Here is a 56,634-nt window from a genome sequence, read left to right on the forward strand (position 1 = left end):
TCCCTTCGGTGTTTCCGACTCTATCAGATCTTTTCTCGATCCGATTTCCTCGGTGCTTTCCAGGTTCCCGCTCTCGCGTTTCCCTTTCCGGCGGTTCCGACTTTATCAGAAGTTCTTGGCCGGTCTGACCGGCCGTTCTTTTCCGATTAATCGGGAGGCGCTTCTCAGAGATGTCGTTCTCGACATTCTCGGGAAGCTCGTAGAGTCTAACGGCGACCTGTGAACTTGTCCAGTTCCAGGCAACTGTTTGAATCTACCTCCCCGCGCCATCCGTGTCAACGGCTCTTGCGGGGCGAAGAGGAGACTAGCAGCTCACAGGGGTGAAACGCACATCAGCCCGCGGTGGGGACCGAGGCGCTGCGGTCCGCCGCTTCGAGATCGCCCGTCTCGCCTGCCCGTACCGCCCTCCCGCCCAGGACGTAGACGTACGTCAGGAATGCGAGCTCGGCCAGGACGCCGATTCCGATGCGGGCCCAGGTGGGCAGGCCGGACGGGGTGACGAAGCCTTCGATGGCGCCGGAGACGAAGAGGACCAGGGCGAGACCGATCGCCATGCCGACGGCCGCACGTCCTTCTTCCGCGAGAGCGGCGCGCCGGGTACGCGGGCCGGGGTCCATGAGTGTCCAGCCCAGGCGCAGCCCCGTACCGGCCGCGACGAAGACGGCGGTCAGTTCGAGCAGGCCGTGGGGAAGGACCAGCCCCAGGAATGTGTCGAGGCGGCCGGCTGAGGACATCAGGCCGAAGCCGACGCCGAGGTTGAGCATGTTCTCGAAGAGGATCCAGAGGACCGGCAGGCCCAGGAAGACGCCCAGGACCAGGCACATCGCGGCCGCCTGGGCATTGTTCGTCCACACCTGGGCGGCGAAGGAAGCCGCGGGATGGCTGGAGTAGTACGTCTCGTACTCACCGCCAGGGCGGGTGAGCTCGCGCAGCTGGCTGGGTGCCGCAATGGAGGACTGTACGTCCGTGTGGGTGCCGATCCACCAGCCCAGGAGGATCGCGATGACCGTGGAGACCAGCGCCGTGGGCACCCACCAGTGGCGAGCGCGGTAGACCGCGGCAGGAAAGCCCTGGCCCAGGAAACGTGTGACGTCACGCCATGAGGCGCGGCGGGCGCCGGTGACGGCACTACGCGCGCGTGCCACCAGTTGGCTGAGGTGTCCCGTCAGCTGCGGGTCCGGGGCGCTGGACTGGATGAGGGAGAGGTGGGTGGCGGTGCGCTGGTAGAGGGCGACGAGTTCGTCGGCTTCGGCGCCGTTGAGGCGGCGCCGGCGGCGGAGCAGGGCATCCAGGCGGTCCCATTCGGCTCGGTGTACGGAGACGAAGACGTCCAGGTCCATCAGGTCTGCATGCTCCTCGGCTGGTCGTCGACTTCTCGTCGCGGTGCTCACGATCGCGGTCAGCTTGTCGTACTGCGGCGCGATGCGCCCACAGCTTGGCAGACTTGCGCTTCCGGGGGCAGATCAGGGAAGGCGGACGGGCGTGAATGAGCTGGTGACGGGCGAGGCGGTGGCGCTCGAACTGCGGCCGGCCAAGTTGCCGAGCAGGGCGCTGGCCGTGTTGCTCGACCTCGCGGTGGCCATGGTCGCGTACGTCGTCGTCAGCATCGCGGTGGTGCTGTCGACCGCTTCTCTGGACGAGGCGGCTCAGACGGCGCTGTCCATCGCGACGTTTCTGCTGGTGCTGGTCGGCGGGCCGATCGCGGTGGAGACGCTCAGTCACGGGCGTTCGCTGGGGAAGCTGGCGTTCGGACTGCGAGTGGTACGGGACGACGGCGGGCCGATCCGGTTCCGGCACGCGCTGGTGCGGGGCGCGATCGGTGTGGTCGAGATCTTGCTGACGTTCGGTGTGATCGCCTGCATCGCGTCGTTGGTGTCAGCGCGAGGTCGGCGGCTGGGGGATGTGTTCGCAGGCACCTTGGTCGTACGTGAGCGGATACCGGCCGGTCGTGCCGCCTTCGTTCCGCCGCCGCCTCCCTGGCTGGCGGGGCGGTTCGCCTCGTTGGACCTGTCGGCGGTGCCCGACGGGCTGTGGCTTGCGGTCCGGCAGTACCTGACCCGGATGGGGCAGCTCGATCCGCAGGTCTCGCTGGGCATGGCCCAGCGGCTCGCCGCCGACCTCGCGACGCGAACCGGCGCGTCGGTGCCCGAGGATCTGCCGGCGGCCGCGTTCCTGGCGGCGGTGGTGCACGAGCGGCAGTCCCGCGAGGCCCGGCAGGCGTTCGGCCCGGGTGGGTTCGCCCCACCGGTGGCCGGGCCTGGCGCACCGGCCGCGTATCAACCGCCCGCGTCCGCGGCGGCCAGGTCGCCGCAGGATCCCGGTCGGCCCGATCAGCCGCAGGACTGGGCCCGGCAGCCGCAGGCTCCTGTTGTGCCGTCGGCCGAACCTGCGCGGAACGAGCCACCTGCCGACCGGTCTGCCACCGGTTTCGCACCGCCGGCGTAGCCCGAGGCAGGCTCAGCCGCCGTTCGGTGGTCTCCTCTTCACGATCGTTGAGGAGGGCTTCCGCCCGGGTCCACGCGGTCTCGTCGGTCTTCGCGTTTCAGCCGAACGTCGACGGCGGTGACTGGAGGTCCTCCAGCTCGATCCCGGGCGCGGCCAGAACGACGTCGCCGGCGATGTGGACGGTGTGCCGTTCGCCGGTGTCCAGGGCTGTGACCTGGTATTCGTCCACGGTCAGGGGGCCGTTGTCAGTGGCGTGTGCTTCGCTGTTCACCAGGGCCCAGGACTGATCCACGGTGCGGGGGGCGAGGACCGGGTCCGTGAAGGCGACCATCCGCACGCGGGTCGCGTCGGACGAGGGGGTGAGGCGCAGGAGACGGGCGGTGGCGACGAGGAATGCGGGGGACGTGCCGGTGAAGGTGTGGGCGCGCACATTGCCTTCGGTGGCATGGGTTCCGGTGGGGTCGGTGCGGACCCAGGTGACGCCGTCGAGAGCTGCGCCGCGCACCTGCCATTCGCCCGCGTGGAGTTCCAGACGGATGGGGCGGCCGAGGTCGTCCAAGGCCAGGTCGACCGACCCGCGGTGATCGCCGGCGGGGCTGGTCACCCGGGAGACATAGCGCCAGCCGGACGGGCCGGGGGCGCACTGGAAGTGTTCTTCAGCGAGGGGGGTGTGATCGTGCGGATCGTGGAGCGAATAACGGCCGCGGGGCATGGGGGGTCCTGGGTTCGACGGGTTGACGGTCCGGTGCCCGGGTCGTTCGGGCCGGGTGCGGGCCGTTCCGGTAGGGGCGGGGCCCTTACCCGATAGGAGACCGTTCCGGTAAGGGCGAGGCCTGAGCCGGTAGGGGACCGTTCCGGCCTGGCGCGGGCGGACGGAGTCGGGCGTGACCTGTCATGGGCGGGACCGGTCAAAGGGGCAGGCCCCCGGCACGGGGGTGCGGGGGCCTGTCTCAGAGGGCCTGCGGCCGGGGAGCGCGGCGGTGCACCGGTGTGCTCCCCGGCAGGCGGGACTGCGCCGTCGCCGGCTCAGTAGCGGTAGTGGTCCGACTTGTACGGGCCGTCGACCTCGACGCCGATGTACGCGGCCTGCTCCGGACGCAGCGTGGTGAGCTTGACGCCCAGTGCGTCCAGGTGGAGGCGGGCGACCTTCTCGTCGAGGTGCTTGGGCAGCACGTACACGCCGGTCGGGTACGCGTCGGGCTTGGTGAACAGCTCGATCTGCGCCAGCGTCTGGTCCGCGAAGGAGTTCGACATCACGAACGACGGGTGGCCGGTGGCGTTGCCCAGGTTCAGCAGACGGCCCTCGGACAGCACGATGATCTTCTTGCCGTCCGGGAACGTCCACGTGTGGACCTGCGGCTTGACCTCGTCCTTCACGATCCCCGGGACCTTCGCGAGACCGGCCATGTCGATCTCGTTGTCGAAGTGCCCGATGTTCCCGACGATCGCCTGATGCTTCATCCTGGCCATGTCCGAGGCCATGATGATGTCCTTGTTGCCGGTCGTGGTGATGAAGATGTCGGCCTGGTCGACGACCTCCTCCAGGGTCGTGACCTGATAGCCGTCCATCGCCGCCTGCAGCGCACAGATCGGGTCGATCTCCGTGACGATCACACGGGCACCCTGACCCCGCAGCGACTCCGCACAGCCCTTGCCCACATCGCCGTAACCGCACACCACCGCGGTCTTGCCGCCGATCAGAGTGTCCGTCGCACGGTTGATGCCGTCGACCAGCGAGTGCCGGCAACCGTACTTGTTGTCGAACTTCGACTTCGTCACCGCGTCGTTCACGTTGATCGCCGGGAACAGAAGGACACCGTCGCGCTGCATCTCGTACAGACGGTGCACACCCGTCGTCGTCTCCTCGGTGACACCGCGGATCTCGGAGGCCAGCTGGGTCCACTTCTGGGGGTTCTCGCCCAGGGTGCGGTGCAGCAGCTGGAGGATGACGCGGTGCTCGTCGGACTCGGCGGTCTCCAGGCCGGGGACCTTGCCGTCCTTCTCGTACTCGACGCCCTTGTGGACGAGGAGGGTGGCGTCGCCGCCGTCGTCCAGGATCATGTTCGGGCCGCCGGTGGGGCTGTCCGGCCAGGTCAGCGCCTGCTCGGTGCACCACCAGTACTCCTCCAGGGTCTCGCCCTTCCAGGCGAAGACCGGGACGCCCTGCGGGGCGTCGGGGGTGCCGTTCGGGCCGACGGCGATGGCGGCGGCGGCGTGGTCCTGGGTGGAGAAGATGTTGCAGGAGGCCCAGCGGACCCGGGCGCCGAGGGCGACCAGGGTCTCGATGAGGACGGCGGTCTGCACGGTCATGTGCAGGGAGCCGGTGATACGGGCGCCGGCGAGGGGCTGCGCCTCGGCGTACTCCTTGCGGATCGCCATCAGGCCCGGCATCTCGTGCTCGGCGAGGGAGATCTCCTTGCGGCCGAACTCGGCCAGGGACAGGTCGGCGACCTTGAAGTCCTGTCGGTTGTCGACAGTCGTCATTGCGAGCTGCTCCTCGGGGTTGGGTCGAGGTGGGTACGGCTGGTCTGCGCGGCGGCGGGCACAGGAGTGCCCGAAAGAGGACACAGGCATGCCCACGTACGCGCAGCGCAGTCCGTCGGAGGCCCTCTCTCCCTCGGCCGGCCCGCGCTGGGCCGCCCGACCGCCATCAGCAGCGACGTCTGGCTCCGTCCCAAGCTACACCGGACGGCCCGGTCGACCCAGTCCGCCTCCGGTCGGTTCGAACGGTCCGAAAGGCGGTTTCGGGGTGCGGCGTGGGGCAGGAGCGGGCCGACGGGGGTGCGGGAAACCGTGGTACGGGAGCCCACAGACCGGCGCGAACAGGAACTTTCGCATCTTGGGGCCGTCGGTGGGGTGGTGCAGGATGCAGGGGCACCGGGGCCGTCCGGCTCCGCTCGCGGGGTGTCGGGGACGGCGCCTCGTGCGACGAAGGCGTTAGGAGATCGACGTGACCAGTCCGGCCGGCCCTCCCTCCATGGATGGCCGCGATGACGAGCGGCGGCAGGTGAAGCTGCTGGCGGTGACCGCCTGCCCGACCGGCATCGCGCACACCTACATGGCGGCGGAGAAGCTCGCACAGGCCGCGGCGAGCCGCGGCATCGAGATGAAAGTGGAGACCCAGGGATCGATCGGGGCCGAGAACGTTCTCGATGACAACGATGTCAGAAGCGCGGACGGCGTCATCGTCGCCGCCGACAAGGACGTCGACCTGAGCCGCTTCGCGGGCAAGCGGGTGCTGACGGTCGGGGTGGCCGAGGGCATCCACCGTCCCGAGCAGCTGATCGAGCGGGTGCGGTCGGCGCCCGTCCATGCGCCGGGCGGGGCTGCGGGCGGTTCGGCCGCGGTGCCCGCCCGTGGCGATGGCGGTGGCGGCGGCAAGGAACGGGGGCCGGTGTACAAGGCGCTGATGAACGGCGTGTCGTACATGATCCCGTTCGTCGTCGTCGGCGGTCTGCTGATCGCGGTCTCGCTGGCGCTCGGCGGGCATGCGACGGCGAAGGGTTATGTGATCCCGGACGGCACGTTCTGGGCGCATGTCAACGCGATCGGCGGGATCGGCTTCCAGCTGATGATCCCGATCCTGTCCGGCTATATCGCCTACGCCATCGCCGACCGGCCCGCGCTGGTGCCGGGCATGATCGGCGGCTGGATCGCCAACACGGGCGCACTGTACGACTCCCAGGCGGGTGCGGGCTTCATCGGGGCGATCGTGACCGGGTTCCTCGCCGGGTATCTGGTGGCGTGGATCAAGAAGGTCCGGGTGCCGAGGTTCGTGCAGCCGATCATGCCGATCATCGTGATCCCGATCGTGGCGACGACGGCGCTCGGGCTGTTCTTCATCTATGTCATCGGCAAGCCCATCTCATGGGTGTTCGAGCACCTGACGAGCTGGCTCGGCGGGATGACGGGGACGAGTGCGATTCTGCTCGGCGCGATTCTGGGGCTGATGATCGCGTTCGACATGGGCGGGCCGGTCAACAAGACGGCGTTCCTGTTCGGTGCGGGGCTCATCGCGAGCGGCAACCAGACGGTGATGGGCATGTGTGCCGCGGCGATTCCGGTGATGCCGCTCGGACAGGGGCTGGCCACGCTGATCCGCCGGCGGCTGTACACCGAGCAGGAGCGGGAGACGGGGCTGGCGGCACTGTTCATGGGGTGCTTCGGCATCTCCGAGGGTGCGATTCCGTTCGCGGCGGCGCGGCCGGCGCAGGTGATTCCGGCGAACATGCTCGGTGGCGCGGTGGCCGGTGCGGTGGCGGGACTGGCCGGGGTGAAGGATGCGGTGCCGCATGGGGGGCCGATCGTGGCGGTGCTGGGCGCGGTGAGCGGGGTGCCGATGTTCTTCGTGGCCGTGGTGATCGGGACGGTGGTCACCGCGTTGGTGACCGTGGCGATGGTTGATGTGAGTGGGCGTCGGGGGGTGTCTGCCGGGGAGTCTGCGGGTGCGGGTGCGTCGCCGGCGGGTACGAGTGGCCCCGCGGACGGTGCGGACGCTCCGCCTGCGGATACGAGTGGCCTGGCGCGCGGTGTGAGTGTGGCGCCGGCCGGTGTCGGTGCGTCGGCTGTGGGTGCCGGGTCTGGGGTGGTTGTGCCCGGTCAGCGGGTGGAGGCTTCGGTGGGCCGGGACGAGGCGGGGGGCTCGGAGAGCTCGGCGCTTGTCTCGGCGGGCGGGGACGACGCGGCGGAGGGCAGCCGGGCCGAGGTGTTGTCCGGGTATCTCGATGAGCGGACCGTGCAGGGCACGCTCGGAGCGGTGGAGAAGGACGCCGCGATCCGGGAGATGGCGGAACTGCTCGCTCGGAGTGGAAAGGTCGCCGACGTGGACGAGCTGGTGGCGACCGCGTTGCGGCGCGAGGCGCAGGGGACGACCGGGCTCGGTGAGGAGATAGCGATCCCCCATGCGAAGACGGATGCGGTGACCGCCCCGGTCGTCGGTTTCGCCCGGTCGGCCGAGGGGGTCGAGTGGGGTTCGCTGGACGGTGCGAAGGCCCGGCTGATCTTCATGATCGCCGTACCGGAGGCGGCCGCGGGGGACGAGCACCTGCGGATCCTCGCGCTGCTCTCGCGCAAGCTGATGGATCCCGGCTTCCGGGAGCGGCTGCTCGCTGCCCCGGACGAGGCGGCGGTGCTCGACGCGCTCGGCGAGGTGGGGTGACCTTTCGGTGAGGGGTCCGGTTTGGTCACTCGGTGAGGGGGTGAGTCCCTCGGGTCAGGTGAGTCCGGTGAAGTGAGCAGACGGTGCGGGTTGCCCTCGCCCTGGCCGCCGGCCTCTGGACCGGGACCCGCCCGCTCGGGGCGGCGTCGCGCCATCAGGGGTCGGCGCCCGCCCGGGACCGGGCCGCGGGCTCGGGCCGGGCTTGCCTCCCTGGCTCGGGACCGCTGCGGGGCGCGGGCCGGCGCACTCGGGTCGGGGCCCGCACGCTTCAGGGAAAGGCCCACCTTCTCTGGTTCACATGCCCGCGCGCGCTCGGGGCCAGCCCGCTCCGGTTCACTGCCCGCACGCTCCGGGGCGGGCCGCTCTGGTCCGAGCCCCGCCCCGCCCTCGTCCCCGGCCCGCGGGCTCTTGGGTGCTGTGGACGAGGGCTCAGTGTTCGGTTGTGTGGGGGGTCGGGCCGCCCGGGGTTGCCTCCGGGTCCGGGCCCTTGGCGGCCTCGGCCTCGCTGTAGATGTCCGGTTCGAGGTAGATCACGCGGGCGATGGGGACGGCGGCGCGGATGCGAGCCTCGGCGGCGTTGATGGCGCCGGCGACCTCCGCGGCCGTGTCGTCGTGCTGGACGGCGATCTTGGCGGCGATCAGGAGCTCCTCGGGGCCGAGGTGCAGCGTGCGCATGTGGATGACGCCGGTGACGGTGTCGCCGTCGACGGTCGCCTCCTGGATCTTCTTGATCACATCGAGGCCCGCCGCCTCGCCGAGCAGCAGCGACTTGGTCTCGGCGGCCAGGACCAGGGCGATCAGGACGAGCAGGACGCCGATGCAGACGGTGCCGATGCCGTCCCAGATGCCGTCGCCGGTGAGCACGGCCAGGCCGACGCCGAGGAGGGCGAGGACCAGGCCGATGAGCGCGCCGAAGTCCTCCAGCAGGACGACGGGCAGCTCGGGCGCCTTGGCGCGGCGGATGAACTGCGCCCAGGACAGTCTGCCGCGCAGTTCGTTGGACTCCTTGATGGCCGTGCGGAAGGAGAAGCCCTCGGCGATGACCGCGAAGACCAGGACGCCCACCGGCCAGTACCAGTGCTCCACTTCGTGCGGGTGGCTGATCTTCTCGTAGCCCTCGTAGATGGCGAACATGCCGCCGATGGAGAAGAGGACGATCGAGACCAGGAAGGCGTAGATGAACCGTTCACGGCCGTAGCCGAAGGGGTGCTGCGGGGTCGCCTCGCGCTGGGCCTTCTTGCCGCCGATGAGCAGCAGGAACTGGTTGCCGGAGTCGGCGAGCGAGTGGACGCCCTCGGCGAGCATGGAGGAGGAGCCGCTGAACGCGAACGCCACGAACTTCGACGCCGCGATCGCGAGATTGGCGCCGAGTGCTGCCACGATCGCCTTCGTACCGCCTGACGCGCTCATGTGTCCGCGTTGTCCCTTCGCCCGTGTCGTCGCCCTCGTGGCGTGTTCCGGCTTTGCCCGGCCTTTGCCGGTGGGCCATTCTTGCAGCCCGGCCGGGCCCCGGCGCGCCAGGTATCCACAACCCCGGTCATACGATCACAGCGCCGGGTATCCACAACCCCGTCAGACGATCACTGTGGCGCGGAAGACCGTGCCCGCGCCCGAGATCTCCGCCTTCTCGGCGGCCGGTACGAAGACCGACTGCCCCGGCTGCAGCTCGTGCTCGCCCGCGCGGACCGAACCGGCCGTGCAGAGCAGGATCTGCGGGGTGGTGAGGGTGAGGTCATGGGTGCTGCCGCCCTCGGGGAGGACGTACCGGGAGAGACGGAACTCGTCGATCGGTGTCTCGTAGACCTCCTCGCCGTCCGGGGAGGCCTCGGGGCGCAGCACGCCCGGGTCGCCCGGCTCGAAGCGGACCACCCGCAGCAGCTCGGGGACGTCGACGTGCTTGGGGGTCAGGCCGCAGCGCAGCACGTTGTCGGAGTTGGCCATGATCTCGACACCGAGGCCGCTGATGTACGCGTGCGGGATGCCGGCGCCCAGGAACAGGGCCTCGCCCGGCTGCAGGCGGACGTGGTTGAGCAGCATGCCCGCGATGACGCCGGGGTCGCCCGGGAAGTGGTGGGCGAGGACGGCGTAGGGGGCGTGGGCGCCGCCGAGGCGGGTGCAGGCGGCGGTGGTCTCGGTGACCGTCCGGGCCATGTCCTCGGGGTCGGCGGTGAGGATCGCGGTGAGGACCTCACGCAGGGCGGCGTCCTCGGGGTGGGCGTGCAACAGGTCGACGTACGGCTTGAGGGAGGCGACACCGAGCCCGTCGAGCAGGTCGGCGGCCTGGACCGGGTCACGGAAGCCGCACAGGCCGTCGAACTCGGTGAGGGCGCAGATCAGTTCGGGCTTGTGGTTGGCGTCCTTGTAGTTGCGGTGCGGGGCGTCGACCGGGATGCCGCGGCGCTCCTCGTCGGCGTAACCCTCCTTGGCCTGCTCCAGGTTGGGGTGCACCTGGAGGGAGAGGGGGGCGCCGGCGGCGAGGATCTTGAGGAGGAAGGGCAGGCGGGGACCGAACTTGGCCACCGTCTCCGGGCCCAGCTCGCGCTCCGGGCCGGCGTCGATGACGTCGACGAGTGTCCCGCGTGCGGTGCGCGAGGGGGCTCCCGGGTGCGCGCCCATCCACATCTCCGCCTGCGGTTCACCGGTCGGCTCCACGCCGAGCAGGTGCGGGATGGCGGTGGTGGAACCCCATGCGTAGGGGCGGACGGTGTTTTCGAGGCGGTCCATGTGTCTTCTCTGTCTCCGTACGTACGCGGCTCAGCCGGCGCCTGCGGCCGAGCCGGTTGCCGTGCTGGTCGTGGGCGCGGGTCGGCCGGCCCGGAGCAAAGATCAGGCCCCCGAAGCGAGCGCCAGGTAAACAGCGGCGAAATCCGTGACGGCGATCAGTTCCGCGAGGGTCTCCAGTTCGCCGCCCTCCTCCGGTTCGAGTTCGCTGATCGGCGTGTCGTGGCTGAGAGCCAGGTCACGGGCGGCGGGGGCCGCGGTGAAGCCGGTGAGCGGGCGGTCGCGCAGCAGCACTACGCGCGCGTGCAGTGCGGGCTGTTCCTCGACGCGGTCGCGGAAGAAGTCCTCGGGGTCGGCGCTGGCGGCCAGCGGGCCGGCCAGCAGGGCGCTGTGCGCGGCGAGCGCCTCGGGGAGTTCGGCGACGAGCCCGGGGCGGCCGGCGAGTTCGGCGAGGGCGGCGGCGAAACGGCGCCCGGCGGGGCCCGCCGAGGTCCCTTCCGTCCACACCACGGGGAGCGCGTCGGCGAGTTCGGCGGCCAGGGTCTTGGCCGGGTTGCTGTAGGTGGCGATGGCGGGGCCGCAGCGCTCGGCGACGTGGTCCAGGCGGTCGGCGACCTTCTCCAGGGCCTCCGGCGGGGCGCTGAGCAGGCCGACCCGGTCCAACAGGGCGAGCAGTGGGGTGAGCAGCGCCCAGAAGACGCCCGAGGAGGAGGCGGCGAGCGGTTCCGCCTGGTCGTACGGCGCCGTCGCCATCGGTACGAACAGGCCGTGGGCGCCTGCGACCGCCTCCGCGAGCGGGGTGCGGGGCGGAGCAACGGCGACGACCGAGCAACCGCGGCGGTAGGCCTGGTCGGCGAGGAGGGAGAGGCTGGGTTCGGTGCCGTCCGGGGTGGCGATCAGCAGCAGGTCGACGGAGCCGGTCCAGCCCGGCAGTTCCCAGCGCAGGGCGCCCGCGGCCGGGGCGACGCCGGTCGGGGCCAGGCGGACCACGGGGCTGCCGACGCCCGCCAGCGTGCCGAGGAGGTCGGCGGTGTGGGTGGCGGCGGCGCCGGGACCGGCGATGAGGACGGCGCGGGGCCGGCCATCGGGCTTCAGGTCGCCGACGCCGGCCTCGGCGGCGTGCCGGGCGGCGGTACGGACGCGGGCGCCGGCCTCGGCGGCGCCGCGCAGCAGGCCCCGGCGGTCGGCCTCGGAGAGGCCCTCCGGGGTGTCGAGCAGCGATTCGTCCAGCATGGGCGGAAGCTCCGATCGCCGGGGGTCCTGTGCGGGTTGTCTACGACGTCGAGGGCGTCGTCACTCGGGGCGGCGGGCCTCGTCCACGAGGAGGACCGGGATGCCGTCGCGGACGGGGTAGGCGAGGCCGCAGTCCTGGCTCGTGCAGACCAGCTCGCTGTCCTGCTCCTTGAGGGGGGCGTGGCAGGCCGGGCAGGCGAGGATCTCCAGGAGGCCGGCTTCGAGCGGCATGGGGTGTCCCTTCGAGGGCGGGGTTTTCTTTGGCCGGTGGTCAGCGTACCGCTGGTGGGCGGGCTGAGCTGGGCTCACGTGCCGCCCAGGGGTCCGCCGGGTCGGCGGGGAGGCGAGGGCCCGGCGGCGTCGGCCGAGGCCGCCGGGAAAGTGCTGCCTGCAAAGTCAGGCCCTGATGATCGCCAGCGCCTCGTCGCGGATCTTGATCATCGTCGCCTCGTCCTTCGCCTCCGCGTTCAGGCGGAGCAGGGGCTCCGTGTTGGAGGGGCGGACGTTGAACCACCAGTCGGGGGCGGCGACGGTGAGGCCGTCGAGGTCGTCGAGGGTGATGTCGGCGCGGCCCTCGTACGCGGAGCGGATCGCGGCGAGGCGGGCGGACTGGTCGGCGACCGTGGAGTTGATCTCGCCGGAGCCGGTGTAGCGGTCGTACTGGGCGACGAGGGAGGAGAGGGGGCCGTCCTGGCCGCCGAGGGCCGCGAGGACGTGCAGGGCGGCCAGCATGCCCGTGTCGGCGTTCCAGAAGTCCTTGAAGTAGTAGTGCGCGGAGTGCTCGCCGCCGAAGATGGCGCCGGTGCGGGCCATCTCGGCCTTGATGAAGGAGTGGCCGACGCGGGTGCGGACCGGGGTGCCGCCGTGCTCCTTCACGACCTCGGGGACCGTACGGGACGTGATCAGGTTGTGGATGATCGTGCCCTTGCCGCCGTTGCGGGCCAGCTCGCGCCTGGCCACCAGGGCGGTGATCGCGGACGGGGAGACCGGGTCGCCGTTCTCGTCCACGACGAAGCAGCGGTCGGCGTCGCCGTCGAAGGCGATGCCCAGGTCGGCGCCCTCCGCGGGGACGCGCTTCTGCAGGTCCACGAGGTTGGCGGGGTCGAGCGGGTTGGCCTCGTGGTTGGGGAAGGTGCCGTCCAGTTCGAAGTACATCGGGACGAGGGTCAGGGGCAGGCCGGCGAAGACCGTGGGGACCGTGTGGCCGCCCATGCCGTTGCCGGCGTCGACCACGACCTTCAGGGGGCGGACGGAGGTCAGGTCGACCAGGGAGCGGAGGTGCGCCGCGTACTCGTCCAACGTCTCGCGGGAGGACAGGGTTCCCGGCCGGGCCACCGCTTGCGGGGCTCCCGACTCCAGCCAGTGCTCGACCAGTTCACGGATCTGCGCGAGGCCGGTGTCCTGGCCGACCGGGGCGGCGCCCGCGCGGCACAGCTTGATGCCGTTGTACTGGGCGGGGTTGTGGGAGGCGGTGAACATCGCGCCGGGCAGGTTCAACGCGCCCGAGGCGTAGTACAGCTGGTCCGTGGAGCACAGGCCGATCTCGGTGACGTCCACACCACGGTCCGCCGCGCCGCGGGCGAAGGCACGGGTGAGGCCGGGGGACGAGGGCCGCATGTCGTGGCCGACGACGATCGCCGCCGCTCCTGTCACCTCCGCGAAGGCGGCGCCGAACAGTCCGGCCAGTGACTCGTCCCACTGGTCCGGGACCACTCCGCGTACGTCGTACGCCTTCACGATCTGCGACAGATCAGCAGTCACGGCCAACCCTCCTGAAAGTCCTATGGGTGCCCACAAACTACCCGTTGGGGGTAAGGGCGAGGTGTGCGGACACCAAGGTCGACGCCCAGTGGTGCCCGAGAGGGGTCGGGCGGAATGGGTGGCTCAGTTGTCCGGAGAGCGCAGAACTCGCAGGTGGCCGCGGCGGGCGACCTCCATGGGGTCGGCCGTACGGCCTCCGCCGCCGCCCGCCTCGGCCGCGCGCTCCTGGGGCCGGGCCGCCTCGCGTACGGCGTTGGCAAGCGCTTCCAGATCGTCTCCGCTGGGCCGCGCGGGAGCGGACCCGTCGAGGAGGCGTACGACCTCCCAGCCACGGGGGGCGGTGAGGCGCTCGGAGTGCTCGGCGCACAGGTCGTAGCAGTGCGGCTCGGCGTAGGTGGCGAGCGGGCCGAGGACCGCGGTCGAGTCGGCGTAGACGTACGTCAGCGTCGCGACGGCGGGTCGGCCGCAGGCGGTGCGCGAACAGCGACGTACAGGGCTCACGACGTTGGACGGTACCGCACTCTTGAGCGGGCCGCGACGACTCTCCACCACGTCACTCCACTGTGTCGTGCTGTGAAACGCCCCACACACCCCTTCGGGGAGGCCTTGTTGACCTGCGAGGACGGGGGCTCGGAAAGTTTTGGGCGGGACCCGGTATGGTCATGAGTCAGTACAAACACCGTCAATTGCCGTGAGTTGGCGGTCTTGGAGGGTTACGGAAACGCGCCATTCGTTGGCTGGAATGGTCATCCTGTGACATCGGGGTGCATGCGGCCGATCGGCGGAGCATGGGCCGATCGGCGGCGGGCTGATCGGCGCTGGGTGCCGGTGGTCAGAACCGGCGGTCGAAGCCGGGGACCGGAGGCGGGGGTCCGGGCGGACGTGGCTGGTTGCGGTGCGGGGCCGGGTGGGTTGCCGTGTGGGGCCGGGCGGGCGGAGCCTGCGGGGACTACGCTTCCCCAGTGATGGACAACCGTGTACCGCCCCGCGCCGCCGGCCCCGGGCCCCGTCGCCGTGATCGTCACGGGCGGGGCATGCGGGGGCCGATCGCACCGCCGCAGGTGCCGCTCGCGGCCAGCCGTGCCGATGTGTTCGCGGACCTGGTGCAGGACTCCGTGGACCGTCTTGAGCGGCGGTGGCCGCAGCTGGCCGACTTCGATTTCCTCGTGTTGGAGGTGCCCCGGCTGGAGGGGCGGGCCGAGCAGGCGTGGAGCGACGAGGCCGTGCCGTTGGGCGGGGTCGTTCCTGCGCGCGACGGGCGGCGGGCGCGGGTGGTGGTGTACCGGCGGCCGGTGGAGATCCGGACGAAGGGGCGGGACGAGCGGGCCGCGCTGGTGCATGAAGTGGTGGTCGAGCAGGTCGCCGAGCTGCTGGGGCTGACTCCGGAGACCGTGGATCCGCGGTACGGGGAGGATTAGGGAGAGGGGGGACCCACCCCCTCTCCCGCCGGCACCTGCCCCGCACCGCACCGGCGCCACGGGACGCCCGTCTCACTTCTGCAGGATCGACAGGTCCTCCGTCGTCTTCGGTACGGCCACCATTCCCCGGTCGTACGGGAGCGTTTGGACGGTGAAGCCGGGGACTGCTGCCTCGGTGGCCGTGAGGGTGCGGGAGGCGTAGGCGGGGCCGCCGGAGACGGTTTCGACGGTGAGGGCGTAGCTGCCCCTGAGGCCGGCCGGGGCAGGGACCGGGACGTTCTGCGTGGTGCCGGATTTGATCGTGTACGTCTTCGTGGTCGCCGTGCCGCCCTCGCTGCCCGCCGAGGCGGTGACCCTCACCGTGGTGGCGGCGGTGGGCGCCGTCAGGGCGAGGGTCGTGCCCTTGGCGCTGTTGTCGGCCGATGTCGCGCGGGTGCCGACGGGGGCGGTGGCCGGGATGAAGGCCGTCTCCTGCTTGTCGCCCCTGCCCCTGACCACCCGGAGGGCCGCCACCACCGGCACCGACTGGTCCGTGGGGGTCAGGACGAGCGAGCCCGCCTCGCCTCTGGTCACGGCGCCGAGATCGGCCGTGGTCGTCATCCCCGACTTCACGTGCAGGGACTCGTTGCCCGCCGGGGTGATCAGGCCGTCCGGTGAGGCCAGGCGGACCTTCAGGTCGGCGTCGTCGCCGCCGGGTGTGAAGGCGATCAGACGGACGTCGGTGGCGTCCTTCGGGATGCCGGGCAGGACCAGGCTGCCGGCCGGGTCGGCGGCCGCGGCCAGCCAGTCGCCGCCCGCCTTGTCGTCCAGGGCCTGCACGGACGCGCCGACCCGGCCGCTGCGCACGCTGACGTGCACGGTCAGGTCGGCCTGCCGTTCGTCGGTGAGCGTGGAGAGCAGGATCGGCTTGCTCGCGTGCGGCGCGATGGTCTGGTTCTCGCCGAGCGGGGACTTGATCGCGCCGTCCTTGCCGTACAGCTCGATGTCGACGACCGCTGCGGAGTCGTCGGGGTTGGTCAGGTGGACGTAGTCGGTGCGGCCGGTGGCCGTGCTCGCGCCCGGGAACCAGAAGTCGGTGTCGGCGGCCGTGCAGTTGACGCCCTGGAGGCCGCGGCCGGTGCCGGCGGCGACCTCGGTGGTCTCCTGGACGGTCCAGCCGGGTGCGAACTTGCCGTCGGCGGTGCCGATGAGTGCGGGCGCGTCGGCGCCGGAGGTGTCACCGGTGACCGGTGTGCCCGGTGCCTTGGGGGTGAGCACCGGCTTGTCCGCCGACTTCTTCCCGCCCTTGGAACCCTTGGCGTCCTTGGAGCCCTTGCCGGTCCCGGAGTTGCCCGTGCCGTCCGCGGTCTGCTCGTCTGCCGCCTGGAGTTGGGCCTTGCCGCTGCTCGGCGTGGACCGGGTGACGGGCGTGAACGACGTGTACGCCGTGTCGGCGATGTCCGAGATGCTCGGCGCCGGGCAGAGCAGGCTCGTGCGCTGCACCGGCAGGTTCGCGGCCGGTTCGGGGGCGGCGGCCCCGGACGCGGACGGGCCGTCGAGCGCGGCGAACGCGGTGACGGCGGCCAGCGCGGTGGTGGCGGCGATCAGGGACAGGGTCGTGCGGTTCACTGCTGGCTCCCGTCGGGGCGCTCGCTGCCGGTGCCGTGGGGGTGCTGGGCCGGGTCGTAGCCCTGCTGGGCGGGGTCGTACGACGGGTCGTAGCCCTGTTGGTAGGCCGTCGGGTCGTACGGCATCCGGCCGGCCGTGCCGCCGTAGGCGTACGGGTCGTACTGGCTCGTCTGGTACGGGTCGGCGGCCGGGTATGCCTGCTGGTCGTAGCCGGAGGGCTGGTACGGGGTGCCGGTCTGGTACTGGTCGGTTCCGTAGCCCGCGTATCCGGCGTTCCCGTAGGAGCCCTGGTCCCAGCCGTCGTAGGACTGCTGGTGCGGTACGGCGGCCGGGGGCTCCTCGGGCTGCGGGGGCGCGGCGGGCTGCTCGTCGGCGGCCTGTTCCTCGGCCTGGGCGCGCAGGCGGCGGGCGCGGCGGCCCTCGCCGGCGGCGGCCTGGGCGGGCAGCGGCACCTCCTCGGGCAGGTCGTCGTCGACGTCGCGGCGGCGGCCGGGCAGGGCGAGGACGACCAGGACGACGGCGAGCGCGCCCTGGGCCCAGAGCCAGGCGGTGTGGGTGAGCGGGTCGGCGTAGGTGACGTCCAGCCTGCCGCTGTCGGCGGGCAGTCGGAAGCCCTGGGCCCAGCCGTCGACCGTGGTACGGGTGAGCGGCTTGCCGTTCAGGGTGGCCGTCCAGCCGGCGGAGGCGGTGTCGGCGAGGCGCAGCACGCGGCTGCCCGAACCGGCGGGGACGGTGGTGTGGATCTCCACCGGCCCGGCGCTGACCGACTGGGCGGTGCCCGAGCCGCCGGCGGGGACGATGGTGGCGCGGGACACCTCCTGGTCGACGCGGTACAGGGCGCTGCCGTGCTGCTGGCTGAGCCGGGTCAGGCCGGGGGTGGTGTCGAGGACGCGGGTGATGTCGCGGGGCGCGCCCTTGTGGACGAGGACGTAGCGCACGGCGAAGCCGCCGAGTTCGTCGGTCTGGTCGGCGCCGGAGCCGGCGACGAGGTTGGCGACGACCTTGTCCAGCCGGGTGTTCCGGCCGTCGGCGGCACCGGCCTCGGCGTCGCCCATACGGGCACCGGAGCCGCGGACCAGGGTGTAGCGCACGCGCGCGGTGGAGTCGCTGTCCAGGATCAGGGTGCGGGCCCGGTCGCCGGTGGTGGAGTCCTCGGCGACGAACGCGGGCACCTGGGTGGGGTCGCGGCGCTCCAGGGGTCCGTCGGCGCCGCGGATCATCCAGCCGGCGGCGACGAGCAGCGGGCCCGCGGCGCAGGCGAAGGCGATCAGGGCGGCGACGGGCTGGCGCCAGCCGAAGCTCTGCTCGGCGACACGCGCGCGTGCGCCGTCGGCGCCGAGGGCGGCGGCGGCCAGCAGGGCGATGCCGTAGACGAGGGTGGCCGGTCCGGCCCAGGCGGACCTGTTGGACAGGACGGCGAAGACGAGGGCCACCAGGGCGACCGCCCAGGCGGTGCGGATGGCCGGCTGCCGCTCGGAGCGCAGCAGCGCGGCGAGGGCGGCGAGGACGATGCCGATGAGCATGACGCCCTGCACGGTGCCGGGGCCGCCGGGGCTGGCGCCGAGCAGGTCGAGCGCGGAGGCCGCCGAAGGGCCGTACGCCAGGCCCGCTTCCTTGAAGAACCCGGCCGGGAACAGGGTCAGCGACCAGGGGGCGAGGAGCAGCAGCGGGGTGCCGAGCTGGGCGAGGAAGCGCAGGGCGTGGGCGACGAGGTCGCCGCGGCGCAGGACGAGCACGCCGGTGCCGAGGAGCAGCGCGATGGGCCACACGATCGGCGTGAAGGCGGTGGTGATGGTCAGCAGCAGCGCATACGCCCAGGTGGCGCGCCAACTGCCGCGGGCGCCGGAGCGGTTCGTGAGGCCGCTCGCGGCGAGGCCGGCGCGGGCGATCAGCGGCAGCAGCACGGCGAGGACGGCGGTGCCGATGCGGCCGCCGGCCAGGGCGCCGGTGGTGGCGGGCAGGAAGGCGTAGGCGATGGCCGCCCAGGCGCGCAGCAGCCGGGAGGTGACGAGCGGCCGGGAGGCGAAGTAGGCGGTGCATCCGGCGAGCGGTACCGAGGCGACCAGCAGGACGGTGACGGCGGGTCCGGTGGAGCCGAACAGCATGCCGGCGAAGGTCGCGAGGACGGCGAGGTAGGGCGGGGCGGACGCGGTGCCGCCCGCGCCGACCGGGTGCCAGGCGTCGGCGAAACGCGCCCACAGGTCGCCGGCGCCGGCCGGGGCGGGCAGCAGGGCGCCGCCCGCGAGCGCGCCGCCGCTGAGGAGGGCGCGGCAGGCGGTCAGGGAGATGAGCAGGAGCGCGAGGAAGAGCACGGGGCCGGGCTTGCGGGCGATCCGCTTGAGCCGGGCGAACTGCTCGACCTCCAGGAACTCGGCGTCGTCGCCGCCGGGCCCGGACTCGACGGCACCGCCGTGCCGGCCGGCCCGGAAGGTGTCGTCGGAGCCGCTGGTGAAGTTGGCGGCGAGCTGCTCCACGGTGGCCCGGACGGTGGCGCCGGGCGGTGGGAACAGTTGGCGCAGTTCGCCCTTGTCGATCTGCGGGCGTCCGCGGCGGCGCCGGGCGGCGATGATCCGCTCGGGGCGCAGCAGGGTGCTGAGCAGGCCGCGGATCTCGTCGACGGCCTGGCCGGGCACCTTGCCGACGAGATAGGCGACGGTCCGCAGGACGGTGCCGAGGACGAGCCGCAGCAGCACCCAGGGCAGCGCGGCGCCACGGGAGTTGACGAGCAGGGTGTAGACGGCGCCGGCCTTGTCGACCTTGTGCGGGGAGGCGGCGGTGCGGCCGACGCAGTCGACGGTACGGCGCTCGCGGGAGGCGGCCTCGGCGTGCCGGACGACGGCGTCGGGGGCGATCAGGACGCGGTGGCCGGCGGCGTGGGCGCGCCAGCACAGGTCGACGTCGTCGCGCATCAGGGGCAGCCGGCGGTCGAAGCCGCCGAGCTGTTCGAAGACGTCGCGGCGGATGAGCATGCCGGCGGTGGAGACGGACAGCACGGTGCGGACGTGGTCGTGCTGGCCCTGGTCCTGTTCGCGGCGGTCCAGGCCGGTCCAGCGGCGGCCGGAGTTGGCGATGGAGACGCCGACCTCCAGCAGCTGCCGGCGGTCGTACCAGCCGCGCAGCTTGGGGCCGACGACCGCCACGTCGTCGCGGCCCAGCTCCAGTTCGGTGTCGACGACCCGCAGCAGCTGGGCGAGGGCGTCGGGTTCGGGGGCGCAGTCGTCGTGCAGCAGCCAGAGCCACTGGATGGGCTCGCCGTGCGGCAGTTCGGGCAGGTCGTAGGCGTCGTCGCGCCAGGAGCGGGTGACCGGGTCCCAGCCGCTGGGGCGTTTGAGGTACGGCAGCTCTTCCGGGGTGAGGACCGGGGCGGTGCGGCTCGCCTCCTCGACGGCCTGGCCGAAGCCGGTGCGCCGGGCGAGGTGCAGGACGCCCGCGTCGCCGAGGGCGTCGGTGAGCAGCCGGGCGGAGTCGTCCGCGCTGCCGGTGTCGGCGGCCACCGCGTACTGCACGGGGCGCTCCTGCCCGAGCAGCCCGGCGAGGGCGTCGGGCAGCCAGCGGGCACCGTCGTGGGCGACGAGGACCGCGGTCACCACGTGACGCGGGAACTCGGGTGGGCTGGCCGGGTCGAACGCTGCGGTGGCAGCGCGGTCTTGCTGGGCTGCCGTATGGCTGTGCACGGACATCGAGGTACGGGCCCCGGTTCGATGGACTGCGGTGGACGCCTGTGCCCTCTCGGGTGCGAGGGGACAGCGGGGCGTCTCGGACGAGCGACCACACTATCGGCTGGCCATGACGACGGCCCGCCGCCTGTGGATAACCCACCGGCGACGGGCCGTTCATGACGTTTTGGGCTGGATGTGCGGTCAGACGGCGGCCTTCTTGAGCCGGCGGCGCTCCCGCTCGGACAGGCCGCCCCAGATGCCGAATCGCTCGTCGTTGGCGAGGGCGTACTCAAGGCATTCGGAGCGGACCTCACAGGCGAGGCAGACCTTCTTCGCCTCTCTGGTGGAGCCGCCCTTCTCGGGGAAGAAGGACTCGGGGTCGGTCTGGGCGCACAGCGCGCGCTCCTGCCAGCCGAGTTCCTCGTCCGCGTCGTCGACCAGCAGTTGCTGCACCAGCTCGGTCATGTGCGCCCCTCGTCTGTCTTTCGCGTCCCCGTGTTGCCGCTACCGATTTCGGCTGAACGACACGAGTGAAATTACAAGTGTGCTGCTCCGGGCGAGTCAAGCCGAGATCTGCTATTGAGTCCGTTATTCACTCTGCGGAACCAAGGCCGTGCGGAAAGTGTTCAAATCGGCATAAACGGAAGGGTCGCCAGACCGTTCAGATGTCTGTACGGAGAAGGACGCCCCTGCGTTCGATCGCGTTCCGCGAGGCCCACGCGCCCGGATGGACGCCATGTGTCCCGGAAGTCGGGTGAACAAACCTTTCACCGCGGAGATGAACCGGATGAGGTGAAACGCGTCCCACATGCCGGTCGCCGAGTTGACAGCGCAGGTGTGAGCCGGTGTCCTAGGGGGCATGCTCGCGCACTCGGCACTCACCTCGACCCGCACCGCCGGGTCCCTCGGTGCTGCCCCGGGTCGCTGTAGCTGTTGTTGCTGTTCCAGCTGTTGAGCCAGACCTGCTCCAGCTGTCGGCCGGGTCACCCGCGGCCCGGTGTTCACCCCCCACTGCCCTTCCTTTTCCGAGGAACCACCGCACCCATGAACAGCGACAACGACCTCCAGATCGCCGGCGACATCCTCGAAGTCCCGCACCTGCTCCAGCCACCGCGCGAGCACCCGGCCACCGTTGCCGAGTTCGTGGGCCTCGCCCGCTCGATCGCCGCCGACCGCTCCCAGTGGGCCCACCTCGTCCGCTACGACGCGACCACCCGCTGGTACCACCGGCTGCGCACCGGCCCCGGCTACGAGCTGTGGCTGCTGTCCTGGGTGCCGGGACAGGGCAGCGGACTGCACGATCACGGCCGTTCCTCCGGTGTCCTGACCGTCCTGGAGGGAACGCTGACCGAACGCACCGCGCGTGGCACGCGCGCGCTCGCGGCGGGAGCACAGCGGGTGTTCGCGCCGGGCTACGTCCACGAGGTCGTCAACGACGCGCTGGAGCCGGCGGTCAGCCTGCACGTCTATCACCCGGGCCTGACGCAGATGCCGATGCACACGACCCCGCACTGCGAGGCTCGTCCGGTGACTGCCTGACGCGTTGTCGTACCCGCCTGCAAGACTTGGCGCATGCGCATTGTGGTTCTGGCAGGCGGCATCGGCGGTGCCCGTTTCCTGCGCGGTCTGAAACGGGCCGTGCCGGACGCGGACGTCACGGTGATCGGCAACACCGGCGACGACATCCACCTCTTCGGGCTGAAGGTCTGCCCCGACCTGGACACGGTGATGTACACGCTGGGCGGCGGCATCAACGAGGAGCAGGGCTGGGGGCGGGCCGACGAGACCTTCCACCTCAAGGAGGAACTGGCGGCCTACGGGGTCGGACCCGAGTGGTTCGGCCTCGGCGACCGGGACTTCGCCACGCACATCGTGCGCACGCAGATGCTCGGCGCGGGCTATCCGCTCAGCGCCGTCACCGAGGCGCTGTGCGACCGCTGGAAGCCGGGCGTGAAGCTGATCCCGATGACCGACGACCGCGTGGAGACCCATGTGGCCGTCGAGACCGAGGGCGAGCGCAAGGCGGTGCACTTCCAGGAGTACTGGGTACGGCTGCGCGCCGGGGTCCCGGCGCACGCGATCGTGCCCGTCGGCGCCGAGCAGGCCAAGCCGGCGCCCGGCGTGCTGGAAGCCATCGCCGAGGCGGACGTCATCCTCTTCCCGCCGTCCAACCCCATCGTGTCCATCGGGACCATCCTCGCCGTGCCCGGCATCCGGGAGGCGATCGCGGACGCGGGCGTGCCCGTGATCGGCCTGTCCCCCATCGTCGGGGACGCGCCGGTGCGCGGCATGGCCGACAAGGTGCTCGCCGCGGTCGGCGTGGAGTCCACCGCCGCCGCGGTCGCCGAGCACTACGGCTCCGGCCTGCTGGACGGCTGGCTGGTCGACACGGTGGACGCGGCCACGGTCGAGCGGGTCGAGGCGGACGGCATCCGCTGCCGCGCCGTGCCGCTGATGATGACCGACGTCGACGCGGCCGCGCAGATGGCGCGGGAGGCGCTGGCGCTGGCCGAGGAGGTGCGGGGAGCATGAGCGAGGAGCGCCCGCAGTACACGGTCCGGGCCCTGTCGGGCATCCCCGAGGTGCAGCCGGGCGACGACCTTGCCAAGCTGATCGCCGCCGCCGAGCCGGACCTGGCCGACGGGGACGTGCTGCTCGTCACATCCAAGATCGTCTCCAAGGCGGAGGGCCGGGTCGTGCAGGCGGCCGACCGGGAGGCGGCGATCGACGCCGAGACGGTCCGGGTCGTGGCCCGCCGCGGCACCCTCCGCATCGTGGAGAACCGGCAGGGTCTGGTCATGGCCGCGGCCGGGGTCGACGCCTCCAACACCCCCGCCGGTACGGTGCTGTTGCTGCCCGAGGACCCGGACGCGTCCGCGCGGGCGATCCGCACGGGCCTGCGCGAGAGCCTCGGCGTCGACGTGGGTGTGGTCGTCACCGACACCTTCGGGCGTCCCTGGCGCGCGGGGCTCACGGACGTGGCGATCGGCGCCGCCGGCGTGCGCGTGCTGGACGATCTGCGCGGGGGCACGGACGGGCACGGCAACCCGCTCAGCGCGACCGTCGTCGCCACGGCGGACGAGCTGGCCGCCGCCGGCGACCTGGTCAAGGGCAAGGCGACGGGCCGGCCGGTGGCCGTGGTGCGCGGACTGCCGCATGTCGTGGGCGGCGACGACGGCGAGGGCGCGCGGGCACTGGTGCGGACCGCGCGGGACGACATGTTCCGGCTCGGCACGTCCGAAGCGGTCCGCGAGGCGGTGACCCAGCGGCGCACGGTCCGGGCCTTCACGGACGAGCCGGTGGACCCCGGCGCGGTACGGCGCGCGGTGGCGGCGGCGGTCACGGCACCGGCCCCGCACCACACCACGCCCTGGCGGTTCGTCCTGCTGGAGTCGGCGGAGTCCCGCACCCGGCTGCTGGACGCGATGCGGGACGCCTGGATCTCCGACCTGCGCCGGGACGGCAGGAGCGAGGAGTCCATCGCGAAACGGGTGCGCCGTGGGGACGTGCTCCGCAACGCGCCGTATCTGGTCGTGCCGTGCCTCGTCATGGACGGCTCGCACCACTACGGGGACGCCCGGCGGGACGGTGCCGAGCGGGAGATGTTCGTCGTCGCGATGGGCGCGGGCGTGCAGAACCTGCTGGTCGCGCTGGCCGGGGAGCGGCTGGGCTCGGCGTGGGTGTCCTCCACGATGTTCTGCCGGGACGTGGTGCGCGAGGTGCTCGCGCTGCCCGCGGACTGGGAGCCGATGGGCGCGGTGGCGGTCGGACACCCGGCCGAGGAGGCGAGACCGCGGCCGCAGCGGGACGCGGGCGCGTTCGTCGAGGTGCGGTGAGTTCGCCGTACGCGCTCCTCCGCGAGCGCCTAGTCTCGTAGGACGACACCGGCTCTCGTAGGACGACACCGGCGGCACCGGCTCCCCTAGGACCTGATTCGTGGCAGGACGTTTCGCTCAGCGGCCCACGCGTACGACCGTGCGCGCAGGGGATGTCGGCGTACCCGCGGGTGCCGGCCCTGCCGGGATACCCCGGCAGGCCACGGCCCCTGCCCGGATACGACGCTGGGTGCCGGACGGGCCACTCGATCTGGGGCTGGTGCTCGGACCCCTGCGGCGCGGGCCCGCCGACCCGACCTTCCGGGCCACCGCGGACGGATCCGTGTGGCGGGCCTGCCGTACGCCCGCCGGGCCGGGCACGCTGCGGGTGCGCGGGTACGGCGGTGAGGTGCTCGGCGAGGCGTGGGGGCCGGGGGCGGAGTGGCTGCTGGACCGGCTGCCCGAGTGGCTCGGCGCGGCCGACGCGCCGGAGGCGTTCGTGCCCCGGCACCGGCTGGTGGCACTGGCGCGCCATCAGCGGCCGGGGCTGCGGCTGACGCGGACGGGGCTGGTGCTGGAGTCCCTCATCCCGTCGGTGCTGGAGCAGAAGGTCACGACGGATGAGGCGTACCGGGCGTGGCGGTTGCTCGTGCGGCGGTTCGGGGAGCGCGCGCCGGGGCCGGCGGGGGCCGGGGACCGGCCGATGTTCGTGATGCCGGAGCCGCGGACCTGGGCGCTGGTCCCCTCCTGGGAGTGGCACCGGGCCGGGGTCGACGACAAGCGGGCGTCCACGATTCTGCGAGCCGTGCGGGTCGCCGCGCGGCTGGAGCAGGCGGTGGGGATGCCGGCGGCCGAGGCGCAGGCGCGGTTGGAGGTCGTGCCGGGGGTGGGGCCGTGGACGTCGGCGGAGGTGGTGCAGCGCAGTCATGGGGCGCCGGATGCGGTGACGGTCGGGGACCTGCATCTGCCGGGGATCGTGGGGTGGGCGTTGGCGGGAGACCGGGACGCCGACGATGCGGGGATGCTGCGCCTGCTGGAGCCGTATGCCGGGCAGCGGCATCGGGCGGTTCGGTTGATCTTGTTGAGTGGGCGGGTGCCTGCACGGAGGGCGCCGAAGATGCCTCGGGTGGACATCGGGCTGCTGTAAGGGCGTTGCGTGGGGGCTCGGTGCTGAGACCGGGCGGGGGTTGGCCTGCCCGCGCTTACTGCCCGCGGCTGCGAACGCCCGAAGGGGCGCGGGGAACTGCGCGATCAGCCCCCACGCGCCCGCGGACGAGAACCAGGCGCCGGTGTTGCTACTGGTCCGAAGAGAAGCGCACCGCTCCCGCCGGGATGCGGGCGTCGCACCAGACACGTACTCCCTCGCGGAGCTCGTTGTCGGGGCCGATGACCGCGCCGTCGCCGATGACCGTGCCGGTGAGGACGGTGCGTTCGCCCACCCGGGCCCGGGTGCCGATGAGGGAGTCGGTGACGACCGCGCCGGGTTCGATGACGGCGCCCGGGAGGATGGTGGAGCCGAAGACCCGAGCGCCCTCGGCGACGAACGCGCCCTCGCCGACCACCGTGCCGCCGGTCAGCTTCGCGCCCGGCGCCACCGTGGCCGTGGGCAGGATCAGGCGGTCGCCGCAGCGGCCGGGGACCGCCGGTGAGGGCGCGCGGCCCAGGACCAGGTCGGCCGAGCCGCGGACGAAGGCCGCCGGGGTGCCGAGGTCCAGCCAGTACGTGGAGTCGACCATGCCCTGGAGATGGGCGCCCGCCGCGAGGAGGTCGGGGAACGTCTCGCGCTCCACCGAGACCGGGCGGCCCAGCGGGATCGTGTCGATGACCGAGCGGCGGAAGACGTACGCCCCCGCGTTGATCTGGTCGGTGACGATCTCCTCGGGCGTCTGCGGCTTCTCCAGGAAGGCGAGGACGCGGCCGGTCTCGTCCGTGGGGACCAGGCCGTAGGCCCTCGGGTCCGTCACCTTCGTCAGGTGCAGGGAGACGTCGGCGGACGTGGACTCGTGCGTGGCCACCAGCGCCTTGATGTCCAGGCCCGTCAGGATGTCGCCGTTGAAGATCAGTACCGGGTCGTCGGGGCCGGAGTGCAGGCGGGAGGCGACGTTGCGGATGGCACCGCCCGTGCCGAGGGGTTCCTCCTCGGTCACGTACTCGATGTGCAGACCGAGCGCGGAGCCGTCGCCGAAGTACGGCTCGAAGACCTCGGCCAGATAGCTGGTGGCGAGGACGATGTGGTCCACGCCCGCCGCCTTGGCGCGCGCCAGCTGGTGCGTGAGGAACGGCACCCCGGCGGCCGGGACCATGGGCTTGGGCGTGTGCACCGTCAACGGACGCAGCCGGGTGCCTTTGCCGCCGACCAGGAGGATCGCTTCTGTCACCTGTCGTCTCTGCTTCCTGCCGGGACCGGCCGAACTGCTCGTTCTACTCTTTTCGGCTGGTCAGTGTATGCAGACCGTAGCGGCGGCGCCCTTGACGACCACGCGTTTTCCCCCGAGATCGGTGTGAGAACGGTGTGAGACGGCGGGCCCCCCGGAACGGCGCCGAACGTGCTCCCCGGCCATCAGCGCCCCTGGTAGTGCGCCGCGTTGGAACGGGCGTTGCCCAGCTTGGCATACAGCCGCTTGCCGGGGCACTCGGTGGCGTATCCGTCCCGATGACCGGAGATCACATTCAGTCGTACCTTCTTACCTTCGGGGTAGAGGTTGCCACCTGCCGACGTGAGATATGTCTTGCCACGCGGATTGACCCCGTAGAGCCCGAGTTTCCACGCGGTGAGCCGGGCGACGGCCGTCACCGTGGCCTTGGACGGCTTCGCCGAGCCGTATGTGCCGATCACGCCGATGCCCATGGTGTCGCTGTTGAAGCCGGCGGTGTGCGCGCCGAGGACCGCTTTCGCCGCGCCGCCGGCCCGGCCCTCGTAGATGGTTCCGCACTTGTCGACGAGGAAGTTGTAGCCCATGTCCCGCCAGCCCATGCTCGTGACGTGGTAGCGGTAGATACTGCGGATGACGGAGGGGGCCTGGGTGCAGGAGTACGTGTTGCCCGATGCCGTGTGGTGCACGAAGGCGGCCTTGACCTTCTTGGCGTAGGAGAACCCGCGTTGGCGCAGTGACTCGTCCGCGCCCCAGCCGCGGCGCGTGACGATCCGCGGGCGCGGCCCGATGTGCGGCTTGCCCTGCACCGGCCCCTGCAGGCGGGTGAGTTCGCGCTCGGTGGCCTGCTTGCTCAGCGCCGGGATCTGCAGGGCGCCGAAGCCGGTGATGTCGGTGTTGGCGGCCGAGGCCTCCCGCGCCGCGGCCGTCTGCAGGCCGGTGTGCGGCGCGTCGGCCGGCGCGCCCGCGGGCGGTGCCTCGTCGCCGGGGTCGACGAGTTCCAGGCGCAGCCCCGACGGCAGCGGCGGCCGCGGCCCGCCCTCACGGCTGCTCCGCGCATCGTCGGCACCCCCGCCGCCATCGGCGACGCCGTCCACCACGGCACCGTCATCTGCGCCCGTCCCGTCGGCGCGGACCCGTACGTCCACGCCGTCCGCATCGCCCACCCACAGCGGTGCGGTCGCCCCGCGTACTCGCCGGGCGTCCCGTTCCGCCGTGCCCGGGTCGGCACCGTGGTCGGCGTTGTGCGTCTCGACGTCCTGCCAGCCGGACCATTTCCCCGTCGCGGCCGACCGGGTGCGCACCCGGACCCGGCCGCGCAGTTCGCTGCCCGGGTCGCGCCAGACGACCCCGACCATCGAGAAGTGCTCGCCTTCGGGCCGGTACAGCCCCTGTTCCGGGGCGGTGCCGAGGTCGCGCTCGTCGGAGAGCGGGACGAGCGGCAGCGAGCGGGTGCTGCCGGGGAGCGCGGGATCGGCGGCGCTCGGGGCGACGACAGCGGGTGGGGGCGCGGCGGACGCGGGCGGGGGCAGCGCGAGTGCGAGGGCCGCGGCGCAGGGCACACCGATCGAGCAGACGGCGATCGACGGTGCGCCGGCGGACGGTTGGCCGATGGACGAAGTCAGGAATCCACGCATGCATATGATCTTGAACATAGTCGTACAAATATGTCCAACGGTGAACTGACGGGCCGTCGGCAGCCGTTCCACCGAACCGGTGCCCCCGCCGCACGCCGCGCGCGTCTGCCCGCGCGTACCCTTTCCCGGGTGAACGCCACCGATCGCACCCCTGCCGACCTGCTGGCTTCCGCGCTCGCCGCGGACCCCGGCCGCCCACTGGTGACCTTCTACGACGACGCCACCGGCGAACGCGTCGAACTGTCCGTGGCCACCTTCGCCAATTGGGTGGCCAAGACCGCGAACCTCCTCCAGGGCGATCTCTCCGCCGGGCCCGGTGACCGGGTCGCGCTGCTGCTGCCCGCGCACTGGCAGACGGCGGTGTGGCTGCTGGCCTGTTCGTCGGTGGGCGCGGTCGCCGACCTCGGCGGGGATCCGGCCGCCGCGGACGTCGTCGTCAGCGGGCCGGATGCGCTGGACGCCGCGCGGGCGTGCCGCGGGGAGCGGGTGGCGCTCGCGCTGCGGCCGTTGGGCGGGCGGTTCCCTCAGCCTCCCGAGGGGTTCGTCGACTACGCCGTGGAAGTGCCGGGTCAGGGTGACCGGTTCGTGCCGTTCGCTCCGGTGGACGCCGAGGAGGCCGCGCTGATCGTGGCCGGGCGGGAGTTCAGCGGGGCGGAGGTCGTGGAGCGGGCGCTGGCCCAGGCGCCCGCGCTGGAGCTGACGGGGCCCGGGTCGAGGTTGCTGTCGGGGCTGTCGTACGACACGTGGGAGGGGGTCGCCGCGGGGTTGTACGCGCCGCTGGCCGTCGGGGGGTCGGTGGTGTTGTGCCGGCATCTGGAGCGGCTGGACGAGGAGGCGCTCGCCAAGCGGATCGAGAGCGAGCGGGTGACCGCGGTGCGCCGCTGACAGGGGGTGCTTCGGCCGTACGGCGGGTGCGGGTGCGTGCGGGTCGTTCGCGCAGTGCGGGTTGTTCTCGCAGCTCACCGCGCCCCTCGAAAAGCCGCGGTTCCCCCGATCGGAGTAGCTGAGGGCGCTGTCACGGCTCTTCCCCGCCATCGTCGTAAGAGCAGGACACGACGCTCGTACGCCATGAGGGGGTGCCCCGGCCGTGACCGACTCCGCTCGCAGGATTTCCGGTACCGGTCGGCGGCGGTGGGTGAAGGGCGCGGCACTCGGACTGTCCCTGCTCGTCGCCGCCGCCGCGGGGGCCGGCTGGGCCGTCTACACCAAGCTGAGTTCGAACATCACCCCGGACGAGGCGGCCGCCCGCGAACTGGCCCGGTACGAGCGGGAGCGGCCCACCGCGCTGGTGCGGGGGGCGCAGAACATCCTGCTGATCGGGTCCGACACGCGGGCCGGGGACGGGAACTCCGCGTACGGGCGGGACCTGGGCAGCGAGCGGTCGGACACGACGATCCTGCTGCATCTGGCCGCCGACCGGCACAGCGCGACCGCCGTGTCGCTGCCGAGGGACCTGATGGTGGACATCCCCGGCTGCCGGCAGCCGGACGGCAGCCGCAGCCAACCGGTGTTCGCGATGTTCAACCACGCCTTCCAGGTCGGCGGTTCGGCGTGCACGATCCGGACCGTCGAAAAGCTGACGGACATTCGGATCGACCATCACGTGGTCGTGGACTTCAGCGGTTTCAAGGAGATGGTGGACGCCGTCGACGGGGTGCAGGTCTGCCTGAAGGAGCCCGTCGACGACAAGGCGGCCAAGCTGAAGCTGCCCGCGGGGAAGGTCGTGCTCGACGGCGAGCAGGCGCTCGGTTATGTGCGGGCCCGCAAGTCGCTCGGCGACGGCAGCGACACCGAGCGGATGGAACGCCAGCAGCGGTTCCTCGGCGCACTGGTCGACAAGGTGCAGAGCAACGACGTCCTGCTGAACCCGGTGAAGCTGTATCCGGTGCTGGACGCGGCGACCTCCTCACTGACCGCCGATCCGGAACTGGCCAGTCTGCGCGGTTTGTACCAGTTGGTGCGCGGACTGCGCGACATCCCCACCGAACGGGTGCAGTTCCTGACCGTACCGAGGGAGTCGTACGTCTACGACGCCAACCGTGACCAACTCGTGGAGCCGGAAGCCGAGAAGCTGTTCGCCCGGCTGCGGACCGACCAGCCCGTGGCGGTGGCCCGGAACACGCCTCAGGACGGCTCGGGGACGGACGGCAAGAGCGACCCCTCGCCCGCGCCCACGTTCCGCGGGAACACCGCCGCCGAACGCACCTGCGAGTAATGCGCACATCAAGACACCGAACCTTCATCCAGGAAATGCGCCGGATTGCCCAGTTGTAGGAAGGTCGAATTTGTCACCGGCGTCGCTCGACGCTGAACTGGGCGGATAGGGTGAGCGACCCGGTGCACCTGACCGCGAGGTCCGTCCTGGGGTCGTGCACTGTTTCACCGAGACCCGAGCGCCTTGGGGGGAAGGCGCCGCGTGGCCCCGACGGAGGATTCGGACAACCGTGGACGCGCAAGGCCGTGGGCGGGCGGACAACATCGACCCCGCAGACCAGTGGGTGCTCAATCCGAACACCGGCGAATACGAACTGCGACTGGGTCCTTCCGCACCGCAGTCGTCGGTGCCCAGCCCCCGCAGACCCGCTCCCGGCGACAACGCGCGCGCGCCGCGCCGCCGTGACGCGGCGCCCGGCGCGACCCGTGAGACGCGCCAGGCGCGCGGCGGTGACGTACCGGCGCCGCGCTCGGCCCGGCGCCGTAGCGGCGAGCCGGAGACACCGCAGGGGCGGCGGGCGGCCCGGCGGGGGCCGGTGAAGAAGAAGTCCAAGGCGAAGAAGGTGCTGGCGTGGACCGCCGGCAGCACGGCGTTCGTGCTGGTCGCCATCGGCACCGCCGGCTACCTGTATCTCAAGCACCTTGAGGGCAACGTCACCACGACGGACGTGGGCAGCGCCGCCAAGGACGGCTTCAGCAAGGACGACGCCTTCAACATCCTGATCATCGGCACCGACAAGCGCACCGGCAAGGGCAACGAGGGCTACGGCGACAAGGGCAGCGTCGGGCACGCCGACACCAACATCCTGCTGCACGTCTCCAAGGACCGGACGAACGCGACCGCGCTCAGCATTCCGCGCGACCTGATCGTGAACGTGCCGGACTGCCCGACGAAGCAGCCGGACAACAGCGAGAAGGTCGTTCCCGGCACGGACGGCGTGCGCTTCAACACCAGCCTGGGCCAGGACGGCCGCGACCCCGGCTGCACCATGCGCACCGTGCAGGCAGTCACCGGGATCGTGCCGGACCACTTCATGATGGTCGACTTCAACGCGGTGAAGACGCTGACGACGGCGGTCGGCGGGGTGGACGTGTGTCTCGCCCACGCGGTGAACGACAAGGACTCGCACCTGAACCTGCCCGCCGGCGAGCACAAGATCGAGGGCGAGCAGGCCCTGGCCTTCGTCAGGACCCGGCACAGCTGGGGCAACCAGGGCGACCTGGACCGCATCAAGGTGCAGCAGCAGTTCATGGCCTCGCTGATGCGCAAGATGTCCTCCAGCGACACACTGACCAACCCGAGCAAGCTGATCGACCTCGCCGAGGCCGCCACCAAGGCGCTGACCGTCGACAAGGGCATCGGCTCCGTGGGCACGCTCAAGGACATCGCGCTGGAGCTGAAGAAGGTACCGCCGAAGAACATCTCGTTCGTGACGGTGCCCGTGATCGACAACCCGGCCGACGGCGTCGTCCACAAGACCGTCATCGTCAACCAGACCACCGCTCCTCAGGTCTTCGACGCGATCAAGAACGACGTCTCCTTCACCGAGGTGAAGAAGAAGCAGAAGGCGGAGAAGGACGCGGAGGCCGCGCGCCTCAAGGGCAGCCGGTCCGCGCCCTCCGACGTCCGGGTGCGGATCCTCAACGGCGGTGCCGACTCCGGCAGCGCGCAGGAGACCCTGGCCTGGCTGCAGACCAAGGAGGGCGTGCTGAAGTCCGAGAACGCGGGCAACGCGCCGGCACCGCTGGCCCGGACCACTCTTGAGTACGCGCCCGACCAGGCCGCGCAGGCAAGGGAGTTGGCCCACCTCATGGGCCTGCCCGGTGCCGCCCTCAAACCCGGCAGGAGCGTGACCAACTCCCAGGGCCTGCCGGCGATGACGCTGACCCTGGGCAAGGACTTCAAGGGCGCGGGGGTCTCCCTCACCGCTCCGTCGAAGGCACCGTCGGTCGACAAGTCGACGGCGGACAAGGTCCAGTGCGCCAGCTGAGCGGCGCGCAGGCGATGTCGCCGAGGACGCGCCGTCCGCCCGGCGCCGGACCGTACGGATAGAGCGGACAAGGGCCCCTCCCCGGTGCGGAGAGGGGCCCTTCCTGATGTCCGGGCGGGTCCGGGCGGCAGCAGCGCAGCCGTTCAGTGTGCGGCGGGCACCGCCGGCCGCCGTGCTGCGACGACCTTCCTGGCCAGCGACTTCGGGCTGGTCAGAAAGCCCCAGCCCCACGACATGTGCATGGTGGCCAGAGCCACCGGGATCTGCAGCCGGGCCTTCAGGGGCAGCCCCTTGCCCGCCGGGACCGAGCCCGCGACGATCGCCGCCAGATAGCCGCCGGGGACGACGAAGCCCCACGGGGTGAGCACCGCGCCAATCACGATCCCCGCCGCGATCGCGCACACCGCCGCCGGCGGGGCGAGGTAGCGCAGGTTGATCGAACCGGAGTGGTAGCGGGCGACGACATGCCGCCAGCGGCCGTAGTCCTTGTACTGCTTGGCGAGAGCACGCACGCTCGGCCGGGGCCGGTACGACACCTTCAGCTCGGGCGAGAACCAGATCAGGCCGCCCGCCTCACGGATGCGGAAGTTCAGCTCCCAGTCCTGGGCGCGGATGAACTCCTCGTTGTATCCGCCCTGCTGCTCCAGGGCCTCGCGGCGGAAGACCCCGAGGTAGACGGTCTCGGCGGGGGCCGCCTCGCCGCCGGTGTGGAAGGCGGCGTTGCCGACACCGATCTTCGAGGTCATCGCGGCGGCGACCGCGTGCTCCCAGTCGTTCTCGCCCTCGGCGTGCATGATGCCGCCGACGTTCTGCGCGCCGGTCTCCTCCAGGAGCCGCACGGCGGTGGCGATGTAGTTCGGCGAGAGCATGCCGTGGCCGTCCACGCGCACCACGATCGGATGCCGGGAGGCCTTGATCGCCGCGTTCAGCGCGGCGGGGGTGCGGCCGGTCGGGTTCGGGACGGTGTGCACGCGCTTGCTCGTGCTGGACGCGGTCTCGGCGACCAGCTCGGCGGCGATCTCGTCCGTGCGGTCCGTGGACGGACCGAGGGCGATGACGACCTCCATCTCGCCGGCGTACTCCTGCGCGAGGATCGCCTGGACGGCCGCGCGCAGATGCCGCTCCTCGTTGAGGACGGGCATGATCACGGAAACAGCGGGGAGCTGCACGTCGGGCTTGGCGTTCATAGGGGCCTCACGTTACCGCGAACGGGGGACACCGGTGCGCGCCGCAGGGGCGTAAGACCGGGCTGGAGATCGTATCGGCCTACGGTGCTCACGGATCCCACGTACGGCCTCGTCCGGAGGTGTCCCCTTTGGCCAGCCCGCCTCGGTCCCCTGCGCGTCCGCAGCGGCGACCGCAGCCGTCCCGCCGTGTGCCGCGCCCGCCCGAGCGGCCCGTGCGGTCCGTCCGGCCGCCCCGGCCCCGGCCCCGCTGGGCCATGCGCGCGGTGACCACGCTGTCGGTCGTGGTGCTCGCCTCCGCCGGGATCGGGCACGCGGTGATGAGCAGCCTGGACGCGGGCATCGCCCGGGTCGACGCCTTCAAGGACATGAAGAACCGGCCGCGCGCGGGCCACGGCACGAACGTGCTGCTGGTCGGCACCGACGGCCGGGACCGGATCAGCGAGCAGGAACGGCGGGCGTACCGGCTGGGCGGGGCGCCCTGTCACTGCACCGACACGATGATGATCGTGCACATCTCGGAGAACCGGGACCGGGCCACCGTGGTGAGCCTGCCCCGCGACTCCTACGCCGAGGTGCCCGCGCACACCGACCCGGCCACCGGACTGCAGCACGGACCGCACCCGGTCAGGCTCAACGCGGCCTACGCCGAGGGCGGCCCCCAGCTGACCGTCCGCACGGTGGAGAACATGACCCATGTGAAGATCGACCACTATCTGGAGGTCGACTTCGCCAGCTTCATGAAGACCGTGGACGTCCTCGGCGGGGTGCCGGTGTGCACGACGACACCGCTGAAGGACTCCTACACCGGCCTCGACCTGCCTCCCGGCACCCACACCCTCATGGGCGGTCAGGCCCTGCAGTACGTGCGGGCCCGGCACATCGACGGGGCGAGCGACCTGGGCCGGATGAAGCGGCAGCAGCAGTTCCTGGCCGAGCTGATCGACAGGGCCACCTCCTCGGGGGTGCTGCTGAACCCGATGCGGTTCCGGGACGTGACCCGGGCGGTGCTCGGCTCGGTCCGCGCCGACGAGGGCTTCGGCACCGACGAGCTGCTCGACCTCGGCCGGGCCATGCGGAACTTCTCCCCGTCGTCCTCCGAGTTCACCACCGTGCCCATCGGGCAGCTGAACTACCCGGTCAAGGGCATCGGCTCGACGCTGAAGTGGGACGAGGCCAGGACGGCCCAGCTCTTCGCGTCGCTGCGCGACGACAAGCCGCTCACCGCGGACCGCCCGGAGCACGGCCCGGCACCGGCCGCACCGGTGGAGGTGGACCCGCGGCAGATCCGGGTCCTGGTGGCGAACGGCACCGGCACGGCCGGCCTGGCGAAACGGGTCGACGCGGCGCTCGCGGCGACCGGCTTCGCCACGACCCACCAGCCGGTGGACGCCCCCGCCCACGTGCCGCGCACGGTCATCTCCTACGACCCCCGCTGGGACCGCTCCGCCCGTTCCCTGGCCACCGCCCTGCCCGGCGCCGAGCTGCGGTCCGTACCGGGCCAGGGGCCGCTGCTGAAGGTGACCGTCGGGGCCGACTTCAAGGACGTGCGCAAGGTCCGCTTCGACGACCCGCAGCAGCCGCAGCAGAACGTGGTGCGCGGCAACGAGGTGGTGTGCTGAGCGCTCCGCGGTGCGCACGGCGAGCCGCTCCCCTCAGTCCTCGCCGGTCCTTCCCAGCCCCCGGTCCTTCCCGGCCCTCCCCCGTCCTTCTCGGTCCTCCCCGGGCCCTCTCAGTCCTCGTAGCCTTCGGCGGCACGCCGCTCCCGCAGCTCGCGGATCGCCCGGCGGCGGGCCAGACGGTGGGTGCGGCGGATCTGGGCCTCCTGGTAGCGGCGGCGGTCACGGTCGGTCTCCGGGAGCACCGGCGGCACCCGGCGCGGCTTGCCGTCGGCGTCGACGGCGGCGAAGACCAGATAGGCCGAGCCGACCTGGGTGGGCGGGGTCGATTCGTTCCAGCGCTCGGCGAGGACGCGGACGCCGACCTCCATGGAGGTCCGGCCGGTCCAGTTGACCTGCGCCTTCACATGGACCAGGTCGCCGACGCGGACCGGCTCCAGAAAGGCCATCTCGTCCATGGACGCGGTGACGGCGGGGCCGCCGGAGTGCCGGCCGGCCACGGCGCCCGCCGCGTCGTCGACCAGCTTCATGATCACACCGCCGTGCACCGTCCCCAGCAGGTTCGTGTCGTTGTGGGTCATGATGTGGCTGAGAGTGGTGCGCGAGGCTGAGGTCGGCTTGCCGGGGATGTCCGGCGCGATGTCCGGATTCGCGTCCGTGGCCTGGTCTGTCATGCCCTCCACCTTATGCCGAAGTGACATTCGCGGAATTTGTGTCAGCTTCGCAACAGCGGCGCCCTTATTTTCCGACAGCCCTTGTACGGCACAGTGCGGCGCCCTGCACACTGGGGCGCATGAATGACTGGCCCGAGGGATGGTCCGACGACAACCGCGGCCCGCGGTACGGACGCGGCAGTGGCGGCGCGCAGCCGGAAGGTGCCCGCGTGATGCGTCAGGTGCAGCGCGGCCCGGGGGTACCGCCCGGGCAGCGCTCGTACGGCGATCCCGGCCCGTCGGCGCCGCCGTACGGCTCCGGCGTCCCGCAGCAGCCGTCGTACGTGGACGGCCGGGGATACGACGAGGGCGCCGGTTACGACAGCGGCTACAACACCGGCCAGGTCTACGGCGGCGGGCGCCGCGGCGGCGGCTTCGTACCCAACGACAACGACCCGGACCCGGAAGTCGGCCGGTACCGGCCGCGCCCGAACTGGCGCCGCCGGATCAAGTGGACCGCGATCACCGTGGCGACCGTGGTGGTCGTCACCTCGGTCGCGACCTACTTCTGGGCCGACTCCAAGCTGCGCCGCGAGGTCGACCTGTCCACGGTCATCGACCGGCCCGCCTCGGGCTCCGGCACGAACTACCTGATCGTCGGCTCGGACAGCCGTGAGGGCATGTCCAAGGCGGACGAGAAGAAGCTGCACACGGGCGGCGCAGAGGGCAAGCGGACCGACTCGATGATGATCCTGCACGTCGGCGACAACGGCGACACGCTGGTCTCACTGCCGCGCGACTCGAACGTGACCGTCCCGTCGTTCAAGGGGACGTCCGGCAAGACCTACCCGGCCACGGGCCGGCAGGAGAAGCTCAACGCGACCTACGCCGAGGACGGTCCGACCCTGCTGGTCCGCACCATCGAGGCCAACACCGGCCTGCACATCGACCACTACGTGGAGATCGGCTTCCAGGGCTTCGCCAACATCGTGGACGCGGTGGGCGGCGTCGAGATCAACATCGACAAGGGCTTCAAGGACAAGTGGTCCGGCGCCGACTTCAAGGCCGGCAACCAGACCCTGAACGGCCAGCAGGCCCTCGCCTTCGTCCGCACCCGGCACGCCTTCGCCGCCTCCGACCTGCAGCGCACCAAGAACCAGCAGAAGTTCCTGTCGGCACTGGCCCACCAGGTGGCCACGCCCTCCACGGTGCTCAACCCCTTCAAGTTCTACCCGGTCATGGGCGCGGGCCTGGACTCCCTGATCGTCGACAAGGACATGTCCCTGTGGGACCTGGCCTCGATGTTCTGGGCGATGAAGGGCGTCCAGGGCGGTGACGGCACGTCGCTGAACATGCCGATCTCCGGTTCCGTCGGCGGCAACCTCGTCTGGGACAAGGCGAAGGTGAAGACACTCGTCAACGAGCTGAACAACGACGAGAAGGTGACGGTCACCGGCAACTAGGCGGACACAGGTCCGCCCGCGGTCACCTCCCGGGGCCCCCGGCGTCATGGCCGGGTAAAGCATGGGCCAAAGCAGGCCTCCCATTCACCGCATACCGGACCAGTCGGGCGGTTGTACGAGCGTGGGGTTTGTCACCGCTGCGCGCAGGCGCTGAACTGTGCGGATAGTGTGTGCGATCCGGTGCGGAACTGCCGTGACATCGTGCACCGTTCGACCGACTGCACTGAGGGTCTTTGGGGGGCGGCTCGTCGCGCGGCCCCGACGGAGGACGAAGCGACCGTGGACACGCAAGGCTGTGGGCGAGGGGACGACATCGCCCCGTCGGAGCACCGGGTACCGCTGCGCACCCGCCGTGCGGGGCGCCCTTCACGACGCCGGCGTACCCGCGCGTGAACCCGCCGATGTCACGGGCCGTTCGGCGCCCGCCCTAAGCCCGGCGAGGACCGGACCGACGCAACGGGGGCCCCTCCTCAGCATTCTGAAGTTCCGTCAGGACTTCCAGGCGTATGGCCGTACCACGCGGCGGGCCGGCGAAGGCGCCGGACCGCCGCGGCGAAGTCGACGGCCGACGAAGTCACACGCGCCTTGTGACGTCCGGGCTTCCCTCTGCGTCTAACTGAACGCAGCGCCACGGCGCGGGCCGGGCCGGCCCCGCGCATCGGCCGGTGCCCGGCGACCGGGGCACGGCCGGCAGACAACGACAGAGGCGCCGTACACCTCCGGAGGACGGTGGGCGCGCGACGAAGCCGCGGTGTAAGGGTGCCGAGGGCGGGAAGGCAGGAGATGGCACGCAGCAGCGTGGACCAGGAAGGGGCGGTGCCGCGGGCTCGGCACGCCGGCGAACCCGGTGCGGGGACCGAGGCGGAGGACGGGGGGAGCAGCCATCGGCGTGGCGGCGGCCGCAGACGTCGTACGGAGCCGGGACCTCCGAAGCCCAAGCGCCGCATACTGCGCTGGTCGGCGTTGACCCTGGCGGTCGTCATACTCGGCACCGCCGCCGCGGGTTACCTCTACTACGAGCACCTCAACGCCAACATCCAGAAGGACAAGCTGAACCTGGGCGACTCCGATGTGCCCGAGGCGACCCCGAACGCCGCCGGCCAGACACCGCTGAACGTCCTGCTGATCGGTTCGGACAGCCGGAACAGCGCGAAGGACCTCGCGCTCGGAGGGGCCAAGCAGGAGGCGGGGCGCGCGGGGCTCGCGGACGTGCAGATGCTGGTGCACGTGTCCGCCGACCGCACCAACATGTCCGTGGTCAGCCTGCCCCGCGACACGATGATCCCGATCCCCCGGTGCACCGACCCGCACAACGGCCACAGGTACCCGGCGCTCTCCCTCGCCATGGCGAACGAGTCACTGGCCCGCGGCGGCCCCGGCTGCACGGTCGCCACCTGGCAGAAGCTGACCAACATCCACATCGACCACTTCATGATGGTCGACTTCTCCGGCGTGGTCGACATGGCGGACGCCATCGGCGGCGTCCCGGTCTGCGTCAAGCAGAACGTCTGGTCGCACACCCACGACGGTCACGGCTCGGGCCTGAAGCTGACCAGGGGCACCACGTACGTCAAGGGCGAACAGGCCCTGCAGTGGCTGCGCACCCGCTACGGCTTCGAGGACGGCACCGACCTCGGCCGTACCCACGCCCAGCACATGTACATGAACGCGATGGTGCGCCAGCTGCGCGAGAAGGCGACGCTGGACAACCCCGGCGCGATGCGCGACCTGGCGGAGACCGCGACGAAGGCCCTCAAGGTCGACGAGAGCCTGGGGACGATCAAGAAGCTGTACGACCTGTCCGAGGAGTTCAAGCGGGTCCCCACCAAGCGCATCACGATGACCACACTGCCGACCGTGCAGTGGTCGCAGGACCACGACCGGCTCGTGCCCGCGCCCGAGGACGCCGACCAGCTCATCTCCATGGTCCGCGACGACACCCCGCTGGACGGACGCGGCGCGAAGAAGAAGCCCGAGGAGAAGGCGAAGACCCCCGCGGACCCCGACGGCAGGATCGCGGTGCAGGTCCGCAACGGCACCGGAGCCGACGGCCAGGCCCCGGCGCAGCAGCGGGCGCTCGCGGTCGTCCAGGTCCTGCAGGGCAAGGGGTTCGCCCGGGCCGCGGCGGACGCCACGCCGGCCTCGCAGGCCAAGACCACCGTCCTGTATCCCAGCGCCGATCTGGAAGGTGACGCCCAAGCGGTGGCCCAGGCGCTCGGGATACCGCTGAAGCAGGTGCAGAAGTCGACCGACGTCTCGGGCGTCACACTGCTGGTGGGCGCCGACTGGCGCACCGGCACCGCGTACAAGGCGCCCTCCCAGCCGACGAAGGCACCCTCGTCGGCGGCCGTGCTCCCGGGCGACCAGAAGGGCGCCTGCATGGCGGTCCAGAAGGGCTTCACCTGGTGACCGGAGGCTGGTGAGCCGGGCGTGCACACGCTGCGGGGCCGCAGCTCCTCAGGGAGCCGCGGCCCCGCAGCGGGCGTCACATCTTGGCGCCCGCCATCGCGCGACAGCTCTCCGCACAGCGGCGACACGCCTCCGCGCAGCGCATCATCTGCTGGTCGTCGGGCATGGACATACACGCCTCGGCGCACATGTCGCACACCTTGGCGCAGAGCATGCACATCTCGGCGGACATGGGCGAGCGGCGCATCATCATGTCCGCGCACATGCGGGTCGTCTCGGAGCAGTCCATCAGCGCGCGCATGACCTGCATCTGCTGCTGGCCGCCCTTCTGCATGCAGGAGCTCATGCTCTCCTCGCACATGCTGTGGCAGTTCATGCACGCCTCGATGCAGTCCTGCATCTGCTGCGTGAGGGCAGGCATCATCTGGGACTGGGTCATGGCTCCTCCTCGGAGGGCGGGGACCCGGGACGGGTCCCGTGTGCTTCCGTCCTACGTCCCCGGGGCCTGCCACGCATGTGACCGACCGGTCGGCAGGTGCCCCCGGACAACGGAAAGGCGCCCCGGAGGGCGCCTTCCTGAAAGAGCCGTGCGGTCCTTGCCTTACGGCAGGTTGCGGGCCATGACGATCCGCTGGACCTGATTCGTGCCTTCGTAGATCTGGGTGATCTTGGCGTCGCGCATCATGCGCTCCACCGGGTAGTCGCGGGTGTAGCCGTAGCCGCCGAGGAGCTGGACGGCGTCCGTGGTGACCTCCATGGCCACGTCCGAGGCGAAGCACTTGGCGGCGGCGCCCAGATAGGTGAGGTCGGCGTCGCCGCGCTCGGAGGCAGCGGCGGCCTGGTAGGTGAGGGCGCGGGCCGCCGAGATCTTCATCGACATGTCGGCGAGCATGAACTGGATGCCCTGGAAGTCGGCGATGGCCTTGCCGAACTGCTTGCGCTCCTGGACGTAGCCCTTGGCGTAGTCCAGGGCACCCTGGGCGACGCCGAGGGCCTGGGCGGCGATGGTGATGCGGGTGTGGTCCAGGGTCTTCATCGCGGTGGCGAAGCCGGTGCCCTCCTCGCCGATCATGCGATCGGCGGGGATGCGGACGTTGTCGAAGTAGACCTCGCGGGTCGGGGAGCCCTTGATGCCGAGCTTCTTCTCCGGGGCGCCGAAGGACACGCCCGGGTCGGACTTCTCGACGACGAAGGCGGAGATTCCCTTGGAGCGCTTCTCCGGGTCCGTCACGGCCATCACCGTGTAGTACTCCGACACGCCCGCGTTGGTGATCCAGCGCTTGACGCCGTTGAGGACCCAGAAGTCGCCGTCGCGGACGGCCCTGGTCTTCATGCCGGCCGCGTCCGAGCCGGCCTCCGGCTCGGAGAGGCAGTACGAGAACATCGCGTCGCCCTTGGCGAGCGGGGTCAGGTACTTCTTCTTCAGGTCCTCGCCGCCGGAGAGGATCACCGGGAGGGAGCCCAGCTTGTTCACGGCGGGGATCAGGGAGGAGGACACGCAGGCGCGGGCCACCTCCTCGATGACGATGACCGTGGCGAGCGCGTCGGCGCCGGCGCCGCCGTACTCCTCGGGGACGTGTACCGCGTGCAGGTCGTTGGCGACGAGGGCGTCGAGGGCCTCCTGCGGGAAGCGGGCCTCCTCGTCCACCGCCGCGGCGAACGGCGCGATCTTCGCCTCGACCAGGGAACGAACGGCGTCCCGGAGCATGTCGTGCTCCTCGGACGGGCGGTACAGGTCGAAGTCAGCCGATCCGGCCACGGTCTCTCACGCTCCAAAGACGCAGTGATACTGACGCTAATTACCGTTAAGTAACTCAAATTTTAGAGGGCGGCCCGTGGGACGCCTACGTGAGCTTGGCGACAGCAGGGAAATTGCCCGGTGGACGGCCCGACTATGCTCGGCTCCGCATCACCGACGTACCCGACCTGGAGCACTTCCATGAGCCTGAAGATCACCGTGATCGGCACCGGCTACCTCGGCGCCACGCACGCCGCGGCCATGGCCGAGCTGGGCTTCGAGGTGCTGGGTCTCGATGTCGTACCCGAGAAGATCGCGATGCTGGAGCGCGGCGAGACCCCCATGTACGAGCCGGGGCTCCAGGAGCTGCTGAGGAAGCATGTGGCGGGCTTCGAGGGGTCCACCGGGCGGCTGCGGTTCACCATGGACTGGGCCGAGGCCGGCGCCTTCGGTGACGTGCACTTCCTGTGCGTGAACACTCCGCAGCGGCATGGGGAGTACGCGGCCGACATGTCGTACGTCGACGCCGCGGTCTCCTCGCTCGCCCCGCATCTGCACGGCCCGGCCCTGGTCGTCGGCAAGTCGACGGTGCCGGTGGGCTCGGCCGACCGGCTGGCCGGGTACCTCGCCGAGCACGCCCCGGCGGGCGGGGACGCCGAGCTGGCGTGGAACCCGGAGTTCCTGCGCGAGGGCTTCGCCGTGCAGGACACCCTGCACCCGGACCGGATCGTGGCGGGCGTGCGCAGCGAGCGCGCCGAGAAGCTGCTGCGTGAGGTGTACGCGACGCCGATCGGCGAGGGCACGCCGTTCGTGGTGACCGACTTCCCGACCGCGGAGCTGGTGAAGACGGCCGCGAACTCCTTCCTCGCCACGAAGATCTCCTTCATCAACGCGATGGCGGAGGTGTGCGAGGCCGCGGGCGGTGACGTGGCGAAGCTGGCGGAGGCCATCGGGCACGACGACCGGATCGGGGCGAAGTTCCTGCGCGCCGGGATCGGCTTCGGCGGCGGCTGTCTGCCGAAGGACATCCGGGCGTTCATGGCGCGGGCCGGCGAGCTGGGCGCGGACCAGGCGCTGACCTTCCTGCGCGAGATCGACTCCATCAACATGCGCCGGCGCGGGCAGATGGTCGAGATGACCCGGGAGGCGCTCGGCGGCGGTTCCTTCCTCGGCAAGCGGGTCGCGGTGCTCGGCGCCACGTTCAAGCCCGACTCGGACGACGTGCGTGACTCGCCCGCGCTGAACGTGGCCGGGCAGATCCACCTCCAGGGCGGCCAGGTCACCGTGTACGACCCGAAGGGCATGGGGAACGCCCGCCGGGTCTTTCCCACCCTCGGGTACGCCGACTCGGCGCTGGACGCGGTCCGGGGCGCCGATGTCGTCCTGCACCTGACCGAGTGGCAGGAGTTCCGTGAGCTGGACCCGGCGGCGCTCGGTGAGGTCGTGGCGGACCGGGTGATCCTGGACGGCCGCAACACGCTCGACCCGGAGCTGTGGCGCCGGGCGGGCTGGACCTACCGGGCGATGGGGCGCCCGACGGCATGAGGGCATGAGGACATGCGAAAGACGCCGGTTCGGCCGAGGCTCAGTCGGCCGAACCGGCGTCTTTCGCATTCTGCACCAAGGAGCTGTGCGTCACGCACCCTTCGCCCGGTAGCGCCGCATCTTCGCCCGGGCCCCGCACACCTGCATCGAGCACCACCGGCCCCGGCCGGCCGGACTGCGGTCGTAGTAGGCCCAGTGGCAGTCCGCGGCCTCGCAGGCCTTCAGCCGCATCCAGGTGCCTTCCGTCAGGCCCTCGGCGACGGCCGCGGCGACGCGGGAGAGCAGGGGGGCGTCCGGGGCGGCGGCGAGGGCCGCGGAGCCGTCGCGCTCGTCGACGGCGACGTACAGCGGGGCGCGGGACAGCAGCGTGCCGAGCGGGGTCACCTCGCGGTGCGGCCGGTGTCCGGCGTGGGCGAGCAGCGCGGCCCGCAGTGACTCCCGCAGGTCCCGTGCCTCCTCCAGCCCGTCCGTGGTGATCCCGAAACGCCCCCGTCCCTCCTCGGTGTCCAGTGTGTCGGCGCCGGTTTCGAGGTCCAGCGTGTTGACCAGCGACTCGACCAGCGCCAGGCCTCCGGGAGCGGCCGATCTCTCACTCATGCTTGCGACGTTACCGCCGATGCGGGAGCATGCAGTAACCGTTACCGGTTACCCGCATGTACGGGTAACGCCGTTGTGACACAAGGAGGTAGTCATGGCTCTCGCCAAGCTCGGTGTCGTGGTGCTGGACTGTCCCGATCCCCATGCGCTGGCCGGCTTCTACGCCGCGGTGCTGGGCGGCACGGCGGAGGCGGACTCCGACGACAGCGGCGAGTGGGTGGACCTGAAGGTGCCCGGCGGGCCGGCGCTGGCCTTCCAGGAGGCGCCGGGGTACGTGCCGCCGAAGTGGCCGGCGCCGGACGGCGCGCAGCAGTTCCACCTGGACCTGGTCGTGGAGGACCTGGACGCGGCCGAGAAGGGGGTGCTGGAGCTGGGGGCGCGTCCGCTGGACGCGGAGGACCGGGAACGCACCTTCCGTGTGTACGCCGATCCGGCGGGGCACCCGTTCTGTCTGTGCGCCTGCTGAGACCAGGGAGGATCCCATGGCGTCCGTCGCCCGACTCCGTTCCGTCGTGCTCGACTGTCCCGACCCGCATGCGCTGGCCGCCTTCTACGCGGCGGTGGCCGGGGGCACCCCGCAGGCCGAGGACGACGACTGGGTGGTGCTGAAGGTCCCGGACGGGCCGCGGCTGGCCTTCCAGCGGGCCGAGGGGCACACCCCGCCGGAGTGGCCGCGGGCGGACCGCAACGGCCAGCAGTTCCACCTCGACTTCGACGCGGGCCGGACCTGGGCGGAGGTGGACGCGGCCCATGAGCGGGTGCTCGCGCTGGGCGCCCGGCCGCTGGACCTGGAGGACCGGGAGACGAAGGACTTCCAGGTGTACGCCGATCCCGCCGGCCACCCCTTCTGCCTGTGCCGGATCGAATGAGGCGTCCGGGGCGGTGAGGCGTCCGGGGTGGTCCGCTCAGCTCTCGCGGGCCGTGCGGATCACCTCGTCGAGGGTCTCCCGGGAGCGCCGCAGGTCGGCGATCATGCGGTCGATGCGGTCGCGTTCGGCGGTGAGGTCGGCGACCAGCTTCGGGGTGGCGATCGCGGAGGGCCCGCCGTCCCGGTCGCGCATGCAGGGCAGCAGCTGCCGGATCTTCTCGCTGTGCAGCCCGGCAGCGTACAGCTCCTGGATGCGGATGACCCGGTCGACGGCCGCGTCGGGGTAGTCGCGGTGGCCGCCGGGGGTGCGCTCGGCGAGGAGCAGCCCCTGGGTCTCGTAGTAGCGCAGCGATCGCTCGCTCACGCCGGTGCGCCGGGCCAGTTCGCCGATCCGCATCCGCCGCCTCCCCCGAAGAGGGCTTGAATCTGACATCAGTGTCAAGTTCTACCGTGCCGGCATGACGCAGACAACGGACTTCCTGGCCCCGGCCCGCCTCGGCCGGCTCGAACTCCCCAACCACCTGGTGATGGCCCCGCTCACCCGCAACCGCGCGGAGGCCGACGGCACCCCGACGGACCTGATGGTCACTCACTACGCCCAGCGCGCCTCCGCCGGCCTGATCGTCGCGGAGGGCTCGACGCCGAACGCGGTCGGACAGACGTACCCGGACATCACCGCGATCCACACCGACCGGCACACGGCCGGCTGGCGGCGGGTCACCGACGCGGTGCGGGCGGCCGGCGGGCGGATGTTCCTCCAGCTCCAGCACGGCGGCCGGGTCAGCCACCCGGCGACCACCGGACTGACCCCCGTGGCGCCCTCCCCCGTCGCCCTGCCGGAGACGATCTTCACCCCGCAGGGCCACCGGCAGGCCGCCGTGCCGCGTGAGATGACGGCGGACGACATCCGTGCCACGATCGCCGACTTCGCGGCCGCCGCCCGCCGGGCCGTCGAGGCGGGCTTCGAAGGGGTGGAGGTGCACTCGGCCAACGGAATGCTGCTGCACCAGTTCCTCGCCGGCAACACCAACCGCCGTACGGACGGCTACGGCGGCTCGGCCCGGCGGCGGGTGCGGTTCGCGGCGGAGGTGACCGAGGCGGTGGCCGACGCGATCGGCGCGGACCGGGTGGGCATCCGCATCTCCCCCGCGAGCAGCGTCAACGGCGTCCGCGAGGACGACACCGACGGCCTGTACGCCGCGCTCCTGGACCGGCTGAAGGGGTTGGACCTCGCCTATCTGCACCTGGTGCGCTCGGACCCGGCCACCGGCTGGTACCGGCGGATCCGCGCCGGCTGGCCCGGCGTCCTGATCGGCAACCCGGACCTGACCGGCCTCTCCACGGAGGAGGTCACCCGGGCCGCACAGGAGATGCTGGCGGCCGGTGCCGACCTGGTGGCGCTCGGCCGGCCGTTCCTCGCCAACCCGGACCTGGTCGAGCGGCTGCGCCTCGGCGCACCTCTCAACCCGGTCCGGGACCGGTACTTCATGTACGTGGGCGGGGCGGAGGGTTACAACGACTACCCCGCCCTCGCGGCTCAGCCGTCCAGCGACTCGATGGTGGCGTTGGAGGGCGCCCGGGTCGCCTGAAGGTCACGGGCCACGTCCTCCGCCGCGCCCAGCACCCGCACCGCGTTCTGCCAGGTCAGCTTGGCCAGGTCGGCCTTGGACCAGCCGCGGTCCAGCAGTTCGGCGAGCAGGTTCGGGTAGCCGGAGACGTCGCTCAGGCCGTCCGGGGTGAACGCAGTGCCGTCGTAGTCGCCGCCGATGCCCAGGTGGTCGATGCCGGCCACCTCGCGCATGTGGTCCAGGTGGTCCGCGATCGTGGACACCGTGGCGACCGGGCGCGGGTTGCGCTCCTCGAAGGCGCGGTGCAGTTTCATCGCCTCGGCGCCGGTGTCGAGGTGGTGGAGGCCGTGGGCGCGCAGGTTGTCGTCGGCCGCGGCCGTCCATTCGACGGCCGCCTGGAGCACGAACTTCGGCACGAACGTCACCATCGCGACCCCGCCGTTGGCGGGCAGCCGCTCCAGCACGTCGTCGGGGATGTTGCGCGGGTGGTCGCACACCGCGCGGGCGGAGGAGTGCGAGAAGATCACCGGCGCGCAGGTCGCGTCCAGCGCGTCCCGCATCGTCGTCGCCGCCACGTGCGAGAGGTCGACCAGCATGCCGAGCCGGTTCATCTCGCGGACGACCTCGCGGCCGAAGCCGGTCAGGCCGCCGGCCTTCGGCTCGTCGGTCGCGGAGTCCGCCCAGTCCACATTGGAGTTGTGGGTGAGCGTCATGTAGCGCACGCCCAGCGCGTACAGGCCGCGCAGGGTGCCGAGCGAGTTGGCGATGGAGTGGCCTCCCTCGGCGCCCATCAGCGAGGCGATACGGCCGGCCGCCCGCGCCCCCGCCATGTCCGCGGCCGTCAGGGCCGGGGCCAGGTCCGCCGGGTAGCGGGCGAGCAGCTGCCGTACGCAGTCGATCTGCTCCAGCGTCGCCGCCACCGGCTCCGGCTGTTCGCAGGGCACGTACACCGACCAGTACTGGGCGCCGACGCCGCCCTCGCGCAGCCGCGGGATGTCCGTGTGCAGCTGCGCGTTCTGGTGGCGTGCGATGTCGAGGGTGTCGAGGTCGTAGCCGGCCTTCTTGCGCAGCGCCCACGGCAGGTCGTTGTGGCCGTCGACGACCGGGAACTCGCGCAGCAGCGCGCGGGCCTCGTCGAGGGAGGTCATCCGGTTCACTTCCCGATGCCGAAGTGGCCCTGGCCCTCGACCTTGGTGCGCAGCCGCTTGCCCTTCTCGGTGGCCTGGTCGTTGAGGTCCTGCTGGAAGTCGCGCATCTTGTGCAGCAGGTCCTCGTCGTGCGCGGCGAGCATGCGGGCCGCGAGGAGACCGGCGTTGCGGGCGCCGGCGACGGAGACGGTGGCGACCGGGACACCGGCCGGCATCTGCACGATGGACAGCAGCGAGTCCATGCCGTCCAGGTACTTCAGCGGCACCGGGACGCCGATGACCGGCAGCGGGGTGACGGAGGCGAGCATGCCCGGCAGATGGGCGGCGCCCCCGGCACCGGCGATGATCACCTTCAGTCCGCGGTCGGCGGCCTGCTCGCCGTACGTGATCATCTCGCGGGGCATGCGGTGCGCGGAGACGACGTCGACCTCGTAGGCGATCTCGAACTCGTCCAGGGCCTTGGCCGCGGCCTCCATGACGGGCCAGTCGGAGTCCGACCCCATGACGATGCCAACAACAGGGCTCATTCGGTGATCGTGCCTCTCAGGTAGCCGGCTGCGTGACGGGCGCGCTCCAGCACGTCGTCCAGGTCGTCGCCGTAGGTGTTGACGTGTCCGACCTTGCGGCCGGGCTTCACGTCCTTGCCGTACATGTGGATCTTGAGCTTGGGGTCGCGGGCCATGCAGTGCAAGTACGCGGAGTACATGTCCGGGTAGTCGCCGCCCAGGACGTTGACCATGACCGTCCACTTGGCGCGCGGGCGCGGGTCGCCGAGCGGGAGGTCGAGGACCGCGCGGACGTGGTTGGCGAACTGCGAGGTGATCGCGCCGTCCTGGGTCCAGTGGCCGGAGTTGTGCGGGCGCATCGCCAGCTCGTTGACGAGGACGCGGCCGTCGCGGGTCTGGAACAGCTCCACGGCCAGGTGCCCGACGACGTCCAGCTCCTTGGCGATGGTCAGCGCCATCCGCTCGGCCTGCAGCGCGAGCGACTCGTCCAGGTCGGGGGCGGGGGCGATGACCGTGTCGCAGACTCCCTTGACCTGCTGCGACTCCACCACCGGGTAGGCGACGGCCTGGCCGTGCGGGGAGCGTACGACGTTGGCGGCGAGCTCGCGGACGTAGTCGACCTTCTCCTCGGCGAGGACCGGGACACCGGCCCGGAACGGGTCGGAGGCCTCCTCGGCGGTCTCCACGACCCACACGCCCTTGCCGTCGTAGCCGCCGCGGACGGTCTTCAGGACGACCGGGAAGCCGTCCCCTTCCGCCGCGAAGCGCACCACGTCCTCCGGATCGGCCACGATCCGGTGCCGCGGGCACGGGATGCCGATCGCGTCGAGCTTCGCGCGCATCACGCCCTTGTCCTGGGCGTGCACCAGCGCGTCGGGCCCCGGACGCACGGGGATGCCGTCCGCCTCCAGGGCCCTGAGGTGCTCGGTGGGTACATGTTCGTGATCGAAGGTGATCACATCGCACCCGCGCGCGAACTCACGCAGCGTGTCCAGATCGCGATAGTCGCCGATGACGACATCGCTCACGACCTGCGCCGCCGAGTCCTGGGGAGTGTCACTGAGAAGCTTGAACCTGATGCCCAACGGGATGCCCGCCTCGTGCGTCATACGCGCGAGCTGCCCCCCGCCGACCATGCCGACTACCGGGAACGTCACACCTCTAGCGTATCGGCCACGCCGGGGCAGCCGGATCGCGTCCCTCTCACGATCTCTTACCGGTAGCTTTCCGCCCTCTTTCCGACCTGTTTCCGACCTGTGGCCCGGTGCGGAGGCATCGGTGAGCCCGCCTGGATAGCATGGCTGGGCTGACGAAACCTACCGACGGGAGCTGCACAGCCATGGAACCTCGTTCCTCGGGGCTGCAACGGCTCGTACGCGAGGTGGCCAAGTTCGGCACCGTCGGCGTTGCGGGCATCTTCGTCAACCTCGGCGTCTTCAACCTCGTCCGGCACGTCTCCGACCTGCCGGTGGTGCGCGCCAGCATCATCGCGACGGTGGTCGCGATCGCGTTCAACTACGTCGGTTTCCGTTACTGGACGTACCGGGACCGCGACAAGGGCGGCCGCACCAAGGAACTCACGCTGTTCCTGTTCTTCAGCGCGATCGGCCTGGTGATCGAGAACGGCGTGCTGTACGCGGCGACCTACGGGTTCGGCTGGGACAGCCCGCTGCAGAGCAACGTCTTCAAGTTCGTCGGCATCGGCATCGCGACCCTGTTCCGCTTCTGGTCGTACCGCACCTGGGTGTTCCGTGTGCAGCCGACCCGGGAGGCGGAGTCGATCCTGGTGGCCGAGTCGAAGAAGCCCTACCCCGAGCCGGAGCCCAAGTCGCAGCGGGTTCCGTAACCCGGTTCAGCGAACCGTCGGCCGGTCCTCCTCCGGCTTGCGGGCCGGCGGCGTACGGGACAGGAACAGCCCGAACACCGGCGGCTGGGCCTGCAGCAGCTCCAGGCGGCCGCCGTCGGCCTCCGCGAGGTCGCGGGCGACGGCCAGGCCGATCCCGGTGGAGTTCCGTCCGCTGATCGTCCGCTCGAAGATGCGCGCGCCGAGGTCGGCCGGGACGCCGGGGCCCTCGTCGGTGACCTCGACCACGGCCTGGTTGCCGGTGACCCGGGTGCGCAGCGCGACCGTGCCGCCGCCGTGCATGAGGGAGTTCTCGATCAGCGCCGCCAGCACCTGGGCGACCGCTCCCGGGGTGCCGACGGCCTGCAGATGCCGCTTGCCGGAGCTGACGATGGCCCGGCCGGCGCTGCGGTAGGCGGGCCGCCACTCGGCGAGCTGCTGCTGGATGACCTCGTCCAGGTCGAAGGTGACGGCGGAGCCGGTGCGCGGGTCGCGGGAGTTGGTCAGCAGCCGCTCGACCACGTCGGTGAGCCGCTCCACCTGGGTGAGCGCGACGTTCGCCTCTTCCTTCACGGTGTCCGGGTCGTCGGTGAGGGTGATCTCCTCCAGCCGCATGGACAGCGCGGTCAACGGGGTGCGCAGCTGGTGGGAGGCGTCGGCCGCGAGGCGCCGCTCGGCGGTCAGCATGCGCCCGATCCGCTCGGCGGAGGAGTCCAGCACATCGGCGACCCGGTCCAGCTCGGGGACGCCGTACCGCTTGTGCCGCGGGCGCGGGTCGCCGGAGCCGAGCCGTTCGGCGGTCTCGGCGAGGTCGGTCAGCGGGGAGGCGAGCCGGTTGGCCTGCCGTACGGCGAGCAGAACGGCGGCGACGACCGCGAGCAGCGCCACCAGCGCGATGATCAGCAGGGTCCGGCCGACCTCGCGGGTCACCGCGGATCGGGGCTCCTGCACGGTGACCTGCTCGCCCGACTCGCCCGCCTGCGAGGCGCTGATGACGTCGCCCCGCGGCTGGGTGCCGATCTCTATCGGGGCCCTGCCGGGCATGCGGATCACCGCGTACTGGTCCTTGCTGACCGGGTTGCGCAGCACGTCCGCGTTGACGTTCTCGGCGGCGAGGATCCGGCTGTCCACGATGCTGGCCAGCCGCACCGCCTCGGACTCCACCCGCTCCTGGGCACTGTTGCTGATCGTCCGGGTCTCGACGATCACCAGGGAGATGCCGAAGACGGCGATCACCACGAGGACGACGGCGAGGGTGGACTGGATGAGACGTCGGCGCATGTTCGGTTACCTGAGGTGATCGCTGGGCCTCCGGCGGGGGCTCAGCTCTTCTCGAAGCGGAAGCCCACGCCTCGTACGGTGGCGATGTAGCGCGGGTTCGCCGCGTCGTCGCCGAGCTTCTTGCGCAGCCAGGAGATGTGCATGTCGAGCGTCTTGGTGGAGGACCACCACGTGGTGTCCCAGACCTCGCGCATCAGCTGGTCGCGCGTGACGACCCGGCCGGCGTCCCGCACCAGCACCCGCAGCAGGTCGAACTCCTTGGCGGTGAGCTGCAGTTCCTCCTCGCCCATCCACGCCCGGTGCGACTCGACGTCGATCCGCACCCCGTGCGTGGCCGGCGGCTGCTGCGGCTCGGCGGCGCCGCGCCGGAGCAGTGCCCGCACCCGGGCGAGCAGTTCGGCGAGCCGGAAGGGCTTGGTGACGTAGTCGTCGGCGCCCGCGTCCAGGCCGACGACGGTGTCCACCTCGTCGGCCCGCGCGGTCAGGATGAGGATCGGCACGGTGTGGCCGTCGGCCCGCAGCCGGCGGGCGACCTCCAGGCCGTCCATGCCCGGCAGGCCCAGGTCCAGTACGACCAGATCGACGCCGCCCTGCATTCCGGCGTCGAGCGCGGTGGGTCCGTCCTCGCGCACCTCGACCTCGTAACCTTCCCGGCGCAGGGCGCGGGCCAGCGGCTCCGAGATGGACGCGTCGTCCTCGGCGAGCAGTACACGGGTCATGGAGTGATGGTAGACCGCCCGCCCACGGTGCTGGGGTGTGATCGCTTCCGCGGTCTCTTACCTTCGTACGCTGCTGGTACGAACCATTGGTCCGGGGATGCGATCGTAGGAGAGACCTTCGAATCCGTTTCTGCGGTTCCCCCGACACCTGTGATCCGCGTCTCAAGTCCTTCCATATCCGGCACTGTCCTGCCGTATGGTGACCTGAACGCCTGTAGTACACCCGGGGACCTTTGGCGATCACATGACGCTGAGGGTCTCTTTTGTGTGCGGGCTGATCAAGATCAGCCTTGAAAGGAATGACCTCTGGCCGGGCTCCGGACGCATCGTCGCGTCGGGGCGTGGATCCCGGTGGTCGCCGTCCACCGCTTCCGCGACCCGGAAACGGACTCCCCCTGGGCGTTGGGGGTGGGCGGCCGACCCTGCCGGTGCCGGCCGCACCCCCACCGGGCGCGCAACGCTCCAGAAAAGCGCGTCCCGACCAGCAAGGAACGACCATGGCGTCCAGCCTGACGAAGGACTCGGTCCGCCCGGGCACCCCCGGTTCCGAGAAGACCTTCTTCGGCCACCCCCGCGGCCTGGCCACTCTCTTCATGACCGAGATGTGGGAGCGTTTCTCCTACTACGGCATGAGGGCCCTGCTCCCGCTGTATCTGGTGGCCCCGGGCGGCCTGCACCTGAGCGCGGGCACGGCGACCGCGATCTACTCGGTGTACGTGTCGCTCGTGTACCTGCTCGCCCTCCCCGGCGGCTGGTTCGCCGACCGCGTGCTCGGCCCCCGCAAGACGGTCGCCGTCGCGGGTCTGATCATCATGCTCGGCCACCTGTGCCTCGCCCTGCCCGTGGCCGCCAGCTTCTTCGTGGGCCTCGGTCTCGTCGCCATCGGTTCGGGTCTGCTGAAGGCCAACATCTCCACGATGGTCGGCCACCTCTACAACGGCCCGGAGGACCCGCGCCGGGACGGTGGCTTCACCCTCTTCTACATCGGCATCAACGCCGGTGCCTTCGTCGCGCCGCTGGTCATCGGCACCGTCGGTGAGAACGTCAACTGGCACCTGGGCTTCGCCCTTGCCGCGCTGGGCATGGCGCTGGGTCTGGCCCAGTACCTGCTGGGCGGCCGTCACCTGAGCGCGAAGAGCAGCGAGGTCCCCACCCCGCTGACGGCCGACGAGAAGTCCGTCACCCTGCGCAAGGGCCTGACCTGGCTGGCCGTCGCCGCGGTCTTCTACGGCGTCGTCGGCGGCACCGGTCACTTCACCCTGAACTGGGCGCTGATCCCGCTCACCGTCATCGGTCTGGTCGTGCCGATCCTGGTCATCGCCCGGATGCTGCGCGACAAGGACCTGAGCACGACCGAGAAGTCGAAGGTCCGGGCGTACATCTGGTTCTTCGTCGCCGCCGCGGTCTTCTGGATGATCTACGACCAGGGTGGTTCGACCCTGTCGCTGTTCGCCGAGAAGAGCGCCAAGAACTCGATCCTCGGCTGGGAGTTCCCGGTCTCCTGGTACCAGTCGGTCAACCCGGTCATGATCATGGCCCTGGCGCCGGTCTTCGCCTGGCTGTGGCTGTGGCTGAACCGGCGCGCCAAGGAGCCGAGCACGATCGTGAAGTTCGCCTCCGGTCTGGTGCTGATCGGTGTGTCCTTCTTCGTCTTCCTCGCCCCGCTGTCGATCGCCGAGGGCGGTCACAAGGCCGCGGCGATGTGGCTGGTCGCGATCTACTTCGTGCAGACCATCGGTGAGCTGACGCTGTCGCCGGTCGGTCTGTCCGTGACGACGAAGATGGCGCCGGCGAAGTACGCCTCCCAGATGATGGGCGTCTGGTTCCTCGCCGTCACCGCGGGCGACTCGCTCACCGCGCTGATGTCGAACCCGGCCGTCGGCGGGGTCAACCTCGACAAGATGGGCTACGTCGGCCTGGAGGCGGCGCTCGCCGTGATCGCCGGTGTGGCGGTGTGGATGTACCGCAAGAACGTCAACAAGCTGATGGGTGACGTGCACTAGTCGCTGCCGCCGGGCCCGGCCCGGCCGACGGAGGGCCATCGCATCCCCGGGATGTGGTGGCCCTCCGTGCATGTCCGGGGGCTGCCGTGCGTCCGGCACCGCCGGAACCCGCCGTCGTGGTGACTCACCGTTGCGGCGGAGAGAAGTTACCGGCGTACTCTGCGGCCCGGCATGAAGGTGAACACCGCGCCGCCCAGGAGGATCGCCGTGCCCGCCACCAGGCCCAGTGCCTTGAGGGCGCCGTGGTCGCTCGCGCCGGTCTCGGCGAGGCCGCCGGAGCCGGAGGTGCTGCTGCCGCCGCCGGCCGAACCGCCGGAGGCGGACGTGCCTCCGGACGCGCCGCCCGGCTGCCCGCTGGTGTCCAGGGTGAGCGAGACCTCGGTCCTGGTCGGGGTGCACGTCGTGGTCGTGCCGAGCGCCTTGACCGTCAGGACCCCCGGCGACAGCGTCGAACTGCCGCTCGCGCCGGGCTTGTAGGTGCCGGTGAGGTCCGGGATCTCGATCGGGTCGCCGGACTTGATGGGCTGGGCGTTGGCCGGCCCCTCCACATGCACGGTGCCCTTGTCGGCACCGCCGAGCACCACCTCCATGGACGGCTTCACGGAGTCCTTGGGGATGTCGGCGGGGCTGTTCATCACCGACTTCTTGAACTGCACGGTGAGGTCGAAGTTCCCGCCGTTCTTCCGTGCGTCGATCTGCACCGGCGAGGTCGCGTTCTTGTCGCCGATCGGGGTCTTGCAGGCGTAGGGGATCTGCACCTCCTTGCCGGTGAAGTCGCGCTGTCCGCTGCCGCCGCTCGTGGTGGCCGTGGGGGTCGTCGAACGGGTGGGGGTGCTCGACCGCGTCGGCGTCGCCGACCGGGTCGGTGTGCTGCTGGACGTGCCGCCGCCACCGTCCGTCACCTGGATCGTCGCCGCCTTCTGCACGGTCTCCTTCGGCGAGCACCTGGTGTCCGTCGACATCGCGTTGACGGTGTACGCGTCCGGTGTCAGCGTCACCGCACCGGCCGCCGTCAGCTTCAGGCTGCCCTTCATGTCGGACAGCACCATGTCGCCGCCCTTGGGGATCGCGGGGTTCGTGCGCGTCCCCTGCATCGCGATGCCGGCGGTCTGCGCGCCGGCCGCCTTCAGCACTCCGGACGGCTGGACCGAGTCGGCGGGCAGGTCGATGATGTCGGGGTTCTTGGACGCGGCCTGGACGAACTTCCACACGACGTCCACCGTGTCACCGACCTTCGCGGTGGCCGGTGCGGTGATCTCGACCTTCGTGGTGCCGTCGACGGGACTGATGCCCGCCGGTGGCACACAGTGGGTGGCGTACGACACCTCGGCCGCCTGCGCGGGGCTCGCGGCGAGGCCCAGCAGGACGCCCGCACCGCTCAGCGCCAGCGCGGCGCCCGCGGCCGTCCCTCTCCTTCGGATGCTCACGTGGGTCCCTTCGTGGTGGGAGTCGTAGGACTCGACGGGCTGTCGGCGTGCGGTGCGGAGAGCCGGCCGGCCGGGTCGCCCGGGACGGAGCCCGGGGTGAACCACGGCAGGGTCGGGTTCGTGGGGGGCGGTTCGGGGGTCCGGGAGCGCGACAGCGGCAGCCGCAGCGCGGGCCGGGACGGCAGCCTGCGGCCGCTGCTGCGGGAACCGCCCGGGTGGCGCGGCCGTACCCGGTCCACCACGGCCATGCCGATGCGGAACAGCGCGGCCGGGACCACCAGGCAGAGCAGGATCCAGAACAGGGTCACGCCCCAGGGGCGGCCCACGCCCCACGGCTGTTCGGCGAGGACCCTGCCGTCGTACTTCAGGGACACGGTGTAGTCGCCGTGCGCCCCGGCGGACAGTTCGACCGGCAGCCTGACCTCGGCGCGTCCGCCGGGCGCCAGGGTGCCGTGCCACTGCCGGTCGTCCCACTGCGGGGCGAAGACGCCGTGGGCGGAGCCGACTTGGAAGACGGGGTCCTTGATCGCGCCCGTGCCGGTGTTGCCGACGGTGAAGACCAGGGTGCGGCTCGGCGGCGCCCCGAACCAGGTGAGCGGTCCGCTCGACCCGGTCAGCCGGGTGTCGGACAGGATCGCCAGCCGGCCCCCGGACTGTTCGGCGGGCAGCGGGGCGACGGGGTGCCCGGCGACCTGCAGGACGGCGTCCGCCTGCGCCTCGGCGCCGGTGACGGTGGCCACGTGCACCACGCAGGGGCAGGGTACGGGCGGTTCGGCGACCGGGAGTCTCCGGCGGAAGCCGCCCCGGGCGTCGGTGGTCACGGCGCGGCCGTCACCGTTGGCACAGGAGTTGGTCCCGCCGATGACACCCCGGGACGGTGTGGCCCGCCCACACACCAACAGCATCAGCAACGTGTGCGACCGCCAGCCGCTACCGCTGACGGTGACCGCTCCCCCGGCGCCCCCCTGCGACGCCGACAGCGTCACCACCGGCCCGTCCGCCGCGACCGCCGCCCGCCCCGAGAAGGGCACCACCAGCAGCGCGAGCACCACCGCCAAGGTGGACAGCCGCAGAGCCCCTGCCTTTCCGCTCACTTCACCGCCCCCTCCGCCAACGCACCGCCACAAGGGCCGCCCCCGGCAACGCCGTCCGCCCCACGGACCGGCCGACCGCCGGACGGCGTACGGCGTCGGTACCGGTGTGCGGCAAGCGCCGCGCCCGTGATCAGCAGCAGGGCACCGGCCGTGGCCGCCGGCGCCGGCCACGGCACGAAGTGGGCCGTCGCGGTCGCCGTGTCATGGGCTCCGCCCGGGGCCGTCACCGTCAGGCGTACGTCGACGGCGTCCAGCGCGGGCCGGTCGGGCCACGGCTCGGTGAGCTTCAGACGGGTACCGGGGCGCAGGCGGACGGGCAGGGGGCGGGCGGCGCGGTCCAGGACCCGGCCGAGGATGCCGTCGGCACGCACCGCGACCCTCGGTACGAGGACGGTCGTACCGCGGTTGACCAGCTCGTACGTGATGCGATCGGCGTGCACGGCGAGGTGCTCGACGGTCAGTGCGGCGAGCGCGGGGCCGCCCACGCGCAGCCGGATGGGGACGGTCGCGGTATGCCCCCGTGTGTCGCGCGCGACGACGGCGGCGGAGCGGTCGCCGGGCGCCGCCCCGACCGGCACGGTCACGGTGAAGGGCACCTCGGCGCGGGTGCGGGCCGGGACACGTATCCCAGTCCCGGCCCGCTCGGCGAAGACGGTCCGCAGGCCGGTGCCGGACAGCCGTACGACGACCGGCGCCCGTCCGGGATTGGTGACGGACACCGTGTCCCGCAGGACCGTCCCGGGCGTGCCCTCGGCATAGAAGGACGGACGGCCACCGCCGGCGGGCGCGACGGACCAGCCCGCGGCGGCCGAGGCCCGGGGCGTGGCCCCCGGCGCGGCGGCCGAGACACGGGGTGCGACGCCCAGCACGGTGCCGAGCGCGGCGCACAGGCACAGGCCCGCGGGCAGGACGGCGCCGGCCCGGAACAGGGCGCGGA

48 protein-coding genes (1 of these 48 only partly in view) are annotated in these 56,634 nt (G+C 71.6%); 20 read left to right on the forward strand and 28 right to left on the reverse strand.

Annotated features, from left to right (window positions below; genetic code table 11):
* Positions 1-223 (forward strand): hypothetical protein (locus ACZ41I_RS29505; RefSeq protein ID WP_468515491.1); only part of this gene is annotated, 223 nt, incomplete at its 5' end.
* A 109-nt stretch (positions 224-332) separates the two neighbouring features.
* On the opposite strand, the gene ACZ41I_RS29510 is transcribed toward ACZ41I_RS29505, so the two are convergent.
* Positions 333-1,340, reverse strand: coding sequence for a stage II sporulation protein M (locus ACZ41I_RS29510; RefSeq protein ID WP_468515492.1), 1,008 nt, complete (start codon positions 1,338-1,340; stop codon positions 333-335).
* Positions 1,341-1,482: 142 nt separating this feature from the next.
* Between ACZ41I_RS29510 and ACZ41I_RS29515 the strand changes: the two genes are divergently transcribed.
* Positions 1,483-2,445, forward strand: coding sequence for an RDD family protein (locus ACZ41I_RS29515; protein ID WP_468515603.1), 963 nt, complete (start codon positions 1,483-1,485; stop codon positions 2,443-2,445).
* A gap of 97 nt (positions 2,446-2,542) precedes the next feature.
* Here ACZ41I_RS29515 and ACZ41I_RS29520 read toward each other — a convergent pair whose 3' ends face one another.
* Positions 2,543-3,157: a hypothetical protein gene (locus ACZ41I_RS29520; RefSeq protein ID WP_363220872.1), complete on the reverse strand. Its 615-nt coding sequence runs from the start codon at positions 3,155-3,157 to the stop codon at positions 2,543-2,545.
* A gap of 314 nt (positions 3,158-3,471) precedes the next feature.
* Complete coding sequence (gene ahcY / locus ACZ41I_RS29525) at positions 3,472-4,929, reverse strand: adenosylhomocysteinase (RefSeq protein WP_468515493.1); 1,458 nt, start codon at positions 4,927-4,929, stop codon at positions 3,472-3,474.
* A gap of 466 nt (positions 4,930-5,395) precedes the next feature.
* Between ahcY and ACZ41I_RS29530 the strand changes: the two genes are divergently transcribed.
* A complete protein-coding gene (locus ACZ41I_RS29530) occupies positions 5,396-7,603 on the forward strand; it encodes a fructose-specific PTS transporter subunit EIIC (protein WP_468515494.1) in 2,208 nt (735 codons plus the stop codon).
* Between the two features lie 429 nt (positions 7,604-8,032).
* Here ACZ41I_RS29530 and ACZ41I_RS29535 read toward each other — a convergent pair whose 3' ends face one another.
* The 6 genes from ACZ41I_RS29535 to ACZ41I_RS29560 all read right to left on the reverse strand — a co-directional run bounded on the left by ACZ41I_RS29535 (position 8,033) and on the right by ACZ41I_RS29560 (position 13,867).
* Positions 8,033-9,013, reverse strand: a complete 981-nt coding sequence (locus ACZ41I_RS29535) for a cation diffusion facilitator family transporter (protein WP_468515495.1) — start codon at positions 9,011-9,013, stop codon at positions 8,033-8,035.
* Positions 9,014-9,175: 162 nt separating this feature from the next.
* Positions 9,176-10,327, reverse strand: coding sequence for a mannose-6-phosphate isomerase, class I (gene manA / locus ACZ41I_RS29540; protein WP_363216501.1), 1,152 nt, complete (start codon positions 10,325-10,327; stop codon positions 9,176-9,178).
* 102 nt (positions 10,328-10,429) lie between these two features.
* Positions 10,430-11,557 carry an SIS domain-containing protein gene (locus tag ACZ41I_RS29545; protein WP_363216500.1) on the reverse strand — a complete coding sequence of 376 codons (1,128 nt, stop codon included), beginning with the start codon at positions 11,555-11,557 and terminating at the stop codon, positions 10,430-10,432.
* Between the two features lie 60 nt (positions 11,558-11,617).
* Positions 11,618-11,788, reverse strand: coding sequence for a Trm112 family protein (locus tag ACZ41I_RS29550; protein ID WP_363216499.1), 171 nt, complete (start codon positions 11,786-11,788; stop codon positions 11,618-11,620).
* 165 nt (positions 11,789-11,953) lie between these two features.
* Entirely contained in the window at positions 11,954-13,318 is a 1,365-nt protein-coding gene (locus ACZ41I_RS29555) for a phosphomannomutase/phosphoglucomutase (protein WP_468515496.1), read from the reverse strand.
* Between the two features lie 123 nt (positions 13,319-13,441).
* Positions 13,442-13,867 (reverse strand): DUF3499 domain-containing protein, encoded by a 426-nt coding sequence (locus tag ACZ41I_RS29560; protein ID WP_094216539.1) that lies wholly within the window; start codon positions 13,865-13,867, stop codon positions 13,442-13,444.
* A 416-nt stretch (positions 13,868-14,283) separates the two neighbouring features.
* On the opposite strand from ACZ41I_RS29560, the gene ACZ41I_RS29565 reads away from it, so the two are divergent.
* Positions 14,284-14,736: a metallopeptidase family protein gene (locus tag ACZ41I_RS29565; RefSeq protein ID WP_363216506.1), complete on the forward strand. Its 453-nt coding sequence runs from the start codon at positions 14,284-14,286 to the stop codon at positions 14,734-14,736.
* Between the two features lie 72 nt (positions 14,737-14,808).
* On the opposite strand, the gene ACZ41I_RS29570 is transcribed toward ACZ41I_RS29565, so the two are convergent.
* From ACZ41I_RS29570 to ACZ41I_RS29580, 3 genes are all read right to left on the reverse strand, one after another.
* Positions 14,809-16,344 (reverse strand): DUF5719 family protein, encoded by a 1,536-nt coding sequence (locus tag ACZ41I_RS29570; protein WP_468515497.1) that lies wholly within the window; start codon positions 16,342-16,344, stop codon positions 14,809-14,811.
* Positions 16,341-20,024, reverse strand: a complete 3,684-nt coding sequence (locus ACZ41I_RS29575; protein ID WP_468515498.1) for a glycosyltransferase family 2 protein — start codon at positions 20,022-20,024, stop codon at positions 16,341-16,343. The genes ACZ41I_RS29570 and ACZ41I_RS29575 overlap by 4 nt, the downstream gene beginning before the upstream one ends.
* A 180-nt stretch (positions 20,025-20,204) precedes the next feature.
* Complete coding sequence (locus ACZ41I_RS29580) at positions 20,205-20,468, reverse strand: WhiB family transcriptional regulator (RefSeq protein WP_003975777.1); 264 nt, start codon at positions 20,466-20,468, stop codon at positions 20,205-20,207.
* A gap of 579 nt (positions 20,469-21,047) precedes the next feature.
* Here ACZ41I_RS29580 and ACZ41I_RS29585 point away from each other — a divergent pair.
* The 4 genes from ACZ41I_RS29585 (at position 21,048) to ACZ41I_RS29600 (ending at position 24,965) form a co-directional block, all read left to right on the forward strand.
* The gene (locus ACZ41I_RS29585) at positions 21,048-21,542 is read left to right on the forward strand and encodes a cysteine dioxygenase (RefSeq protein WP_399773938.1); all 495 of its coding nucleotides are present in this window, start codon (positions 21,048-21,050) and stop codon (positions 21,540-21,542) included.
* A 33-nt stretch (positions 21,543-21,575) separates the two neighbouring features.
* Positions 21,576-22,535, forward strand: a complete 960-nt coding sequence (gene cofD, locus ACZ41I_RS29590) for a 2-phospho-L-lactate transferase (protein ID WP_363216494.1) — start codon at positions 21,576-21,578, stop codon at positions 22,533-22,535.
* Positions 22,532-23,839, forward strand: coding sequence for a coenzyme F420-0:L-glutamate ligase (locus ACZ41I_RS29595; protein ID WP_399773942.1), 1,308 nt, complete (start codon positions 22,532-22,534; stop codon positions 23,837-23,839). The genes cofD and ACZ41I_RS29595 overlap by 4 nt, the downstream gene beginning before the upstream one ends.
* Before the next feature lie 100 nt (positions 23,840-23,939).
* Positions 23,940-24,965 carry a DNA-3-methyladenine glycosylase family protein gene (locus ACZ41I_RS29600; protein WP_399773944.1) on the forward strand — a complete coding sequence of 342 codons (1,026 nt, stop codon included), beginning with the start codon at positions 23,940-23,942 and terminating at the stop codon, positions 24,963-24,965.
* 148 nt (positions 24,966-25,113) lie between these two features.
* Here the strand turns inward: ACZ41I_RS29600 and manB are convergent, their stop codons facing one another.
* On the reverse strand, positions 25,114-26,196 hold the full coding sequence (gene manB, locus ACZ41I_RS29605) for a mannose-1-phosphate guanylyltransferase (RefSeq protein WP_468324381.1): 1,083 nt from the start codon (positions 26,194-26,196) through the stop codon (positions 25,114-25,116).
* Between the two features lie 182 nt (positions 26,197-26,378).
* Positions 26,379-27,827: a peptidoglycan recognition protein family protein gene (locus ACZ41I_RS29610; protein ID WP_468515499.1), complete on the reverse strand. Its 1,449-nt coding sequence runs from the start codon at positions 27,825-27,827 to the stop codon at positions 26,379-26,381.
* Between the two features lie 129 nt (positions 27,828-27,956).
* Here ACZ41I_RS29610 and ACZ41I_RS29615 point away from each other — a divergent pair, with 129 nt between their 5' ends.
* The 3 genes from ACZ41I_RS29615 (at position 27,957) to ACZ41I_RS29625 (ending at position 32,032) form a co-directional block, all read left to right on the forward strand.
* The gene (locus ACZ41I_RS29615) at positions 27,957-28,712 is read left to right on the forward strand and encodes a TIGR03089 family protein (protein ID WP_399773950.1); all 756 of its coding nucleotides are present in this window, start codon (positions 27,957-27,959) and stop codon (positions 28,710-28,712) included.
* A 202-nt stretch (positions 28,713-28,914) separates the two neighbouring features.
* Positions 28,915-30,042, forward strand: coding sequence for an LCP family protein (locus ACZ41I_RS29620; protein WP_399773952.1), 1,128 nt, complete (start codon positions 28,915-28,917; stop codon positions 30,040-30,042).
* A 229-nt stretch (positions 30,043-30,271) separates the two neighbouring features.
* Positions 30,272-32,032 carry an LCP family protein gene (locus ACZ41I_RS29625; protein ID WP_468515500.1) on the forward strand — a complete coding sequence of 587 codons (1,761 nt, stop codon included), beginning with the start codon at positions 30,272-30,274 and terminating at the stop codon, positions 32,030-32,032.
* Between the two features lie 143 nt (positions 32,033-32,175).
* Here ACZ41I_RS29625 and ACZ41I_RS29630 read toward each other — a convergent pair whose 3' ends face one another.
* A complete protein-coding gene (locus ACZ41I_RS29630) occupies positions 32,176-33,219 on the reverse strand; it encodes a glycosyltransferase family 2 protein (RefSeq protein WP_468515501.1) in 1,044 nt (347 codons plus the stop codon).
* Between the two features lie 128 nt (positions 33,220-33,347).
* Between ACZ41I_RS29630 and ACZ41I_RS29635 the strand changes: the two genes are divergently transcribed.
* The gene (locus ACZ41I_RS29635; RefSeq protein WP_468324391.1) at positions 33,348-34,838 is read left to right on the forward strand and encodes an LCP family protein; all 1,491 of its coding nucleotides are present in this window, start codon (positions 33,348-33,350) and stop codon (positions 34,836-34,838) included.
* A gap of 110 nt (positions 34,839-34,948) precedes the next feature.
* Here the strand turns inward: ACZ41I_RS29635 and ACZ41I_RS29640 are convergent, their stop codons facing one another.
* Positions 34,949-35,509, reverse strand: coding sequence for an acyl-CoA thioesterase (locus tag ACZ41I_RS29640; RefSeq protein ID WP_363216485.1), 561 nt, complete (start codon positions 35,507-35,509; stop codon positions 34,949-34,951).
* Positions 35,510-35,628: 119 nt separating this feature from the next.
* On the opposite strand from ACZ41I_RS29640, the gene ACZ41I_RS29645 reads away from it, so the two are divergent.
* A complete protein-coding gene (locus ACZ41I_RS29645) occupies positions 35,629-36,951 on the forward strand; it encodes an LCP family protein (RefSeq protein WP_399773963.1) in 1,323 nt (440 codons plus the stop codon).
* A gap of 783 nt (positions 36,952-37,734) precedes the next feature.
* Entirely contained in the window at positions 37,735-39,360 is a 1,626-nt protein-coding gene (locus tag ACZ41I_RS29650; RefSeq protein WP_363216483.1) for an LCP family protein, read from the forward strand.
* A 76-nt stretch (positions 39,361-39,436) separates the two neighbouring features.
* Here ACZ41I_RS29650 and ACZ41I_RS29655 read toward each other — a convergent pair whose 3' ends face one another.
* Together ACZ41I_RS29655 and ACZ41I_RS29660 are read right to left on the reverse strand one after the other, a co-directional pair.
* Positions 39,437-39,799 carry a four-helix bundle copper-binding protein gene (locus ACZ41I_RS29655; RefSeq protein ID WP_363216482.1) on the reverse strand — a complete coding sequence of 121 codons (363 nt, stop codon included), beginning with the start codon at positions 39,797-39,799 and terminating at the stop codon, positions 39,437-39,439.
* Between the two features lie 162 nt (positions 39,800-39,961).
* Positions 39,962-41,119, reverse strand: a complete 1,158-nt coding sequence (locus tag ACZ41I_RS29660) for an acyl-CoA dehydrogenase family protein (protein ID WP_399773968.1) — start codon at positions 41,117-41,119, stop codon at positions 39,962-39,964.
* A gap of 180 nt (positions 41,120-41,299) precedes the next feature.
* On the opposite strand from ACZ41I_RS29660, the gene ACZ41I_RS29665 reads away from it, so the two are divergent.
* Positions 41,300-42,643: a UDP-glucose dehydrogenase family protein gene (locus ACZ41I_RS29665; protein WP_468324399.1), complete on the forward strand. Its 1,344-nt coding sequence runs from the start codon at positions 41,300-41,302 to the stop codon at positions 42,641-42,643.
* Positions 42,644-42,733: 90 nt separating this feature from the next.
* On the opposite strand, the gene ACZ41I_RS29670 is transcribed toward ACZ41I_RS29665, so the two are convergent.
* Positions 42,734-43,240: a CGNR zinc finger domain-containing protein gene (locus ACZ41I_RS29670; RefSeq protein ID WP_468515502.1), complete on the reverse strand. Its 507-nt coding sequence runs from the start codon at positions 43,238-43,240 to the stop codon at positions 42,734-42,736.
* Positions 43,241-43,334: 94 nt separating this feature from the next.
* Between ACZ41I_RS29670 and ACZ41I_RS29675 the strand changes: the two genes are divergently transcribed.
* A complete protein-coding gene (locus ACZ41I_RS29675) occupies positions 43,335-43,706 on the forward strand; it encodes a VOC family protein (protein WP_399773977.1) in 372 nt (123 codons plus the stop codon).
* A gap of 16 nt (positions 43,707-43,722) precedes the next feature.
* Positions 43,723-44,109 carry a VOC family protein gene (locus ACZ41I_RS29680; protein WP_363216476.1) on the forward strand — a complete coding sequence of 129 codons (387 nt, stop codon included), beginning with the start codon at positions 43,723-43,725 and terminating at the stop codon, positions 44,107-44,109.
* Positions 44,110-44,145: 36 nt separating this feature from the next.
* On the opposite strand, the gene ACZ41I_RS29685 is transcribed toward ACZ41I_RS29680, so the two are convergent.
* Positions 44,146-44,505 (reverse strand): MerR family transcriptional regulator, encoded by a 360-nt coding sequence (locus ACZ41I_RS29685; protein WP_363216475.1) that lies wholly within the window; start codon positions 44,503-44,505, stop codon positions 44,146-44,148.
* Between the two features lie 61 nt (positions 44,506-44,566).
* Here ACZ41I_RS29685 and ACZ41I_RS29690 point away from each other — a divergent pair, with 61 nt between their 5' ends.
* Positions 44,567-45,697 carry an alkene reductase gene (locus ACZ41I_RS29690; RefSeq protein WP_468515503.1) on the forward strand — a complete coding sequence of 377 codons (1,131 nt, stop codon included), beginning with the start codon at positions 44,567-44,569 and terminating at the stop codon, positions 45,695-45,697.
* Here the strand turns inward: ACZ41I_RS29690 and ACZ41I_RS29695 are convergent.
* The 3 genes from ACZ41I_RS29695 to ACZ41I_RS29705 are packed head-to-tail and all read right to left on the reverse strand — an operon-like array spanning position 45,646 to position 48,487.
* The gene (locus ACZ41I_RS29695; RefSeq protein WP_468515504.1) at positions 45,646-46,824 is read right to left on the reverse strand and encodes a dipeptidase; all 1,179 of its coding nucleotides are present in this window, start codon (positions 46,822-46,824) and stop codon (positions 45,646-45,648) included. The two genes, ACZ41I_RS29690 and ACZ41I_RS29695, sit on opposite strands and share 52 nt — an antisense overlap.
* Before the next feature lie 5 nt (positions 46,825-46,829).
* Positions 46,830-47,351, reverse strand: coding sequence for a 5-(carboxyamino)imidazole ribonucleotide mutase (purE, locus tag ACZ41I_RS29700; RefSeq protein ID WP_468515505.1), 522 nt, complete (start codon positions 47,349-47,351; stop codon positions 46,830-46,832).
* On the reverse strand, positions 47,348-48,487 hold the full coding sequence (locus ACZ41I_RS29705) for a 5-(carboxyamino)imidazole ribonucleotide synthase (protein ID WP_363216471.1): 1,140 nt from the start codon (positions 48,485-48,487) through the stop codon (positions 47,348-47,350). The genes purE and ACZ41I_RS29705 overlap by 4 nt, the downstream gene beginning before the upstream one ends.
* 182 nt (positions 48,488-48,669) lie before the next feature.
* Here ACZ41I_RS29705 and ACZ41I_RS29710 point away from each other — a divergent pair, with 182 nt between their 5' ends.
* Positions 48,670-49,176: a GtrA family protein gene (locus tag ACZ41I_RS29710; protein WP_363216470.1), complete on the forward strand. Its 507-nt coding sequence runs from the start codon at positions 48,670-48,672 to the stop codon at positions 49,174-49,176.
* A gap of 6 nt (positions 49,177-49,182) precedes the next feature.
* Here the strand turns inward: ACZ41I_RS29710 and ACZ41I_RS29715 are convergent, their stop codons facing one another.
* Positions 49,183-50,454 (reverse strand): ATP-binding protein, encoded by a 1,272-nt coding sequence (locus ACZ41I_RS29715; RefSeq protein WP_363216469.1) that lies wholly within the window; start codon positions 50,452-50,454, stop codon positions 49,183-49,185.
* Between the two features lie 41 nt (positions 50,455-50,495).
* Complete coding sequence (locus tag ACZ41I_RS29720; protein ID WP_053661516.1) at positions 50,496-51,173, reverse strand: response regulator transcription factor; 678 nt, start codon at positions 51,171-51,173, stop codon at positions 50,496-50,498.
* Between the two features lie 497 nt (positions 51,174-51,670).
* On the opposite strand from ACZ41I_RS29720, the gene ACZ41I_RS29725 reads away from it, so the two are divergent.
* Positions 51,671-53,176 (forward strand): peptide MFS transporter, encoded by a 1,506-nt coding sequence (locus ACZ41I_RS29725; RefSeq protein ID WP_468515506.1) that lies wholly within the window; start codon positions 51,671-51,673, stop codon positions 53,174-53,176.
* 146 nt (positions 53,177-53,322) lie between these two features.
* On the opposite strand, the gene ACZ41I_RS29730 is transcribed toward ACZ41I_RS29725, so the two are convergent.
* The 3 genes in view from ACZ41I_RS29730 to ACZ41I_RS29740 are tightly spaced (each overlapping or abutting the next) and all read right to left on the reverse strand, a layout consistent with a single transcriptional unit that may run on beyond the window.
* Positions 53,323-54,603 carry a hypothetical protein gene (locus ACZ41I_RS29730; protein ID WP_468515507.1) on the reverse strand — a complete coding sequence of 427 codons (1,281 nt, stop codon included), beginning with the start codon at positions 54,601-54,603 and terminating at the stop codon, positions 53,323-53,325.
* The gene (locus ACZ41I_RS29735) at positions 54,600-55,697 is read right to left on the reverse strand and encodes a hypothetical protein (protein WP_468515508.1); all 1,098 of its coding nucleotides are present in this window, start codon (positions 55,695-55,697) and stop codon (positions 54,600-54,602) included. The genes ACZ41I_RS29730 and ACZ41I_RS29735 overlap by 4 nt, the downstream gene beginning before the upstream one ends.
* Positions 55,694-56,634, reverse strand: the 3' portion of a protein-coding gene (locus ACZ41I_RS29740) for a COG1470 family protein (protein WP_468515509.1). Its footprint extends 49 nt past the window's final position; only the last 941 of its 990 coding nucleotides appear in the window; its start codon lies beyond the right edge, outside the window; its stop codon occupies positions 55,694-55,696. Before ACZ41I_RS29740 ends, ACZ41I_RS29735 begins: the two co-directional genes overlap by 4 nt.

Source organism: Streptomyces sp. NPDC030799 (assembly GCF_055572255.1).

Excerpts from the sequence above, each read along its gene's own strand:
- ACZ41I_RS29510 (WP_468515492.1), bottom strand. The coding sequence starts at position 1,340 with ATGGACCTGGACGTCTTCGTCTCCGTACACCGAGCCGAATGGGACCGC.
- ACZ41I_RS29520 (WP_363220872.1), bottom strand. The coding sequence starts at position 3,157 with ATGCCCCGCGGCCGTTATTCGCTCCACGATCCGCACGATCACACCCCC.
- ahcY (WP_468515493.1), bottom strand. The coding sequence starts at position 4,929 with ATGACGACTGTCGACAACCGACAGGACTTCAAGGTCGCCGACCTGTCC.
- ACZ41I_RS29535 (WP_468515495.1), bottom strand. The coding sequence starts at position 9,013 with ATGAGCGCGTCAGGCGGTACGAAGGCGATCGTGGCAGCACTCGGCGCC.
- manA (WP_363216501.1), bottom strand. The coding sequence starts at position 10,327 with ATGGACCGCCTCGAAAACACCGTCCGCCCCTACGCATGGGGTTCCACC.
- ACZ41I_RS29545 (WP_363216500.1), bottom strand. The coding sequence starts at position 11,557 with ATGCTGGACGAATCGCTGCTCGACACCCCGGAGGGCCTCTCCGAGGCC.
- ACZ41I_RS29550 (WP_363216499.1), bottom strand. The coding sequence starts at position 11,788 with ATGCCGCTCGAAGCCGGCCTCCTGGAGATCCTCGCCTGCCCGGCCTGC.
- ACZ41I_RS29565 (WP_363216506.1), top strand. The coding sequence starts at position 14,284 with ATGGACAACCGTGTACCGCCCCGCGCCGCCGGCCCCGGGCCCCGTCGC.
- ACZ41I_RS29575 (WP_468515498.1), bottom strand. The coding sequence starts at position 20,024 with ATGTCCGTGCACAGCCATACGGCAGCCCAGCAAGACCGCGCTGCCACC.
- ACZ41I_RS29580 (WP_003975777.1), bottom strand. The coding sequence starts at position 20,468 with ATGACCGAGCTGGTGCAGCAACTGCTGGTCGACGACGCGGACGAGGAA.
- ACZ41I_RS29585 (WP_399773938.1), top strand. The coding sequence starts at position 21,048 with ATGAACAGCGACAACGACCTCCAGATCGCCGGCGACATCCTCGAAGTC.
- cofD (WP_363216494.1), top strand. The coding sequence starts at position 21,576 with ATGCGCATTGTGGTTCTGGCAGGCGGCATCGGCGGTGCCCGTTTCCTG.
- ACZ41I_RS29595 (WP_399773942.1), top strand. The coding sequence starts at position 22,532 with ATGAGCGAGGAGCGCCCGCAGTACACGGTCCGGGCCCTGTCGGGCATC.
- ACZ41I_RS29610 (WP_468515499.1), bottom strand. The coding sequence starts at position 27,827 with ATGCGTGGATTCCTGACTTCGTCCATCGGCCAACCGTCCGCCGGCGCA.
- ACZ41I_RS29630 (WP_468515501.1), bottom strand. The coding sequence starts at position 33,219 with ATGAACGCCAAGCCCGACGTGCAGCTCCCCGCTGTTTCCGTGATCATG.
- ACZ41I_RS29640 (WP_363216485.1), bottom strand. The coding sequence starts at position 35,509 with ATGACAGACCAGGCCACGGACGCGAATCCGGACATCGCGCCGGACATC.
- ACZ41I_RS29645 (WP_399773963.1), top strand. The coding sequence starts at position 35,629 with ATGAATGACTGGCCCGAGGGATGGTCCGACGACAACCGCGGCCCGCGG.
- ACZ41I_RS29650 (WP_363216483.1), top strand. The coding sequence starts at position 37,735 with ATGGCACGCAGCAGCGTGGACCAGGAAGGGGCGGTGCCGCGGGCTCGG.
- ACZ41I_RS29655 (WP_363216482.1), bottom strand. The coding sequence starts at position 39,799 with ATGACCCAGTCCCAGATGATGCCTGCCCTCACGCAGCAGATGCAGGAC.
- ACZ41I_RS29665 (WP_468324399.1), top strand. The coding sequence starts at position 41,300 with ATGAGCCTGAAGATCACCGTGATCGGCACCGGCTACCTCGGCGCCACG.
- ACZ41I_RS29670 (WP_468515502.1), bottom strand. The coding sequence starts at position 43,240 with ATGAGTGAGAGATCGGCCGCTCCCGGAGGCCTGGCGCTGGTCGAGTCG.
- ACZ41I_RS29675 (WP_399773977.1), top strand. The coding sequence starts at position 43,335 with ATGGCTCTCGCCAAGCTCGGTGTCGTGGTGCTGGACTGTCCCGATCCC.
- ACZ41I_RS29680 (WP_363216476.1), top strand. The coding sequence starts at position 43,723 with ATGGCGTCCGTCGCCCGACTCCGTTCCGTCGTGCTCGACTGTCCCGAC.
- ACZ41I_RS29685 (WP_363216475.1), bottom strand. The coding sequence starts at position 44,505 with ATGCGGATCGGCGAACTGGCCCGGCGCACCGGCGTGAGCGAGCGATCG.
- ACZ41I_RS29690 (WP_468515503.1), top strand. The coding sequence starts at position 44,567 with ATGACGCAGACAACGGACTTCCTGGCCCCGGCCCGCCTCGGCCGGCTC.
- ACZ41I_RS29695 (WP_468515504.1), bottom strand. The coding sequence starts at position 46,824 with ATGACCTCCCTCGACGAGGCCCGCGCGCTGCTGCGCGAGTTCCCGGTC.
- purE (WP_468515505.1), bottom strand. The coding sequence starts at position 47,351 with ATGAGCCCTGTTGTTGGCATCGTCATGGGGTCGGACTCCGACTGGCCC.
- ACZ41I_RS29710 (WP_363216470.1), top strand. The coding sequence starts at position 48,670 with ATGGAACCTCGTTCCTCGGGGCTGCAACGGCTCGTACGCGAGGTGGCC.
- ACZ41I_RS29715 (WP_363216469.1), bottom strand. The coding sequence starts at position 50,454 with ATGCGCCGACGTCTCATCCAGTCCACCCTCGCCGTCGTCCTCGTGGTG.
- ACZ41I_RS29720 (WP_053661516.1), bottom strand. The coding sequence starts at position 51,173 with ATGACCCGTGTACTGCTCGCCGAGGACGACGCGTCCATCTCGGAGCCG.
- ACZ41I_RS29725 (WP_468515506.1), top strand. The coding sequence starts at position 51,671 with ATGGCGTCCAGCCTGACGAAGGACTCGGTCCGCCCGGGCACCCCCGGT.